The sequence below is a fragment of the Oceanobacillus sojae genome (assembly GCF_900162665.1).
Classification (GTDB): domain Bacteria; phylum Bacillota; class Bacilli; order Bacillales; family Amphibacillaceae; genus Oceanobacillus; species Oceanobacillus sojae_A.
Window position 1 is genome coordinate 515424 of record NZ_LT727812.1, and the last position, 57671, is coordinate 573094.

Genomic DNA, 57671 nt, shown 5'->3' on the forward strand with positions numbered 1-57671 from the left:
CTCAACTTTTGCACCTGATAATAAGCATCTATACCTTACCATTCCAGGATGAACATGTGCTTCATTATCCTGGTTACATTTTGTCAATTCATCCTTCTGCGGAAATGGAGATTGTGTATAGCGCCGCTCCGACCAACCACTACGCTTTCCATGGGGACGGCTTCAGCTAACTTGAAAAGAAAACCGCTTTTCAAGTGGATCTTTAGCTCGCCCTGTTCCCATAGGAGTCTTCGTGGTTGGTCTGCGCTCAGTTAGGCTTCTACAGCGAATGGATGAAATCATTGCTTTTGCTTGATAGAAAGATCATTATAGCATTTCAAATGGTTGAATTGGCAAATTAAATGATGATACGGCATGAATAGTAAATATCAGGAATAGCTTTCATGAACAGAAAGTAATCGTGATGGGACATTTTTATGTTCACCATGAAAAAGATTTTCTTTACTGGTCTGATTTCTATTGGCCGAGTTGTATTAAACAGTATAGAACATCCTTCTAGCGGAGGCGGATCGTTTTGACTCCTGTGAGGAAAGCGGAAAGCGTCGTTTAAAAACGTAACAACTGGACCGAAGCAACTGAGATAAAGGAATCACCGTGAGTTTACGAACGGATGATGACTTTCACCCGCGGGGCATAAGTGCGACTTTAGCTCTGTCTGCGCCTGACGGCTTGCCAATCGCTAAGTCTTCTTTATCGTAGGGCGCTTTCGGGAAGTTGTCTAGTTTTTGACGCTTGTAGCTGGACAGGGATTAGCATCATCTGAAGATCCACTTTTGCCAAGTGCTCTTCTTGGCAAAAGTTAGCTGAAGAGCATGCCCCTAGGAAAGCAAAACGGTCCGCCGCAGCGGTGGCCTTACACGTTACCTGCTTTCCAGATAGAGTTTATGCTTTGTCAATAGATAGTATCTGTCTCTATGATAAGTAAGTTATTTTTTAAGTACGAAAGTTGAGTTAATAACAAAAAATGGAGGCTACTCAATGATAGAAATATCTCAAATTAATAAAAGCTTTGATGGAAAAAATCAAATTATTGAAGATTTAACATTAACCATTCCTGATGGAAAGATTGTCGGCTTCCTCGGACCAAATGGAGCAGGTAAATCTACTACGATTAATATGATGACCGGAATTTTACCAATTGATAAGGGGAGGATTTCTCTAAATGGTATCGATATCGAAAAAGAGCCTTTAAAGGCGAAACAGATTTTCGGATTTGTCCCTGACCGCTCAGATATCTTTCTGAGGTTAAAAGGATTAGAATATCTTAATTTTATTGCAGATATTTATCAGGTTCCTGAAGAAGTCCGTCAGGAGAAAATCAAATACTTTACAAAACAATTTGCAATTGATCATGCGCTCGGAAATTACATTCAGAGTTATTCACATGGAATGAGGCAAAAAATAACTGTTACCTCTGTCCTTCTGCATGATCCTGATATTTGGATTTTAGATGAACCATTAACCGGTCTGGACCCGAAATCCTCGCATGCTTTAAAACAAATGATGCGGGAGCATGCTGACAAAGGCAATACCGTTTTTTTCTCCAGTCACGGTCTGGAGGTCGTTGAGCAGATTTGTGATGAAGTAGCTATTATTAATCACGGAAAGCTGTTATTTTATGGAACGATTGAAGAGCTGCAGGCAAAATATCAAACGGATCAGTCCCTTGAAAATGTATTTTTGGAGTTGACAAATGATGCGTAATACATGGACAGTAACTAAAATTATGTTAAAAATGCAATATTCGTCTGCCGGCAAACAAGGTAATACATGGATTTATGGTGTACTTACAGTTATTCTGATTCCATTTTTCCTTATCATCATGATGCAGGTCTTCCGTGGAATCATTGAAAATGCTTATCTCATGCTGGCAGAGGTGAACCAGGAAAGTATACTGCTCGGCATCGTATTACTCTTTATTACTGCTATATTGTTCTTCTTTTCTTTTATTACCATTTTATCGGCATTTTATTTTTCAGATGATATTACTGCTTACATTCCATTGCCTTTACATCCTTATCAATTATTAATTGGTAAAGCAGCAAACCCATTAATCTATAATTACTTAATATCAGCAGTTATTTTTATTCCATTTCTATTTATTTACGGAAGCATCAGCAATGCACCTATTTTATTTTATGTCTATGGTTTTATTTTGTTTATTTTTTTTCCAATTATTCCGTTTACTATTGTAGCAATTATACTTATGTTCCTTATGCGTTATGTGAATATCGCAAAAAATAAGGATCGTTCCAAAATCTTTATGGGAGTCGGTTCCCTGCTATTTGTGATTCTGGTTAATGTACTTGTCCGTTTAAATTTGGATGATGCGGCATTAATGAACGCCTTTACTGCCTATATGCAGGAGCAGGAAGGTATATTAAAGATGATTACAATGATTTTTCCACCTGCCTATTTTGGTGCACTCAGTCTTCATTTTGCTGACAGCTGGCAAGCTTTGCCGGCTCTTGTGGCCCTCCTGGCTATTTTTACAATCACTGCATTGTTATTTATCTTGGCAGGGCAGCGCTTTTATCTGAAGGGCGTAAGAGGAATGAGCTCAGGAAGCAAAGGAAATTTATCTGAGAGAGCCTCTCATAAATTAACGAAACAGCATTCCATTTTAAAAGCCTATATACGGAAAGAAATAAAAATGATCATTCGTACGCCGGCTTTTTTAATGCAGTGTGTTGTTCAGCCATTATTCTTTCCCGTATTTATAACTGTTATTTTATTTTTAGACCTGGGAGAAGGGCTGTCATCACTGGGCTCTGTTACACCGGAAAAAAATCTTTTTCTCATCTTATTTATGATTTCGATTGTTATGTTAAGTATAAATGCCACAGCATTCACCGCTATTTCCAGAGACGGGGCAGGCCGAAAATTAAATTTATTCCTGCCAATACCGTTTCATCGTTTGATTTTTGCGAAACTGCTGGTTGCTTACCTTATTCCGCTCTTACCATTTATACTTATTACCTTTATAGGAATATATGTAAATATCCCGATTCATATATTAATCGGCTGGATAGGTATTTCCTTATTATACAACTGGCTGGCAGTAATGATTAATTTTCTTATCGATGTGTTTAGTCCAAAGCTTCACTGGACAGATGAACAGGAATTATTTAAAGGAAGATTTACACCATTATTTATTTCTCTTGTGCAGACAGCTTTTTTTGGGATTATAACCCTTGTACTTTGGAATACAAATATGGAGAATGTTTATCTGATTATGCTTATATTAGTAATTGCCGTAGCAGGTTTAACAGATATCGCAAAAACATATTTAAAGAAAAAAGTAACCTTAGAAACATTGCAGAATCTGGATAGTTAAAGTTGGAAAAAAGACTTACCGGAGAAATAAAGTCCGGTAAGTCTTTTTTGATAATTAACAGTAGTAACCGCCAGTGTAACACTGGTTGCCGCCTGAATACGCGGTTCCAATAATAATCAACAAGATAAATAACACAACTAATAACGCAAAGCCAGCTGAGCCGAAGCTTTGGCGTTCTTCACAACATTCTTCTCTACCCATGTGTTTAACCTCCTCTATCTGAACTACTTTAACTTATGCAGCTTCATCCAAATTGGGAAGGCGAATGACCATTTTTTTAAATATACTCCCGGACATCATAAATTTTTCCGTTTTCTAAATGTTCATCCATTAAGATATCAATCAATACACCACCGACGATATCAGCATTCTTTAATTGATTATTATCTTTTAAGGCACGAAAGCTTTCTACATCTTTAAATGCACCTTCTGAGCTCGAGCGGATTGTCTTTTGCATTCCTGTATCCATCACCCCCGGGCTAAATGCAATGATAGCATGCTCTGTCCCTTGTTCCGCCTGTTCTATAGCAACTGTTTGTGTATACATATTCATACTGGCTTTTGTAGAGCAATATACACTCCATCCATACTTGGGTTTTAGAGCCGCACCCGAAGTCACAATTGCTGTAATAAGCTGTACGTTATTTTCTGATGCTTTTTTTAAGAAATGATTTGTTAAAATCATTGGTGCAACCGTGTTCACATGAACCTGTTTCATTAAGTCATCCATTTCAATATTTTCAGCACGGTCTATCGGATCAACTAAGCCTGCATTATTAATTAAGTATACTTTGGACACGCTGTTATCTTTAAATAATGTTTCATCCAGGCTTTCCATTGCTGTCTGTATCGAAGCTTTTTCAGATAAATCACAGGCTACATAACTATAATTCGCACTATTTTCTTTAGCATAGGCATATAAATGGGCATTATCTGTTCTTGAAATCCCCACTACATTTATTCCGGATTCTAAAAAAAGCTTTGCAAGTCCTGCTCCTAACCCCTTCGAAGCTCCAGTAATAATTGCTGTCTCCATACACTCTGCCCCTCTCTATTCTAATTATTATTTATTCCCCTTTGTAAAAAGACCAGCCTCAACCAGGTCTAACCGATCGAAAGCTGATCTTTTGTCAATACTTACAATATATTACAGTTCACTCCAATAATAAGCTAATGTTTCCATTCCTTTTTCAAAGCTGTCGACTGGAAAGCTTTCATTTGGCGAATGAAGCCGGTCTTCCGGCGTACCAAACCCTAAAAGAACGATTGGATATTGATAAGCCGCTTCCAGCCATTCCACTACAGGAATGGAGCCTCCCATTCTCAGGAAAACTGTTTCTTTTCCGAATGCTTTGGTATAGCTTTTGGCTGCTTTTTTAATTAAAGGATGATCCGGTTCTACTTTATATGCTTTTGCAGAGAGCTTTTCCTTTTCCACATGAACATGGACACCTGATGGAGCATTTTTATGAATGTGATCCACTAATTTTTCTTGAATGTCCTGCGGATCCTGTCCAGGCACAAGGCGACATGTAATTTTAGCGGTTGCTGTAGAAGGAATAATTGTCTTCGTGCCCTCTCCCTGATATCCGCCAAATAGTCCATTCACCTCTAAGGTTGGTCTTCCCATGGTGTGTTCTTTTGCTGTATACCCTTTTTCAGATACTGTTTCCGGGATATTTGTCGCTTTTACAAAGTCTTCTCCCGGTGCTTTTTCCATAAGCTCTCTTTCATCCGGAGTTAAATCCTCCACGTTGTCATAAAAACCATCTACGGTAATAACTTCCTCCTCATCCTTCATAGATGCCAGTAAATGACTCATTGCCATTAAAGGATTTCGGACAGCTCCGCCATACATACCAGAGTGAAGATCATGGTCTGGTCCAGTTAACGTAATTTCAACCCCTGTAAATCCTTTTAAACCGTACAAAATAGTCGGCTGATTCTTTTCTGCCATACCAGAATCAGAAATAACTGCAAAATCTGCCTGGAATTGATCTTTCTTCTCATGCAGAAGCTCATAAAGATTCTCACTGCCTATTTCTTCTTCCCCTTCAATACAGACCTTTACATTCATCGGCAGCTTTCCTTCCGTTTTCAAAAAAGCTTCAAAAACAGCAAGGTGCATAAATGTTTGTCCCTTATCATCACTTGATCCACGGGCATAGATTCTTCCATCACGCACTTCAGCCTGGAATGGTTCACTATCCCATAAATCAATTGGATCAACAGGCTGAACATCATAGTGACCATAAAGTAAAACAGTTGGAGCCTCAGGTCCTGCTGCCGTATATTCAGCGTAAACAAGCGGATGACCTTTTGTTTCCATTTTTTCTACGCTTTCAAATCCCAGCTCATTTAAATACCCGGTTAAAAAGTCAGCAGCGCGATGTACATCTTTCTTATGCGCTGGATCAGTACTTACACTTGGAATTGCTAAGAATTCATATAATTTTTTTAATAAAACTTCCTGATTTTCTTTTAAATAAGCAATTGCTTTTTCACTCATAGCTTTTATTTCCTCCTTCAACGTTATGTAAAATTAAAAAACGGCTTCCTATTCAAATGTTGCAGTGCTTTGAACCTTTATATATCATACATGAAAAAAACAGCAAAGAAAAGTAAAGAACCGTGCTGCATATACACTGGTACATCATTTTTATCCTTTTCACATAGGTCTTCCACCTGAAAATAAAAATCCAATTCCTGTTTTAAAAATGACGGAATTGGATTTTTATTCACAATAAATTGTAAAACTATTCAATAGATGTTGTTGTATTATTTTGTGTCCGGGAAAACACGGTCAATCATGTTGCCGATTTGATCAAAGAAGCCTTCTACTGGGTTACCATTATCCATATCATTGACATATCTGTCCGCTAAGTCCAGAAAATCCGGATTAGTTGTTACATGGACATGGTCAATAGAAGGATCTACAGAACGGACGATATCTGCAATTTTGTCTTTTACTTCATCAGTAACTTCCATCCCGTTACCATTGTCATTGTCACGTCTGGCTTCATCATTGTCAGTATCTAAATTAGCGCCAACATATGCGTTATTTTTCGTTGTTAACACATACGCATGATCAATATTATCCATTTCTTCAGTGATTTTGTCAGCTGCTTCTTTAGAGACATTATAATCGGCGTCACGATCATTATTACGATCAGAAACTCTTTCTAACGTATGGTCACGCCCCTGATTTCTTGCATCATCACCCATATTATGACCTTGATATCGTGTCGGCTCCACATCTCCCTCTGTATCATTAGGATTCGTATCACCATTATCCGTATTTTGACAAGCTACTAACGCCATCATAAGAACAGTTAAAACTGCAAATAAACGTAATTTCATTTTCATTCCTCCTTACCTGTTTGCCTTTATTATGGATTGGCCGGTAAGGATTTATGCACATATAAAACGTTAATTTTTGGAAATGAGACCATGAAAGTAGCAGGGATATTTAAAGAGCAATGGAGAAGATATAAACAAGGCTTTTTACTTTGCCTGTCTATATTAAGATGGTCTTCCTTCTTTATAAAGGAGTGAAAATTTTGATAGCTGAGATGCCTGACTACGACAAAGCTTTATACTACACTATATGGGGCCAGTGGGATAATTTATTCTTATTAATGTCACGGACAAATGATGATCTGCTTGCAAAAAAAATTGAGCGATTTCTTTATGATTACCACCATTCCTCCAGTCAAAAGAACGTCGAACAATCTCATGATACACTGCTCTATTATCTGGAGCATGCGCTGCAAATCAGCAGTCCATGGATGTATGAACTTGAATAATTTACTTGCTGAAAAAGCAGATGCCAGTCAAGCATTTTGGGCTTACATCTGCTTTTTTACAGTCTTATCCTGTATAAGTGTCTATTTCAGGCTCTGTGTTTTCCTCCTGAACTGGAGGAAAACCATCCTGTCCTCCATCCATATCCTCTTCGTTTTCCACAACTCGTGTTCCATTTTGAGAATCATATTGCTCTTGTTCATATCCATTTATATTTTCCTCTGAGTTTTCTGAAAAGGTATTTTCTTCTTTTTTCGCAAACAGCATATCCTCTTGCTTTTTACGTTCTTTCTTTTCCTCAAACTCCTGCGTTTCCTTGTATTGATTATGTTCTGGATTTACATCCATTTCTGACGGATTATCTAACCCTTGTATCATTTTATCATCTGAGATGGATTGATCTTTTTCCGTCTCTTCCTGAGCTTCCTGATGTGTGTCAGTCTGCGGGTCTTTCTCATCATCCTTCTCATCGTCGTCTATATCAGATACATCACCTGTATATTTATTGTTTTGCTGCTCTGGCGGCTTGGTTTGTTCCATAGAACGGTCAGCTTCCGAATCAGACTCTTTTTCTCCATAGAAAAAATCAATAATAGCACTATCTTCTGAGTCTGTCAGAGCATCATTCACTTGTTCTGTTTCATCATCCTCGCTGTTCACCATTTCAAGAGCCATTACTTCATTCATCGACTTATCCTGATCTTGCGCAATTTCCCGGACCTCTTCTGGAATAATCAAGGTTGAAACCTCCCAATCAGGAAGTGATTCTATGTACGGAGTAATTTCTGTGATGACCTCACCCTCGCTATCCTGATCCTCATAACTAATTCCTACAATCATCGTTTTACGGTCTGCAAAACCTTTGTCTTCACTTTCGTCAACGATACTTGCTAAAACAGAGGCAACGGGTTCATTCTGAATACCGTTTACTTCGTCCATCAACTGGCATGCAGATTCATTTAACGCATTGACATCTGTAACTAGTAAGTCTTCATTCAATTCCAATTCGACACTGGGGTTTATATCAATGGCAATATAAGCGTGCGTCTCTGTATCGCCTACTCCTTTTTTATACAGAGGAAAGCCGAAAAGTAACAGCGCCAGAATAAAGATTGCAGATAATCTTACAGTATGATGCGATTTTTCCCAGCATCTTTTCCATCCAGATTTTTCATATACCGGCTGATAAATAACCTCATCTCCAATTTCGGTTCCCTCTGTTAAAATAATCCCCTTTTCAAAATTGCCATTTTTGGAAAGTAAAATGGCATATTTGCGATGGATTTCCATCACAATTCCTTTTTTCATTATTCCACATCCTTGAGATAATCCTTAAGGTAATCCTTAAGATAAGCATACTCACTGCTCAACACAATAAAAATAGCTATAATAAATTTCCGGTTTCTCTCTAATGTTTTCTTGCTAACTTCTACTTTCTTTAATAATTTCTTGATTGGCAGCTTTTTTTTGCGATAAACATATTCACTTAATTCGCTGTCCAGGTATAAAATATAAGCTACCTGAACCGCAGATTCTCTGGCATCCCTATGTTTAGGAGAAGCCTTCGTCAGTTCTTCCAATGTCAGCCTGTAGGTTTTTAATTTTTCATTAAATAAAGCTATTTCTTCTTTTCTCTTGATATTTTCTGCTTCTATTTGATGTTTTTCTTTTGCAGCAGCAATAACCAGCGGATTCTCCATCTGCTCCGCATCGTTTATTTCATCTAAAGATAACAGGTTGGGTCTCTTTTGATGATAACGGATATAATCAATTACTTTTCTTTTTACGACAAGTTTTGCAAAAGACAGAAATGAACTGCCCTTATCCTGTTCATAAGAAAAAATAGCGTCATTAAATGCCATTAATCCGACGCTGAATTCATCGTCCTTCTTAGGATCAATATATCTTTTACATACCTCTGAAACACATTTGGCGATAAACGGCTTGTACGTTTGAAGAATTTCATTTTGTAATACAATATCACCTGCCTGAATCGCTTCTATTTTTTCTTCAATAGGGGTATCCGTTAACTGCTTTGTCATCATCATTGGGAGATCCCCCCTATCATCATATAATTCGAACATACTTTTATTTTTTCGGGTTTTAAATTTATTTTTATGAAATGTTTCTTTTTATTTTTTATTCTCATATTAAATAATCTCCATTTTTTTGTCTTTCTTAATTATTTATCGGATAGATTGTTTAGTCAGCAATAAAATCAATTTTATTGGTTATATATATATATATACAGCCTTTGTAATGCCGTATACATAATACTACCCTATAATCACAGCACTTACTATCACAAATGAATAACATTTCATTTAAATTAATATGACGGAAAACAATATTTTTGTAAAATACAGCAGAACAATGCAGAAGTTTGTAAAAAATATTTAATCAAGGAAGACATATGTAAAAATAAAGAAGCTTATTTCCTTTATCTTTATTAAAAAATAGGGAAATGCTCAAACAATAAAGGATATCATGTAATACTTATCTGATGGAACAATGGCAGATTTTTCGTTATCTGGGCTTTTTCCGTCCCTTTTTATATGAAGAGAAAGAGGGCTGCCATTATAAGACAGCCCTCTTTCTTCATATGAAAGCCATTCATGAATGGTTTAAATGGCCGAATACTTCTTCTTTGTTTTTAAATGGTTTTACCCGCTCCATGCCTTTTACTGAATCATCTAAATACAGATCTTTTTCAAACCAGTCCACTGAAGTAACCTGGTCAGACAGATATAAATAAAAGCTGTTCTCTACATAGCTCTCACTGCTGTTGACAACAAGATACTGAATCTTTCCGTCTTCTGTTAAAATAACATCGTCCAGCATTCCAATTTTACCGTCTTTTGCATGCACTTTAAACTCCATAAATTCGTCAATACTTCTCAGGTTATCATTCTGTTTTTCATCAGGTGCAGCCAGGTCCGGTTCTGGTGGCACACCTCTGCTATTGTATTCACTATTGCCAGTGGTTACCGGCCCATGATCCGAGTCCAGCACAGCATTTTCCTTATAATTATTCCAGCCAAAATAATCTAATACCGTTCCCTGATAAGACGAAATTAAATCATTATCTTCCGGAACTTTAGGACTTTCGCGAATCGTTTCTTTATGTCTGTCTACCTGAATATAGCCTTCCTCCAAGTTAATTTCCTCTTTTACATGGTAAGGCAGAAGAACTTTCTTGCCGGGCAGCCATTTTCTTGTATCCACAATCATAAATCGCAGATTCCATTCATCATTAAAATATAAGTCTTTTACCTTTCCTATTTCTCCGTCTGCAGCAAGGACATTTAAATTTGTTAATGTTGAGCCGAGAAACATAAAAAACACCCCCGTAAAAGGTTTTATTATCTAGTACCCTTTTACCGGGGAATTAAACAGCTCTATTTAATTTGTTAATAATTTGTAAAATAATTTATAGGCACATAAAGACCCACACGTCCATGTTCTTCATGATTCAGTGTTGCAAAAATAACGCCAATCACGTTACCGTCTTCATTAATGACAGGGCTGCCACTATTGCCGCGGTATACAGGAGCTCTGATCATCATAACCTCCTGATCCCAGCTGGAAAGCTGCAGCGGGCCTAATACAGTACCTTCATTGGCAATTCCATTAAAAAATAGTGGATTACCTATAAAGCGGATATAATCTCCATGTTCTACCGAAGCATCTTTCTCTAAAGTTAGATATGGAAAGTTTTCACCGTCAACTTCAACAACTGCTAAATCAATCTCGGGATACTCTTCTACTACTTCTCCTTGAAATAAACCTTCCTCGGGGAAAGCTACAGTAACACTCTGATTATCTTCAATGACGTGATAATTCGTTAAAATCGTCCCTTCCTCCGAGATAGCAAAGCCTGTTCCTTTACTACCATCTGTTTCAATAACAACAACAGCTTCTTTGTATGCTGCTACTTGTTCATCCTGCGATAATCGGCTGGATGCCTGGAGAAACTCTACAGCAGGGATAGATATGACTCTCGGAAATAATGAGATGACATAAAAAGTCATTGCAACAGCTATCAAAATGGTTATTATCTTTGAAAACCGCCGCTTTGGCTTGGGCTTATTTTTTTCTGCCTGCGCTCTTTCCAATGCTTCTGCCTTCGCCTGCATAACCAGTTCATGCATTTCCTCCTCATCTATCTCTTCAATCAAGTCTTCATCCATCTTATTTTTTATTTTGTCATCTTCATTTTGCCCGTCCAACACCCAGCCTCCCTTCTATTTAAAATTTTATTATCTTTATTTTAACAAATATTATTAAAAGCAGCCTTGCTAATTCTTTAAAAAGCTCATATACTCTTAGGTTTAAGAATATATGAGCCTTCTTTTGACAATTATATAATTTTATTTTAAACACTGACCTTCAAAGAGCCTTGCTGCATTTGATACATCTGATAGTATGACCCGCGCTCTGCAATCAGTGTATCATGATTCCCCTGCTCAATAATCGTTCCTTTATCCAGAACAATAATCTGATCTGCCTGCTGGATGGTAGATAACCTGTGAGCGATAACAAGTGTTGTTCTTCCTTTCTTCAGCACCTCCAGCGCATGCTGAATCATCAGCTCTGTTTCTGTATCGATATTCGCTGTTGCCTCATCCAGAATCAAAATTGATGGATCAAAGGCAAGTGCCCGCGCAAAGGAAATTAATTGTCTCTCGCCCAAGGAATAGGTAGACCCGTTTTCAGTTACCTCTTCATCATAGCCATCAGGCAGCTTTTCGATAAAACGGTCCGCACCAACTGCTTTTAACGCAGCAATTGCCGTTTCCCTTGTAATTTTTTCATCCTGCATCGTTACATTACTTAAAATAGTGCCAGAGAATAAAAACGGGTCCTGGAGAACTATCCCCATATGGCTGCGAACCTGCTGTCTGGATAAAGATGATGTTTCCCTCCCGTCTATGGTAATCCTTCCTTTTTGCGGATCATAAAAACGGAACAGTAAATTCATAATAGAGCTTTTCCCTGAACCTGTATGACCTACAAAGGCAGTTGTCTGACCTGCATCAACTTTAAAGGAAATATCCTTTAAGACATAATCATCTTTTTGATAAGCAAAATATACATGAGCGAAGGAAATTGTTCCTCTGTATTTATCAATTTCACGATTATCCGTTTCTTCAGCAGGCTGATCCAGCAGCTCAAATACCCGGCTGCCTGCCACTCTCGCCTGCTCAATTAACGGGAGCTGATTCACAATATCCGTCACCGGTTCGAATAAACGGTTAATATAATCGACAAAAGCATATAGGACGCCAATAGAAATCACACTTGCCATATCAAAGGAAGAAGACCCAAAATACCAGATGAAACCGACAAATGTTATGTTACGAAATACGGTTACTAAATTATAAGATGTTAATGCACTTAAACGGATCAATTTCTTTTGGAACGTATAATTACGATTATTTAATACTTCAAAATCCTCTTTTACCGCTTTTTCCTTATTGAAAGCCTGAATAATCGGCATTCCTTGAATGGCTTCATTAATATTTCCGTTAATCTGACTGATTGTTTTTCGAATGACCTTATTATACTTGCTGCCAAAATACTTATAAAGCTGCATCCATCCATATAATAACGGAATGACAAGCAGACAGAGTGCTGCAAGCTTCGGGTCTAAAATAAATAAAGCAACAAAGATTCCAGCCATATAAATTAAACTGGTCACGACAATAGATAAAACACGCTCATATAAATCACGGATTGCTTCTGTATCGTTTGTAATTCTCGCAACAATCGTTCCTGCCGGCTGATCAATATAATAATTAATCGGTAAGCGTTCCGTATGTGCAAATAAATCCGTCCGCATCTGCTTAACAATCTGATTGGCAGACTTTTGCAATAAAAATGTCTGGTAAAACTGAAAAACACCAGCAATCACTAATAAAATCATATATAATACCAACAAGCCGATAATCGGTGTTTTCTCCGGTTCAAAAAACGGATACGCTTCTTGAACAGATAAACGCTCGCCTTGAGCCTGAACGACATTATCATTTAATTCAATCGTCAACTCACCATCATTCATTTCCCGCTGTCCTGATAGCGGCAGCTCCCCTTCAAAAATGTAATAGGAAATACCGATTTGTAATAAGGTGTAGGTATCCCCCGAAAGAGTATCTTCATCGGAAATACGATCTGACCGTTTTAACAACTCACCATGATAAGGAGTTGCTGCACTATCGGCTGATTCTACTGCTTCCCAATAACCCTCTACACCTAAAATATGGTCATCAATGACCCGTTTGGCTATTAAAGGACCGGCAAGCTCCAAAGCAACAGCTATGACTAAACAGACAAGACCGATAATAATTCCTTTTTTATATTTTAAGGCGTATTGAAATAACCGCCGCTCTGTACTCTTCTTCATTCTTACACCTCCTCTTCCATTTGCTGCTGAACGTATTGTGTATAGTACCAGCCTTTCTCTTTCATTAACTGCTCATGGCTTCCTTCTTCTGCAATCCTGCCGTCCTCGAGAACAATGATATGATCGGCATGTGTGACAGCAGATAGGCGATGTGCAGCTATAAATGTTGTTTTATTTTTACGTTCCTCTTTTAAATGAGCAATAATTGCTGCTTCCGTCTTGCCATCCACTGCGGATAAAGAATCATCTAAAATAAGAACTTCCGGATTTTTAATAAAAGCCCTGGCCAGAGCTACACGCTGCTTTTGTCCCCCTGACAGTGTAATTCCGCTTTCACCAACCTGGGTATCTAATCCTTCAGGCAGCTGCAAAATGTCACTGGAGAAATAAGCAAGCTCAAGCGACCGGAATATTTCTTCATCTGTCGCAACTTCTTTACCGAATTGAATATTTTCACGAATTGTTTTGGAAAACATCATCTGATCCTGCGGCACATACCCGATCCATTCCCGAATCTGTTTTAAAGGGATTGTTTCTATTTCTTCCCCGGAGATAATTATATTTCCTTGTACATCCGGGTATTGTCTCAGCAGCAATTTAAATAATGTTGTTTTCCCGGCGCCGGTTTTCCCGACCACACCAATGGTCTCTCCAACCTGAACACTTAAGGTAACACCTTTTAGAGCCTTTTCTGCCGTATTCGGATAGTTAAAGGATACATTCTGAAAACGGAGTCCTTTAACCGTTTCAACCTGCTTCGGCTCCAGTACATCCCTTACGTCTGGTGTATAGGATAATGTTTTGTTTACCCGGTCTAAGGATGCGTTCCCCCGCTGCAGGATATTAATCAGCTCTCCTACGGCAAACATTGGCCAAATCAGCATTCCTAAATAGACATTAAAGGTAACGAGATCTCCTAAAGTCAATCTGTTTTCAAATACAAGCAATGCCCCGTAACCAATCCCGATTGTGTAAGACAACCCGACCAGAATTTTCATTGTCGGTTCAAACAAAGCATCAATTTTAGCAACTTCTATATTTTTGTCATACACATCTTTCGTCATATCCTCAAACCGTTCTTTCTCATGCTCCTCCTGAACAAATGCCCGGACAGCCCGGACACCGCGTATGGATTCCAGGACACTATTATTCATCTCTCCAAAAGCCTCCTGGGCCTTCGTGAAGCGCTGATGGATGGCGCTGCCGTAAAAATTCATGATGACTGCCATGATTGGCAGCGGGAGTAAAGCCGCAAAGGTCAGCGGCCAACTGATTGTTAATCCCATTACCGCAATAATCATTAACATAAATATGCTGGAATCAACTAATGTCAGTACTCCAAAACCAGCTGTCAGACTGATCGCTTTCAAATCATTGGTCGACCTCGCCATTAAATCTCCTGTTCGATATTTCCCAAAGAACGTCGGAGACATAGTCAGGAAATGCTTCATCAGCTTACTCCGCATCCAGCGTTCTAAGATAACAGCTCCTCCAAACAGGGTATAGTCCCATAAATACGAAATAATGTAATGTACAATAAGCAATACAATATATCCTGCGATAACTGCTGTCAGGATTTGCGCCGTCAAAGTTTCAAACTGAATATGGTCTATAATATATCCCACTAATTTCGGGGGTATTAACCCGATTGCACTTGCAATAATTAATGCTATAATTGCGAAGGTATATCGTTTCCAATAATGTGCAAAAAACCAGCTTAATTTCTTAAAAACTGCAAACATCTTTTCACCTGCTTTCTATGTAGTATCCTACATCTGAAACCTTTTTCCATTGAATTTGTTTACATCCCATTTTCTATTAAAAAAAGCACCAAAAAAGCATATACCATTTGTCGGCATATGCTTATAAAAAACCTATTTATCCTCTTATCAGCCGGCCACATGGAAACTTGCGGCCATGTATACACGTTTCTCCCTGGAAATTTAGAAGAAAGAGCACCCTTTTGTTTTTGGAGGCCACAAAATCATATTCTGTTTTATTTGGTTAGATTGATTCATCTGATTGATTTGACGCTGTAGGTTATTCATTTTGTGTTATCCTCCTTTTCTCATTTATTTGAAAATTGAATGCCCTATCATTATATATTTTTCCAAATCGTAAGTCAATTACTTTTTTTATTTTCATATTTTATAATCCATGCTATTATTTTAAATTAAGGGAGATGAAGTAAATGAATTTAGATCAACTTTTAGAATTCAACGAAAAATTTGTAGATAGTAAAGGCTATGAAGAATATACGACGGACAAGTTCCCAAATAAACGAATGGTTATTTTCACATGTATGGATACCCGCTTAGTAGAACTGCTTCCCAGAGCATTGAATATTCGTAACGGCGATGTGAAAATGGTGAAAAATGCCGGAGCCATTATCCGGAAACCATTTGATAGTATTATGAAAAGCTTACTGGTAGCAATTTACAGTTTAAAGGCAGAGGAAGTAGTAGTTATCGGCCATCACGGCTGCGGGATGTCTAATGTGGATATAGAAGCATTACAGCAGTCTATGGTGGATCGCGGAATACCGGAGGAAACGTTACATACCCTGGAGCACTCTGGTATTAATCTTCACAAAGAGTTCCATGGCTTTGAAAAAATCGAGGATTCTGTGACCCAAAGCGTGGGGATTATCCGTAATCATCCGCTGCTGCCAAAAGAAATAAAAGTTCACGGCCTTGTTATTGACCCGGAAACAGGAAAATTAGATATTGTTACAAGAGAAGACTAAAAGAAAGGAAGGGTCCTGGCATACCAGCTTAGGTCCTTCCTTTCTTTCAAATTACAGCCTTCTTATTTTTTTTGAACGGATTCAATAATTTCAATTACTTTATTTCTTGATTCTTCACTTTTATATTTTTTCATTTCATCCAGCATGATTGGAGCAGCTTTTTTCAGAGCAGCTGTTTCCTGGATAAGCTTTTCAGTTGTTAATGTTTCTTCTTCAAGGACCTTAGCATAGTTTTTTTCCTTAAAGGAATTTGCATTAATAATCTGATCCCCTCTGCTTGCTCCGCGAGAAAGCGGAATTAACAGCATCGGTTTCCGTAAAGCCAAAAATTCAAAAATGGCATTGGAGCCGGCACGGGATACAACAAAGTCCGTTGCTGCAAAAATATCCTTTAATTCTTCATGCACATATTCAAATTGCGCATATCCTGGTACCTGAAGAGATGAATCTACTTTCCCGCTGCCACAAATATGAATAATTTCAAAGGTTTTCAGTAATTCATCCAATGCTTCACGGATCGTTTCATTAATTTTCTCAGCTCCGCCGCTCCCCCCCATAATCAATAGTACAGGCTTTTCTCCAGCAAGCTGTGCAAATGCTAATCCTGCCCTTTTATTTCCTGTAAATAATTCATCACGGATAACTGCTCCAACATAAGAAGCTTTCTTTTCCGGAAGATATTTCATTGTTTCAGGAAATGTTGCCAGTACTTTTTTTGTAAATGGTATGGAAAGCTTATTCGCCAGGCCCGGTGTGAAATCTGATTCGTGAATAACAGAAGGGATCCCTCTTAATTTTGCGGCTGCAACAACCGGCACAGATACAAAACCGCCTTTAGAAAAAACAACGGATGGCTTTTTTCTTTTTCCTAAAATGCGAAAAGCCTGCATCGTTCCTTTTAAGACTTTAAATGGATCTTTAAAGTTTTCTTTGGACATATAGCGGCGCAATTTTCCTGTGGATATCGGATGATATGTCACCCCGTCCAGCTTTTCGATCAAGTTTCTTTCAATTCCTTCATACGATCCGATATAATCTACTTGATAGCCCTGTTCCTGATAATATGGTATAAGTGCTAAATTAACAATGACATGACCGGCAGTCCCGCCGCCAGTAAATATAATACGTTTTTTATTTCTTTTTTCCATGGAATTAATTCATCCTTTCCCAAATTATTATATCAGCGTATAATTACCAATGCACCTATTAATTTAACTAAAAAACCGAATTACGAAATGTTAGGAAAGATTAACTATGTATGAAACAGCAAACCGAAGACAAAAAATAAAGCTTTTTATTATTATTATGCTGCCAATCCTGATAACACAGGTCAGCATGAATCTGATGAATTTTTTTGATACTGTAATGTCAGGGCGTGCCGGTTCCGTTGATTTAGCGGGAGTTGCGATCGGTTCCAGCCTTTGGATACCTGTTTTAACAGCAGTAAATGGTATTGTTCTCGCCATAACACCCATCATTGCCCAGCTTATCGGTGCCAAGGAGAAAAAAGATATTCCACAGGTTATTCAGCAGGGTATTTACCTGTCCATCGGCTTATCCTGTGTTATTCTCATTGCAGGCTTTTTTGCTTTAGATCCTATTTTACATCTGATGAGTCTGGAGCCGGATGTACAACATGTAGCAAAATATTATTTAGTTTTTCTCGCTACAGGCATTATGCCATTATTTATTTTTCACACGGTCCGAAGCTTTATGGATGGGCTTGGGCAGACAAGAGCTTCCATGATTATTATCTTAATTTCCCTGCCGATTAATGCACTCCTAAATTATATTTTTATTTTTGGCAAGCTGGGGATACCGGAATTTGGCGGTATTGGAGCAGGTATCGCAACAAGTATTACCTATTGGATCGTCAGTATCATTTCTTTATATATGATACATAGAGTTGCTCCTTTTAAGTCTTATCAAATCTTTCGGATCCGTTTTAAACCACAGATTTCCTATTGGCTCAGTCAATTAAAAATCGGCTTGCCCATCGGACTTGCCATGTTTTTTGAAACAAGTATTTTTTCTGCTGTCACCATTATGATGAGTGTCTATGATACAAATACCATTGCAGCCCATCAGGCAGCCATGAATTTTGCCGGATTATTATATATGCTGCCATTAAGTGTCGGCATGGCACTTACTATTGCTGTCGGGTTTGAAATAGGAGCCAGACGCTTCCGGGATGCCCGTTCTTACACATATCTGGGGATTACCGGCGGGATACTCATCGCTGTATTTACCGGTATTATTCTATTTGTATTTGACGGAGCTGTTGCTCGGCTGTATCATACAAATCCGGAAGTCATTACATTGACGAAGCAATTTATTCTTTTTGCGATTTTTTATCAGCTTGCGGATGCAATTGGAGCTCCAATCCAAGGGGCTCTAAGAGGATATAAGGATGTTAATGTGACATTAATTCTTGCATTGGTTTCTTATTGGCTCATCGGTTTGCCGGTAGGATATTTATTTGCAAACTATACTAATTTTGCTGCCTTTGGCTACTGGATTGGAATTATTGCCGGTTTAAGCGCAGGTGCGATTGCTCTGCTTTTCCGTTTATTATATATTCAGCGTAAAGTAAAACAAGCTTATCAGGCAAAGCGCAGCCTGATAATGTAGCTTTATAAGGATTATAAAAAGCACCATGAATCATCTTGATTGATTCATGGTGCTTTGATGTTATTTCTACAAGAATAGTCCAACGATGGTTGCTGAAAGAATAGATACCAGCATGGACCCAGCTAAAAGCTTCATTCCAAATTTAGAAACAATGACAGCTTTTGCATTATCAATCCCTTTTACCGTACCTGCGATAATACCGATAGAAGAGAAATTGGCAAAGCTTGTTAAGAATACTGTTACGATACCAACTGTTTTTTCAGATAGTTGATCCAGCAATGGTTGTAATTCTAACATTGCTACAAATTCGTTTGTTACAATTTTTGTACCCATAATCGATCCAGCTTGGACAACCTCGCCTGGCGCAATCCCCATTAGTATACCTAGAGGAGAAATAATATAACCAAGAATTTCCTGCAGGGTAATTCCTGCGAAAATAGCTTGTATAATCCAGTTAACCAGTTCTAATGAGGCGATAAAAGCAATTAACATTGCAGCAACAATCAATGCAATTTTTCCACCTTCTAATGCACCATTTCCCATTGCTTCAAAAATACTTTTATCCTGACTGACGTCTGAAATATCCACTTTGTCTTCTTCCTTTGGAACGTTTACAGGAGCAATGATTGAAGCAATCATCAGGCAGCTGAACATATTCAACGGCAAAGCAACCAAAACATATTCTGGAGGCAGCATTTGAATATACGATCCAACGATAGAAGCTGATACGGAACTCATTGCCGAGGCACAGACAATAAATAAACGATTTTCATTTAAATGGTGAAATTGCGAGCGTATTGCAATCAAAGCCTCAGATTGACCGAAGAAAACACTATTTACACCGTTAAATGATTCAATTCGAGGTAATCCTGTTATTTTGGAAATAACAGCTCCAATATACTTAATAATGATTGGAAGAATCTTTAAATAAGTAAGAACGGAGAGTATTGTTGCAAAAAAGATTATTAAGAGAAGCACATTGAAGAAGAACACGCCGCCCTCTGCCAATTCAAATCCGCCTAATACAAATCCAATTCCTTCTTGTCCAAATTCAATCAACTTATTGAACAGGTTTGAAATCCATCTGATAATGTTTTCACCAATGGGCGTGGAAAACATAAACCATGTAATAAGTAATTGTATAACTAACATAATACCAATGGCGTAGAAGTTAATTCTTTTCTTATCATTCGACATTAAAAACGCTAAGCCGAGTGTAATGATAACTGCCAAAATTCCCAACAAAATGTCCATATTACCGCCTCCTCCACATTTTTCCTGTAAACGCTTTATCATATATAACAAAAAAATTCACAGAAAAAATTTCAATTCTACATATTAAAATAATACAAAAACATTGCAATCCCTAAATAAATAAATGTAACTATTTAATTAAGAGCTCCCATTCAATTACTATCATATTAGTAATTGAAAATAATTTCAATGCTTGGAAAAGAGAATTAATAATTAAAAAAATTAGAAATAAATTGTAATATTTAGGATGAAAACGCTTTTTATGTCATATTAATTAAATCATATTTAATATTTCCTAATAGCTTCAGAAAATACAATATCGAATTTTCTGCACCGATCAGAATCTGGAACCATTTTGGCTTCTTTATGATTTCCTAAGCCGCAAGAAGCTGCGCTCGTTGCTGGACGTTCGAGCCATAACCTGACAACATTGGTAATCGCACCCCCAAGGTAAGAGCTCTTTCTTATTCAAAAAAAGCCTTGATACGAGCTAATATACTCGTATCAAGGCTTGTTCTTTTTTTAACCTTCCAGCAATAAATCATACGGATCTTCAAGCATCTGTTTAATTCGAACAAGGAATTGTACTGCTTCTTTACCATCAACAATACGGTGGTCATAGGATAATGCAATATACATCATTGGACGTACTTCAATCGAATCATCCGGCATTGCGATCGGACGTTTAATGATATTATGCATTCCCAAAATACCTACCTGCGGTGCATTTAAAATTGGCGTAGACATCATGGAGCCGAATGTACCGCCATTTGTAATTGTGAAAGATCCACCTTGCAGATCATTTAAGGATAATTTATTATCACGTGCTTTTTTACCCAAATCAACGATATCCTGTTCAATTCCTGCGAAGTCCTTCCGATCTGCGTCACGAACAACCGGAACAACAAGACCATCATCTGTGGAAACAGCAATACCAATATCATAGAATTTCTTAATAACCAATTCATTGCCTTGAATTTCTGCATTAAGAAGCGGGAATTCTTTGAGTGCTCCAACCACAGCTTTTGCAAAGAAGGACATAAACCCAAGCTTCACGCCATTCTTTTCTAAGAATTTATCTTTCCGTTGCTTACGAAGCTCCATAACAGAAGTCATGTCAACTTCATTAAATGTTGTTAACATTGCTGTATTATGCTGTACCTCTACAAGATTTTTAGCAATCGTTTGACGGCGGCGGGTCATTTTAACGCGTTCTACCGGTTTATCAAACTCGGTTTTCTCTGATTTAGGCTCTTCTTTTTTCGCCGGCTTGGATGGTGCAGACTCATTTTTAGGTGCATTATTATGTGCAGTAACATCTTCCGGACGAACTCTGCCCAGAGGATCACGGGTCTGTACTTCACTTAAATCAATACCCAATTCACGTGCACGCTTTCTTGCTGCAGGTGAAGCAATGACATTACCATTATTTTGCTCAGGTGCAGCTTCCTGCTTACTTTCTCCGGCAGATTCTTTTTTAGGCTCTTCTTTAGGAGCTTCCTCTTCTTTTTTACTTTCTTCATTACCAGAAGATGCCCCTGCTTCTCCATTTTCATCCAGCTTCCCGATGGTATCACCTACAGAAACATCTTCTCCTTCCGCGCTGATGATTTCAGTAACAACACCTGTAAATTCTGAGTTTACTTCCACATTTACTTTATCTGTCTCTAACTCGACAATAGCATCGCCCTTTTCTACTTTATCGCCCTCTTTTACAAGCCATTCTGCTATTGTTCCTTCTGTGATGGATTCCGCTAATTCAGGTATCTTAATTTCCTGCACTTGATTTTCCTCCTTCAAATTCGCTTAATGCTTGGTCAATAATATATTTATGAGCTGTTTTATGCACAGTAGGAATACCTCCAGCCGGTGCTGCACGCTTCGGTCTGCTGATAACATGTAATTTCTGGTCATCTTCAAGAAGTTCTCTTAAATAGTCGTCTACAAAGTCCCATGATCCCATATTTTTTGGTTCTTCCTGTACCCAGACAATTTCTTTTAAATGAGGAAGTTTTTTGATTTCTTCCTGAATCGCTTTTTTCGGGAATGGATAGATTTGCTCTACACGCAAAGAACGAATCCAATCGCAAGCTTCTTCTGCTTCTTCCATTTCCCCTTCAATATCAATCATAATTTTCCCGCTGCCTAATAATAGACGAGTTGCTTTCTCAGGATCCGTATCAAAATATGGCTGTTCACGTAATGTTTTAAATCCGCCGCTCGTAAACTCTTCGGCACTGGAAGCCATCTTATAATCTCTAATCAGACTGCTTTTCGGTGTCATCAAAATCAATGGACGCGCCTCTGGACGGGAACGCATCGCTGCCTGACGGCGAAGAAGATGGAATAACTGTGCAGATGAAGTCACATTAGCTACAATCCAGTTATTTTCCGCAGCCATCTGCAAGTAACGTTCTAAACGTGCACTTGAATGTTCTGGCCCCTGTCCCTCATAACCATGAGGAAGTAACAGCACCATATTTGATTTTTCGTTCCACTTTGCTCTTGCCGAAGCAATAAATTGATCAATAATAACCTGACCGGCATTAGCAAAATCACCAAATTGCGCTTCCCAAATAACTAGGGTATTTGGCGAATAGACACTATAGCCATATTCAAAGCCTAAAACTGCAGCTTCTGATAATGGACTGTTCCGGACATCGAAGGATGCTTTCACATTAGATAATCCGTGCATCGGACTATATTTTTCACCTGTTTCCACATCATGAAGGACAACATGACGATGAGCAAAGGTTCCACGCTCTGTATCCTGACCTGTCAACCGGATTGGAGTGCCGTCTTTTAATATGGATGCAAATGCTAAAGCTTCTCCTGTGCCCCAGTCAGCTTTATTGCCTTCTTTCAGTGCATCTTTTCTGCGCTGCAGGATTCTTTCTGTCTTCTTAAATCCTTTAAAGCCTTCCGGGCGCTCCAGGAGCTCTTCATTTATTTTCTGTAAAGTCTCTAAATCTACTGCTGTTTCAAATTGGTCTAATCTATTAGAAAGTACTTCCGGCATTGACTTCGGCTGAGGTTCACCAATTTCACTTTCTGTCATTCCTTTATAAATATCAGAAAGTCTTGTTTCAATCTCATTTTTAATTTCGTCAAATTCCCCTGATTCCAATAATTTTCTTTCTTCCATCGCACGTGCGAATAGCGTTGCTACCGATGGATGATTATCAATTTCACTGTATAATTGAGGCTGTGTTGTTCTTGGTTCATCCATTTCGTTATGTCCATAACGGCGGTAACCTACTAAATCAATTAAAACGTCTTTATGGAATTTTTTTCGATACTCGCAAGCTATTTTAATAGCGGAAATACAAGAAATCGGATCATCTGCACTTACGCGGATAATTGGGATTTCAAAGCCTTTTGCCAAGTCACTTGCATAGCGTGTCGAGCGTCCGTCTACACGATCTGTTGTGTAACCAAGCTGGTTATTAGCGATAAGGTGTACGGTTCCGCCAGTTGTATATCCCGGCAAACCGCTGAGATTAAGGGTTTCAGCAACCACGCCTTCTCCGATAAAAGCGGCATCTCCATGAATTACCAGCGGCATCGATTTGTTAATATCTCTGGCAGGATAACCGCTTACTTCCCGTTCATCCTGTGCTGCTCTTGCAAATCCTTCTACAACCGGATTTACAAATTCAAGATGCGATGGATTATGAGCAAGTGTTATTTTAGTATTTACTTTACTTCCATGTATAACTTCTTTTTCTGCTCCGAAATGATACTTTACGTCTCCAGTCCACCCATAGTTAATTGCTTTTGAACCTTCTGACGGCATTAATTCCTTATCTCTTGTGTAGTTAAACTCGGAAAAAATCTTATCATACGGTTTTTTCAATACATTCGCAAGTACAGCCAAACGGCCGCGGTGAGCCATTCCCATCATCACATGTTCAATATTATCTTCATTTGCATATTTTACGAGAAAGTCAATCATTGGAATCATAGATTCAAGGCCTTCGATAGAAAAGCGCTTTTGACCGACAAATGTTTTATGAAGGAATTTTTCAAAACCTTCTACTTCAGATAAACGTCTCAGAATATCCTTTCTCTCTTCCTGGTCAGGATCAAATCTAGCATTACCTTCTTCAATTAAATCAAAGAGCCAGGTACGTTCGTCATCATTATTTACATGATCATATTCAAACGTGATCGTACCTGTATAATATTTCTTCATCAGGTTAATAACGTCTAAGCCTGTTTTGACTCCTTCTTTTTCCCGTTCCCAGATCCAGGATGCCGGGATGTTTTTTAAATCCTCTTCTGTCAAACCATAATGCTTTAAGCTTAACATTTGGGAAGGAGCACTTTTATATCCACCGACCGAATAGATGTCAGCATCTGTATGACCGTAACGTCGAATAGCCTCAACAAGTTTGATTGCTGAGGTTAATTTCGTCACATCAAGATTTTCTGATACACCAGCATTAAAAGGCGTCTGTTCATTACTGATAGGGCTGATTACTTCTTCCCCTGTCATCCAGGCAGGCGCTCCATGTGTATCAAACAATGATTTTATAGAAGATTCAACTTGCTCCGGATCTTCTTTGTACAATTCATATTGCTGTTCCAAATACCCCGCATTTTGTCCGTGAAACTGTCCCCAAAATCTTTCCGCAGACTCTTCATTTCCTGGCACGACTGATACCCCCATTGAATTAACTAATCCGTTCATGAAAACGGTTCAAATTATTTGTAATAAGATTGATTTCTTTACATCAACTAATATACATGATTTTTAGTGAGGTTACAAGGAATCGGAACCGATTTATTGGGATAATTCGACATTCTCCATGAATCTGAAAAAATACATCTTTCCTGCTTATTTTTCAGACTTTTCTTTATAATTGTTCAAGTGATTTTTATGTATGAAAAATCATTTATTTTTTAACCGGTTAATGACAATAAGGACAGAATTGCTTCTCTACATAAATAAATATAGGAATAGTTCACAATATGTGATTTTTCCGTTATAATAAGGACAAATTATTAAATAAAACTTCATTCTGCCGGGAAATCAATGGTTCTGCAGAATGAAAAAAAAGCGTATCCATATTTCCAAATAAAATATACCGCTTTTCTTTTTAATGTAAAATTGGGTACCATCACTACATAAAAGGAGGAATCATATTATGAAATTAGCATTACTCATGGGTGTTATTGTTACATTCCTCGTTTCCTGCTTCACAGCCGGCTACGAATCAAAACCAGGTGTACCAAAAGAAGACCAGCGTACTTGAGAACCAGTATAAAGCCTTTAAGATTTGTTTATAATTAAAAAAGATGCCTCCAATTAAGTGGAGACATCTTTTTTAATGTAATTTTGGAAACCCCTGCTGTCTTAATGCTTCATAGATTATAATGGAAGCTGTATTGGAAAGGTTTAATGAACGAACCTCGTCATTCATGTGAATCCGCAGGCATCTATCTTCTTTACCTGTCAGCAGTTCACGCGGGATTCCTGTGGATTCTTTTCCAAACACAAAAAATTGATCTGTATCTACAGGTGAAAAATCAAAATCTGTGTAATATTTTGTGCCAAAGTTTTCTATATAGTAAAAACTTCCTTCTGGATAGGTTTTATACAAATCTTCTATCGAGTTATATTCTTTTACATCGACATGCTCCCAATAATCCAGCCCGGCGCGGCGGACCATTTTACTATCCGTTGAAAAACCAAGCGGATGTATAAGATGTAAAGTCGTTCCAGTTGCTAAACATGTTCTGCCGATATTCCCCGTATTAGCCGGGATTTCCGGTTCAAATAATACAACGTGCAAACTCACCATTCATTCTCCTTCAATTGCGAATTCTAAAAAACAAGTGCTTCTATTTCTATCTCTATTCAAAAATATATTATACACTAACTTATCTCAATGCGAAAAAACTTATATTGAATTTCCGGCGTCCAGGCTGCAGAATCCTCGTAAGACCAGTAGCGGTTACGGCTATTATTCGTATGTGCATTGACGAGCGGCATATTATCAGCGTCTTTTGCCACTACAATCGTTGTATGATTCCATCTGTCATCACCTTCAAAATCATAACAAATTACATCCCCGGGATTTAATTCTTCCGGCTGTTCAACCTCTACCCCTCTTATGCCTCTTTCCGAACCGTTTAAATACCATCTGAAAGAATGCGCCACAGACCAGCTGAAGCTCCATGAATCCTTTCCATACCACCAGCCGCGTTCCCTGACCGGCTCTCCCCACATCGGACCTCCGCCCGCACGCAGACATTGGGAGATATAATTCGTGCAATCATCTTCAAAACGGCGATATTCCGGATTGAAGCTGTTCCACCAGCGTTCAGCATATTTTACTGCTTCCAGCCGGTTATATTCTATTTGACGCTTGCTTTGCTTTATATTTTCCTGCTTTAATACAGGAAGCTGATTGCCGGTATTTTCTGCAGGAGGCTTTTCGATGTATTGATGCCTCCCCTCTCCATTCGATTTTTTCAAAAGCTGATAAGGGACGATCTGTTCTTCGGTATAAAAAAAGTCTCCCTGTTTCATTAAGTATTCCAGGTGTACTGCATATCCCGTATTTCTGGATGTATCGTAGGATCGTTTGCTTAAAACAATCCCCTTTCCCCTTATCTTTAAAATCTGTGCCTCACGCTTCTTGCAAAGCGTCTTCTTTTTATGCCACCAATCCTGATCTGCTTTATTTTGTCTGAAAAAATCCTGCCAATACGCTGTGATTTCGCCCATTAAAAATCGCCTCCTCGTCAAAGCTTATGCATAAAGGAGGCGAATTAGGTCATAGAAACAACGTGTCTGCCTGAGGCAAACTCTTTTTGAACACGCTCTTTACTTTACCGCCGTTGCAGACAGCGCATTTTCCATTTCATATTGCACTTGTTCATTATCTTCTTTTTCCAACGCTTTAGAGAGAGCTTCTCTTGCTGCATCGGTTCCTATTTTTCCTAGCGACCATGCAGCTGTGCCACGAATAACAGGCCTGGGATCATTTTTCATTACAGCAATTAAATCCTCTTCAGCAGCTGCTTCCTTATAATGGCCCAATGCTAAAATGACATTACGTTGAATCGGCTTTTTCCCTCTCCAGGAACCTGACATATGCCCAAACTTTTCTTTGAACTCGCGATTCGACAAATGGAGCATCGGTTTAAGCTTCGGTTTAACCAGCTCCGGATCAGGCTCTAATTCTTTATGAAAATGAGAGTCCTTTCCCCTGTTCCAAGGGCAAACCTGCTGACAGGTGTCACATCCGTATAACCGGTTTCCGATCTTATTACGGAATTCCTCCGGCAGAAAATCTTTTGTCTGTGTTAAAAACGCTATACAGCGCTGGGCATTCAGCTGCCCGCCCTGAACAATGGCACCTGTCGGACAGGCATCTAAGCAAATGGTGCAGTCTCCGCAGCCATCCTCTATCTTCTCATCAGGAATAAACGGAATATTAGTCAGCATTTCACCTAAATAAACAAATGAACCATACTCTTTTGTAATAATCGATGTATTTTTACCGCTGAAACCCACGCCAGCCCGCTCAGCGACGGCCCGGTCGCTTAATTCCCCTGTATCTACCATAGACTTGATGACAGCATCAGGTACTCTTTCTTTAATATATTCCCCAAGCTTATCCAACCGTTCCTGTAAAGCTGTGTGATAATCAATCCCCCAGGAAGCACGAGCAAAAATACCGCGCCTGTCTCCTTTTGTTCCTCTCGGTGTTTTCTCCATGCGTGACGGATAGGCGACGGCAATGGAAATAATAGACTTTGCTTCTGGAAGCAGCCTTTTCGGCTCGGTTCTTTCTTCCACGCTTCCTTTTTCAAAACCGGATTGATATTTTAACTCTTGCTGCCGTCTTAAACGTTCCTTCATTTCAGTAAAAATATCTGCTGTTGTAAAGCCAATTTTGTCTATCCCAATGGTTTTTGCATATGCTTGAATATCCTTTTTCAGTTCATCCACTTTCACCATACCGCCTCCTTTCTATCTACTATTTATCTCTGTCCATCCACTTTGGTTACTTCGATTACATTGGCTCATTTCATCAGAAACTTCCCTGTGCGCATCCGATTTAATACCGCTGCGATTTCATTTTTTCTCGGTCTTGCCAGATCTCCTGGATGTTTTCCATTGCTTTTAGTCAGTTTTTCCAACCCTTGCTCCATTTTATCATCTATATGCTGTATTAATGCTTCAAACGAAGAAAAATTCTTTCCTGCATTCCTGTAAAGATATTGAATGATTTCTGCGATCAATCTTGTTTGTGACGGGTCCACCAGCTGCTCGGTATAAGCAAAGGTGATCGGCTCTTTTCCAAATAAAATCTGAAATTGCCCCTTTGCCTGGATTTTAAATCTTCTATCTGCCTGTTTGGGAAATGTAGAAGCTGATAACTGCCGGTTCTTCAAATTGGTGAAATCTGCAGGTTCAACATTACTATGCGCAATAGGATCTTCCTTTATAATTTCTTTCGCTTTGGATGTGACATTCTTCGGCTTATATTCCTCCATCAAAATAACTGTGTCTGCCACGGCAAAATAATCTCCGGATCCTCCGGTTATTAAAATCACTGATTTATCTGCTTCATTCACCAGCTGTCTGATTCGATGGATAAAAGGTGTGATTGGTTCATTTTTATGATCAATCAGCTTTTGCATACGGCTGTCGCGAATCATAAAATTTGTGGCGCTTGTATCTTCGTCAATAAGCAGGGTTTCTGCCCCAATCTCCAATGCCTCCATTACGTTTGCCGCCTGTGACGTACTTCCACTTGCATTCGTTGTGGAAAAGGAAGTGGTGTCTTTCCCGTGAGGAAGATTGGAAATAAAAGGAGAGATGTTTACTGACGATATCTCTCTTCCATCTTCTGCTCTTATTTTAACAGCACTCGGGTCTGTACAGATAAATTCACGTCCATCCCCTTTGCAGTGAGGATAAACACCTCGTTCAATTGCCTGGAGCAAGGTACTTTTCCCGTGATAACCGCCGCCGGTAATTAACGTGACTCCTTGCTTAACTGCCATTCCTTTTACTATTTTACCATGAGGAAGCTCTAATTCCACTTCATCTTCCGGCGGGCTTTTAAAGGCTACTGCCCCTTCAGATGGCAGATCACTTACGCCGCTTTCCCTTGGTAAAATAGAGCTGTTGGCAATAAAACTCACCCACTTATTTTCTTTCATCGCTTTCCAAATTGCTTCCTGCTGATCTGCCAGCTGTACAGATTGCTGAATGTCTTTGTCCAGGATCTGAAAGGCTGAATTCTCTAATAAAGCAGGAATAACCTCATTAAATAATTTTACTGCTTCTTTTCCGTTAATCGAACGTCCATTAGCAGGTAAGCCTACCGATAAGCAAACAGTTATTTCCTTCTCTGTAATACTTACAGCTGTCCGTTCTAATATTTCCTGCCCAGGTCCATCAAAAGCAATCATACCGCTTTTGCCAGAACCTTTAATAAAAAATTTATTATGCTTCAATGCTTTGCTGATCACTCTTGCAAAAGCATCCTCCACTGCAATCCGGCGGGCTTTCGTTTTTAGCCATTCAGCCGCCACGTGACGTTCCTGCTCGGGAATTACCACTCTTATTCTTGAGGGGCTTGCAAATGGATCTCCTTGTACATAATCAATATGGAGCGTATAACGTGGATACGTATAGCTTCCTGCAATTTGCTTATATGCTTTGTAACTTTTCCGGTCCATTTGCAATAAACTATTTTTAAGATGATTCATACTAGCTCCTCCTATCTGTTTTGGTTCTTTTACTGCCTTCTCTTTTATAAACAGGTTACTATGTTTTAATGAAGTTAAACAAATATTTTATTAGGAAAAACCTGCATTTGTTCAATCTTATATATTCTTGTACAAAATAAAAACGCAACACTTCGTAGACTAAGTACGAAACACTGCGTTATCACATATGTATGGAGCGGGTGAAGGGAATCGAACCCTCATCATCAGCTTGGAAGGCTGAGGTTTTACCACTAAACTACACCCGCATGATTTTCATTTGTTTTTCAACGACAAAATTTATTATAGCAACGTATTTGATAAAAATCAACAATAAATTTAATTTTTTTCATGAAAAATTAATAGAAAATTAATATTTAGAAATCAAATAGAATAAGAATAATTTAAAATACTGCTGAATACACTTCTAAAATGCTGAAGTTTATCTTGTTATCTATTTACAATCATCTGGTCGCGTAATAAACTATTATTATGCTTCACGGAGAGGAGAATTTTAAAATGTCAGTATATTCAACTATTCTTACCCAATCAGAGTTTGTTGATAAGGATAGTCTCAGCTACCCATTCGAAGAAAGAGGATTACAGTTTGGTGATGGAATTTATGAGGTAATCCGCATTTATAAAGGAGAATACTATCTCCTGACAGAACATGTCGATCGTCTGTACCGTTCTGCCGAAGCCATCAAAATTAAAATTCCATATGATAAAAAAAAGATGACAGACCTATTACATCAATTAATGAAAAAAAATAATATGAAAAATGACGGAAAAGTGTATATGCAAATCACCCGTGGTTCAGCTCCCCGGGATCATACCTTCCCACATGAAGTCACGCCTAATATCTATGCATATCTCCAGGACCTGCCGCGAAATGAAAAAATATTGGAAAGCGGCGTGAAGACCATCTCTCAGCGTGATGTCCGCTGGGAAAACTGTTATATCAAAAGTTTAAATCTGCTGCCAAATGTTCTAGCAAAGCAGACAGCGAAGGAAAATAACTGCTATGAAGCTATTCTGCATCGGGATGGCGTTGTAACAGAATGCAGCTCTTCCAATATCTACTTAATAAAAGATGGAAAAGTATATACACACCCTGCCACTAATAATATCTTACACGGCTGTGTGAGGATGGCAGTGGAACGCTTCTTAAAAGCTGAAAATATTCCGCTGATTGAAGAAGCCTTTCATATTGAAGATATCCAGCATGCTGATGAAATGTTTTTATCCAGCAGTACATCAGAAGTATTGCCTGTGATCCAGCTTGATAATGTTGTCGTTGGTAATGGTGAACCCGGTGAAATTACCCGTACCCTGCAAAGGGCATATGAACAGGATGCTAAAATTACAGATAAATTAATTAAAAATTTATAATGCGAAACAGCTGTCTTTTTTAAAGGCAGCTGTTTTTATATAGAAAATATAAACTTTAGTGAACCACAGGTATGAAGCTAACTATTATTGATTCGCAACCCGAAATAGTTTAAACTTAAATACAGAAAGAACGAAATACATTTTTTAAATTCAGGAGGGGTATTATGACTGCATCAACAGCAAAAAGAGCGATTGCCGCAACAGATTTTCAGAATATTAAGGTTCTTAGTGAGCCGCAGTTTATTTCAGAAGATAAATACAGCTACGTCATCACATCTGTGAACGCAGATAAAGAATATGAATCACAGGTTTATGTACATAACCTTGCCAATGATTCACATAAGCAATGGACTTCAGGAAATCACCGAAACCATACTTTCTGTGTTTCTCCAAACAAGGAGAAGGCCTTTTTCCTTTCTAACCGCAGCGGAGCAGCTCAGATTTGGCTGACAGATATGGATGGCGGGGAATCGAAACAAATTACTACATTTCCAAACGGTGTCTTCTCGCCTATCTGGTCAGAGGATGGAAAGTCTATTTTATTCTGCTCCTACCTTGAAAAAGATGATGATATTTCTGCCTTAAAAGAATTAAGCAAAGAAGAAAAACAGGCAAAGCAAAAAGAAGCACAGACGAAGCCGCTCGTTGTTGACCGTCTGAGGTATAAATCAGATGCCCGGGGATTCCATGATGATTCCAAAACACAAATTATCCAATACGATTTAACAGCAGGTACCTTTCGTCAGCTGACAGACAACGAAGCTGATCATCATTTGGTCGATGTTTCTCCTGATAACAAAAATCTTATCTTTGCTGCTAATCTGGAGGAGGACGCCGATTCTTCACTGGTTTCTGATTTGTATTTACTTGAGCTGCAATCAAAGGAAATAACAAAATTAACAGACAGCAAAGGAAGCTATCACGGTGCAGCATTCTCCAGAGACAATAAAAAAATTGTTGCTTATGGACATGAATTTGAATATGCAGGTGCTACCTTAACAAAGCTATTCATATACGATGTGGATAGTAAAGAAAAAAAGCTCCTGTCCAGAGATTGGGGCGTCCAGCCAGGGGATACAATGGTTGCAGATATGCGTCTCGGCAGTTCAGAGACAGGCCCAGTCTGGTCTGATGATAACGAATCCATTTACTTTGTCGGATCAGATAATGGTGCCGTTTCTTTATATGAAACAGATTTAGAAGGCAATTTAAAAACACGCTACAGTGATCATAGTCATCTATTCGGCTTCTCCTATAATCCAGATACAAAAAGCTTTATATTAGGAGTCAGCCATCCGACAGATCCTGGTAATTTTTATAGGTTGGCTGCAGATAATACATTGGAGAAGCTGACAGATGTAAATAAAGAATTTGTCAGTGAAGTAGCTTTAAGCAGTCCGGAGGAGATTACTTTTACTTCAAGCGACGGTTTAGAAATACAAGGCTGGCTGCTCCATCCATACGGTTTCCAGGAAGGTAAAAAATATCCTTTTGTATTGGAGGTTCACGGCGGTCCGCATGCTATGTATGGACAAACCTTCTTCCATGAGCTGCAGCTTCTGGCAGCTGAAGGATATGTGGTACTTTATACGAATCCACGCGGCAGTCATGGCTATGGACAGGATTTTGTCAATGGTGTGCGTGAAAACTATGGTAAAGGAGATTATCAGGATTTGATGGAGGCAGTTGACTATTGCCTGGAACAGTATTCCTTTATTGATGAAAATCGCTTAGGTGTGACAGGAGGGAGCTATGGCGGGTTTATGACAAACTGGATCGTCGGCCATACAAACCGCTTTAAAGCAGCTGTTACACAAAGGTCTATATCCAATTGGCTGAGCTTCTACGGTGTCAGTGACATCGGCTTCTTCTTTACGAAATGGGAGCATGGCGTGAACTTACTGGAGGATCCGACAGAGCTCTGGGATATATCGCCGCTGAAATACGCAGAAAACGTGGAGACACCACTGCTTATTCTGCATGGTGAAAAAGACTATCGCTGTCCGATTGAACAGGGCGAACAATTATTTATCACCTTAAAACATTTAAACAAGGAAGTCGAATTTGTCCGCTTCCCAAATGCTAACCATGAATTAAGCCGAAGCGGTAATCCGGCGCTTCGGGTAGCCCGGTTAGAAAATATTTGCCGCTGGTTTGAAAAATATTTGTAATAATGAACCTGAAAAAATAGAGGCGACAGCTCCTGTCAGCCTCTATCTTTATGGTTTTTGGATATAATCCTTTTTTCCGTTTATTTACAAGGTGACACTGTCAACTTTATCGATTGTTTTTAAATATTCCTGTAGAGATTGAATATCCTCCTGCTTCAGATGCTGATACTTCCAGACAAGCTTTGCCGTTTCCAGGCTGGTAAAGTAAGGGATATTCAATTGAATACAAAGCTCTCTAAGCTGAAAACCGAATCGCTCTTTATCCCTTCCGATGCTTGGAATATTAATCACATATCCCGGCGGATCCTGTAAAAACAGCTTTTTGAGATCTGTTATTTCACGATCCGCTTTTATAGAAGAAATTTGTTTTGTCTTCAGATAAGCACTTGTTCCCTGCGTAGCAATGATTTCTGTTTTTTCAGCAATTTCCCGAATAAACGGGATGCTTTCTTCCTTATGGTGATCACTAATGGATACAAACCACTTTTTTGTGTTATTCAACTTTTGTTGAGAAGGTATGGCTGCTTTTCTAATTGCCTTTTCCAAAGTAACGTCCATTCCAATTGCTTCACCAGTTGATTTCATTTCAGGTCCTAAAATATGATCGACGCCTTTTAGTTTATTTTTAGAAAAGACAGGTGCTTTGACTGTATAATACTCCGGCTCTTTATAAGCAGAGAATTCCTTCATAAAGTTTTGCAGGGACTCCCCTAATTGCGCGTTTACTGCTAAAGCAACAAGCGGAATACCTGTTACCTTGCTTACTACCGGCACGGTACGGGAGGATCTCGGATTTACTTCCAGGACATATACCTCTTCCTGATAAATGACAAACTGGATATTCATCATCCCGACAATCGGCAGCTCTGCAGCAATTTTTTTCGAGATTTGATAAACTTGTTCCTTTTGCCGATCGGTTAATGTGATCGACGGGAATACGCTCGTACTGTCACCTGAATGAACTCCTGCTTTTTCGATATGCTCAAAAACCCCCGGAATAATCACATTTTCCCCATCACTCACTACATCTACTTCACATTCTAATCCCGGCAGATATGAATCCATCAATAATGGCCAGCACTGGTCATAGGTATCTGCCTGCACTCTCTCTACGTTACTGATTAACTCCTCTTTATTGTAGCAGACAAACATGGACTGACCGCCAATGACATAGGATGGACGGATTAAAACAGGATAGCCGAGCTGATGAGCTGCTGCCTTTACCTGTTCAGCATCATGCACAATTTCTCCATGAATATGTGCAATATTTAATTGCTCTAAAAAAGTATAAAATTGTTCGCGGTCTTCCATTTTATCCATATTTTCAGGGGTAGTACCTAAAACAGAAACCCCTGCTTCTGTTAACTGCCCCATTAAATTAATGGCCGTCTGCCCGCCAAACTGGATAAGAACTCCCTGAATCTGCTCTATTTCCATCACATGCAAAACATCTTCAAGCGTCAGCGGTTCAAAATAAAGACGATCTGCCACCGTATAGTCTGTGCTGACAGTTTCCGGGTTATTATTGATCATTACCGCTTCATAGCCGGCTTTCTGCAGAGCCTGCACGGCATGAACAGAGCAATAATCAAATTCAACTCCCTGCCCAATCCGGATTGGTCCAGAACCGATAACAAGTACTTTCTTTTTAGCAGACACGGGATGCACTTGATTAAAATCTGACCAGGTTGAATAAAAATAAGTGGAATTTTTACCCGATGTACCTGGACATGTATCGACAAAACGGTAATTAGGAGAAAGATCGTGATTTTTATAATATTGACGCAAAACTGCCGGCTGAATGTCAAATAACTGTGCCAGACGCACATCACTGATATTATACTGCTTTGCCTGTAATATTAATCCTTCTGTTACATCCTTCCACCCTATTGTTGATAAGTCTTTTTCCAGCTCTATCATAGCTGCAATCCTCTCTAAGAAATAAGGCTGAATTAAGGTCAGTTCAGACACCCTGGCAACAGAAATTTGGCGCCGGAAGGCCTCTCCAATTGCAAAGAGACGCAAATCATTCGGCTCTTCAAGCAGTGCGGTTAATTCTTCCTCCGATTTTTCTGTAAAAGCTGGCCAGTGCAGGGATTGGACATTCATTTCCAGCGATCGTACTGCTTTATTTAATGCTCCCTCGAAGGTTTTATCCAAGGACATCACCTCGCCTGTTGCTTTCATTTGTGTCCCCAGGCTGCGGTCTGCTTCCGAAAACTTATCAAATGGGAAACGAGGAATTTTCACAACTGTATAATCTAAATCAGGTGTAAAATGAAGATAGGTTGCCCCGCTGATCGGATCTACCAGTTCATCCAGATGATAGCCTACTGCGCATTTTGCTGCTACTCTTGCAATAGGATAGCCTGTTGCTTTAGATGCTAATGCGGAAGAACGGCTGACACGGGGATTTACCTCAATGATACAGTATTCATTCGTTTCCGGATGGAGGGCGAATTGAATATTACAGCCTCCAATCACTTCTAATGCACGAATAATTTTAATAGATGCGTCACGCAGTATTTTGCTTTGTTCTCCTGTTAATGTCTGAGCCGGAGCAACAACGATTGAATCTCCGGTGTGAACCCCGACCGGATCCACATTTTCCATATCACAAATAATTTGGCAGGCGTCACTTTCATCACGCATGACTTCATATTCAATCTCTTTCCAGCCTTTAATGCTGCGCTCTACCAGCACCTGATGTATCGGACTTAAGTGGAGACCTTTTGCTAACAGCTCACAGAATTCTTCTTTGTTATTCGCAAATCCTCCGCCTTCCCCGCCTAATGTATAGGCTGGACGGAGAATAACCGGGTAGCCAATTTGCGCAGCGAAAGATAGGCCATCCTCTATATTCGTCACAATTTGCGATTCAGAGATAGGCTCCTTGATGGCAATCATTAAATCTCTGAACTTTTCTCTGTCCTCTCCTTTTTGAATAGAGGCAATAGATGTTCCCAGTAATTCCACATTATATTTCTCCAAAATCCCTTTATCATGAAGCTCCATGGATAAATTCAATCCTGTTTGCCCACCCAAGGTTCCAATTAAGCCATCCGGCTTTTCTTTTTCAATGATTTTTTCGACCACCTCTACCTCTAATGGTTCTAAGTAGACCTGATCTGTGATAGCTTCATCTGTCATAATGGTCGCGGGATTGTTATTGATAAGAACGACTTCCAGCCCCTCTTCTTTTAACGCCAGGCAAGCCTGTGTTCCTGCATAATCAAACTCCGCTGCCTGCCCGATAACAATTGGCCCCGATCCTAAAACAAGCACTTTCTTAATCCCTGGATGTTTAGGCATATATTATTCTCCCTTCTCCTCTAAGTCTGCTGCTATAGCCGTTATCACTCCTATAAAAGTGAATAACTCTTCTTTCTCTGTTGTTAATGGAGGTAAAATACGCACAACATGCTCCCCTGCTGTTAAAACAAGAACCTGTTTTTCTCTTAATTTTTCGACCCAGACTCCGGCTTTATTTTCAACTTCCAGTCCGATTAGAAATCCCTTTCCTCTAACAGATTTTATTAATGGATTAGTTTCTGCCAGCTTTGTTAACGCTTCTGTTAACAGCAGGCATTTCTCCTGTAAATCTTCTAAAAATGCAGCATTTGTAATTTGCTCCAGTGTAGCCAGCCCTGCTGTCGCTGCCAAAGGATTTCCGCCAAAGGTACTGCCATGCGTTCCAGGAGAAAAACTTTCTGCCGCTTTATTTTTTGCTAATAATGCTCCAATAGGAAAACCAGAGCCTAAGCCTTTAGCCAAAGTAATTGCATCCGGTTCTATTTCATATTGCTCATATGCAAATAGAGATCCGGTTCTGCCGATTCCTGTCTGGATTTCATCAACCATAAACAAAATATCCGCTTCCTTGCAATATGCATATAGAGCTTTTACCCACTGTACATCTGCCGGATGAACCCCGCCTTCTCCCTGCACAAGCTCCAATAAAACACCCGCTGTTTTATCGGTATCTATTTGCTCAATTGCCTCCTGCTGATTAAACGGTAAATAAGTAAACCCGGGCGTTAATGGCGTAAAGCCGTTATGAATTTTCGTCTGTGCAGTTGCCGCCATTGTCGAACCAGTTCTTCCATGAAAGGAATTTGAAAAGGTAACGATTTCTGTTCTTTCCGGCTTCTGATGGTCTTTTGCATATTTTTTAGCTAATTTGATAGCCGCTTCATTCGCTTCTGCGCCACTGTTACAAAAGAATGCCTGGTCGAAGCAGCTTAAAGAAGCTAATTTCTCAGCCAATGCTTCCTGCTGAGGAATCCGGTATAAATTAGAAACATGCCATAAATTCTCTAATTGCTCTGATAATTTTTCCTGCACATAATCTGGTACATGTCCCAGACTGCATGTAGCAATCCCTGATGTATAATCAAGATATTTCACACCCTGATCATCCCATACATAGCTTCCCTTACCTTTTAAAATAGTAATTGGCAGGCGCTGATAGTTTTTCATTAATGCTGATGTTGTCATTGTACTAGACATGTTCTGCAATCTCCTTTTCTCTTAAAATAGTTCCTACCTTTTCACCATCTAAATATTTTAAAATATTATCAGGCTCCAGGCCGTTTAAAATCACAGATTCTTCTACGCCCCCCTTTAAACTTGCCAGTGCAGAGCGCACTTTGGGTATCATTCCGCCATAAATTACTCCCGAAGCTATCATTGCTTCCACATCATTCTTTGTTAAATGATGATGAATAATTTCTTTCTGGTTGATTGTTTCCATTACCCCGGGGATATTGCTGATTAGAACAAGCTTGCAGCCTAATGCCTCTGCTACAGCTCCGGCTGCTGTGTCACCATTAATATTTAAACGGCTTTCCCCTTCACCTGCTGCAATCGGAGAAATAACGGGGATGCCCCCCTCTTTCAGTATCATGTCAATCCAGGCTGTTTCCACTTTTGTGATTTCTCCCACTAATCCCAGCTTTCCATTATGAATAGGTTTAGCCTGCAGCAGCCTGCCGTCTACGCCGCTTAATCCGATTGCTTTTCCATTCTGTCCCTGAAATAAACCGACAATCCGTTTATTGATTGTTCCGCTCATAACCATCTGTGCTACTTCCAATACTTCTTCTGTAGTAACACGAAGACCATCAACAAAGGTACTTTCAATATTCATTTGCTTTAATGCCTGATTGATTTCCGGACCGCCGCCATGAACAATCACAGGATCACAAATCCCTTTTTCCTTCAAATCAATGAGCAGCTGATAAAAGGATTTCGGCAGCTCCTGTAATATACTTCCGCCTATTTTAAATACTGCTTTTGTCATTAAAACACCTCATGTCCGATAGGATGCATTGATTTTCACGTAATCATAGGTTAAATCACAGCCCCATGCTGTAGCTTTTTCTGAACCATCCTTAAGCCCGATAAAAAGCTGAACCGTATCCTTGACCAATTCTTCCACACAGTTTGGTTCATGGAAGGACAATAATTGGCCATCCTCAATAATACGCTCAGAGCCAATTGCAATGGATAGACTGTTCTTATCAAAAGGCACACCGCTTGCTCCTAGCGCACTGACAATTCTGCCCCAATTGGCGTCTTCTCCATAAATTGCTGTTTTAACAAGGCTTGAAGCAATCACAGCCTTAGCCATCTGCGCAGCCTGCTCCTCTGTCTCAGCGCCTTCAACAGTTACTTCTACAAGCTTTGTTGCCCCTTCTCCGTCTTTGGCAATCATTTTTGCCAGCTCCCGGCTGACAAATTGCCATGCCTCCATAAATCTGTTCCATTCCGGATGATTTTGATCAAGGGTGTTATTATTCTGCATTCCGTTAGCTAATATCAGCACCATATCATTCGTGCTGCAGTCACCGTCCACTGTAATACGATTAAATGTCTGATTAGTAGATTGCTTTAATCCCTGCTGGAGACTCTCTGCTTCCACCTTGGCATCCGTTGTAATAAAGGAAAGCATTGTAGCCATATTCGGGTGAATCATTCCAGATCCTTTGGCAGCTCCTGCAATCGTTATCGTCTTTCCATCTATTTCAACCTCAACAGCAATATGCTTGGTTTTCGTATCGGTCGTTAAAATTGCGTGTTCAAAAGCATCTGCATCTTTATTTTCATTAATCCGTGCTATTGCTCCTTTTATCACATCCATCGGCAGCATCTCACCAATGACACCAGTTGACGCTACAGCCACCAGAGAAGGATCAACCCCTATTTTTTCTGCAGTCAGCTGCTGCATTTGAACAGCGTCCTGATAGCCTTGCTCACCTGTATAGGAATTGGCATTCGCTGAATTCACAATAATTGTCTGCAGCTGAGCAGTTTGCTTTAATGCCTCCTGTGTAATCTGAAGTGGAGCAGCCTGAAACGTATTCTGTGTATAAACACCTGCAGCAGTTGCCGGAACTTCCGAATAAATCCAGCCAAAATCAAGCTTTGATTTGCGCAGTCCGGCATGAATACCTCCTGCTGTAAACCCCTTCGGCTGATCGATATGTGCATTCTCTATAATCTTAAATGGTTTTAATAAAGTCTGTTCCATTTATTCTCCTCCTAATTACGGGAATACCGGTATAAATTCCAATCCCATCGTCTCATCCCAGCCATTCATAATATTGGCGTTTTGAATTGCCTGACCGGCAGCTCCTTTTACTAAATTATCAATTGCTGATACAACAACAATGCTATTAGTTCTCGAGTCCACATATGCTCCAATATCACAAAAATTGCTGCCTGATACACCCTTCGTTGTCGGGAAAATTCCCTCCGGTAAAATCCGGACAAAAGATTTTTCCTGATAATATTCCTCAAGATAATTTAAAATAGAAGCTGTTGTTTCCTGATTTTTTATATCTGCATATATCGTACACATCAGACCTCTTGTCATTGGAATTAAATGTGTTGTAAATGATACTTTTAAGTCTTTTTCAGCAAACTTGGAAGCATATCGTTCAATTTCCGGAATATGCTGATGCTGCCCGATTTTATAGGGAATAACATTTTCATTTGTTGTAGAAAAATGTGTTTTCTCACTCAAGCCCTTTCCAGCTCCGGAAATTCCTGTTTTTGCATCAATACGAATTCCTTCCGTCTGGATCTTACCCCCGTCAATAAGAGGGATTAACGCTGATAAAGCAGCAGTTGGGAAACAGCCTGGATTAGAAATAATAGAAGCTGTTTTTATATCCTCTGTAAAAATATCACTGAGTCCAAACACCGCTTTTTCCGAGAATTCAGCCGGAGCAGGCTCTTTTCCGTACCATTCACTGTATTCCTCCCCTGTCAGCCGGAAGTCTCCCGATAAATCAATGCACTGAATGGAAGTGTCCTGAAAAGAAGGAATAATATTCTTAGCGACACCGGCCGGAGTTGCTAAGAATAAAATATCAATCTCTTTTTCCAGCTCCTCTAAATCTAGTGATTCCATCTTTTTAGTGATAATTCCCGATAAATGCGGATAAGTGGATGATAAATCCTCCCCTGCCTGTGATTGCGAGATAATTTTAGTAAGCTGGATTTCTTTATGTGATTGGAGGAGTCTTATAAGTTCAATTGCCCCGTAACCCGTTCCTCCAATAATTGCTGCTTTTTTCAATAACCTTCTCTCCCTTGTCTGAAAAATTAATTATTAATCATTATAAATTTTTATGTATGTTTATGCAAGGGAATTTATAAATATTAATTAAATTTGTTTAAATCACAAGTTTATATGTATAATAATTGCATAAAAAAAAGACATCGATCCTCTTTTGATGTGATCAATGTCCTTCTTAATTTCATTTTAAAATGTATTCTGTTTATTTAACCGGAATCCAGATTTCTGAATAATAATCCTCTTCAGAAGCATCACCATCCGAATACACTTCTAATTCTGGTGTACCTGCATGGTCATAATTGCTGGATGGAAACCATTCTGAAAATATTTGCTTCCACACTTTTTGAATAGCATCAGGCATTGCGCCGTGAACTTCAAATATCGCCCACTTAGATGCTGGAATCTCAGTGGCTTCGAATCTACCTGGTGTTTCACCCTGATAAGCTGTTCCAATCCAATAGTCGATGGATTTATCATTTTTATCATCACATACACCTATAACTCCTTGCACCGGTCCATTATTCAAACTGCTTAATAATTCATCGGTACCGTCTGTATGCGCCTTCTGCCACATTTCAGAAATCCCGGTCAGATTTTGTTCGTTCATTAATGAAAATTCTTCTCTTACTCCAATTACCTGAAATGCATCATGATCAATAATCTTGTAGTTCATAGGATTCTCCCCTTTTAAATTCACCTGAATAACCAGGCGATTATAAGATGTGAGGTTTCCTGAATGCTTCCGTGCTTCTCTTGGTGTAATTCCATGCTGTTTACGAAATGCCTTCGAGAAAGCTTCCGGGGTTTCATAACCATATTTGTGGGCAATATCTATAATCCTTTCATCTGATTTTCTTAACTCATTGGCTGCCAAGGTCAGACGTCGCCGCCGAATATACTCGGCAACAGTAATTCCTGTCATTACATTAAATGTCCTTTGAAAATGAAACACAGAAAAATTCGCCTGCTTTGCAATTTCTTCGATGGATAGCTCCTCCAGTATTTTTTCTTCCATATAGTTCAAAGCTGTTTGTATTGATTTCACCCACATCAAGTGACTCACCCCTTAATAACATCTTAGCAAGACCCTTTGCCGAAATCCTGTTCTTCCGTGCTCACCTTTGACAGATTTCACATGATTGTATAGGCAGCCATCTGCCGCATTTTCGCTAGTCTTCCTTTACAAAACGCTCTAAAAATGCATCCAAAGTTTTCTTATATAATTCTTCATCCTTCACAAAGGATTCTCCATGACTTGCTTCATCTACAAGTAAAAGCTCCTTCTCGCTTTTGGTATTTTCATAGAGCTCCTCCGTCATTTCTGTCGGTACAAAGACATCCTCTTTTCCATGAACAAATAAAATCGGCACTTCTGCCTTTGCAACCTGATCCAGTGCAGAAGCTTCCTTCAAACCATAGCCTGCCCGTATCTTTGTTACCAGACTGGTAGACGGAATAAATGGAAATGACGGCAGGTGGAACATCCGGTCAAGATGATAAGCGAACAGGTCATTTGCGTCTGTGTAAGAAGCATCTGCTACAATTGCTTTCACATTAGCAGAAAGCTCTTCTCCACTCGCCATTAATACAGTGGAGCCTCCCATAGAAACGCCGTGAAGTACAATTTCCGCGTCTTCGCCAACCCGATCGATAACCTGATCAATCCAGTTAATTAAGTCCAGACGGTCATGCCAGCCAAAACCGATATAATCTCCTTCACTTTCTCCATGCCCGCGCATGTCTGCAGTAAAAACATTATATCCCAGGTCCTCATAATAATGCTGGCCAAATAAAGACATATCCTTTCCACGGCCTAAGTAGCCGTGAGCGAAAATAACTACTTTCTTCGTCGGCTGTTTTGCCTCCAGATAATATCCCTGCAAGTCAAGTCCGTCAAAGGAAGTCTGATGCCATGTTTCAAACGGCTGTTCATCCGACCAGTCACGCCAATCGCCGTCCAATAAAACATCCAAAGTCTCAGCCTCAACCTCTAAATCTGTATTTCCGTTCAAAAAATCCTTTACATTACGCTCAACGGCGAGATTATAAAAGAAAACGGCAGCTGCAAAATTTATAATAAGGAGTATAACAACTACCCCTGAAATAATCCAAATCCATTTTTTCTTTTTCTTCACACCATGACCCTCTTTTCTATCTGTCTATCTTTCTATTTCATTATACAAGAAATTCACTTATGTATATAATCCAAGTTATGGGAGATATTATGACATTTTTATAGAATAGATAGGCATTTCTTAAGTCATTCATCTCTTAAATTCTCCTGATTTTTCATACCCTTAGATACATAAAAACGTAGAAGAACCTGTATGAATACACATTCTTCTACGTTTTATCAACTTTCTTAATTAAATATGACGTTTTTCCATTAAATGAATGCCGATTCCGGTAAATAAAACAGCCATCAATGTCAATATACTGATCGGCTGCAGAAGCTCCGTAAAAGAGTATCCATATACTGCCGCTCCTTGGATAATATCCAATCCATATTTAATTGGATTCAGTTTGGCTAAAAATAGTAAAACAGGATTACTGACAATTTCCAGCGGCCAAAATGCCCCGCCAATCATCGCTAAACTTACTGTAATAATGCTGATTGCTGCATTAAATTGCTCCACATTTTTAACAAGCGCTGTAATTAAAATCGACATAGCAACAATTGCTAAAGCATATGGAATTAACATCAGTAAAATTTCAATCATCTGATCATTGAAGGTAATCCCCCGCCAGAAATAGAAGACACTGAAAATAATTAAAATCTGTAGATATCCCTCGATAAAGCTGTACAGCAGATTAGCAATATACATTTCTGATTTTTTTACCGGCGATAAAATTATTCGGTCCCAGACACCCATCCGCTTCTCTGTTAAAATTTTCACTACTCCATATGCAATGGTATAAATTGCGAAAAATAATGCAAAGCCGCCGATACGATGAACATTATCATCGTATTTCCAGGATTCTTCCCCAGAAAAGCTATTTACAGTCAAATCGAATGTTCCATCAGATAATGTTTCTTTGTAGGCTGAAACAGCTTGATCTGCCTCCATCCCCGCTGCATCAGCTGCATCTCCGATTAACGTTTCCTGAATATCTGTTGTATATACCTTCTGAACCGTTTGTTGAATCAGACCAGCATTCGGTGATTCTACACCTACTAAAATATCAAACCGATTTTCATATAAAATGACACCCGTATCTGCTTCGCCTTCCCTGAGCTCTGCTTCTAACGTTTCTTTATCTACTGGATAAAATTGAAAAGCCTCCTGTTGTTCAAGAGAGCTCTGATAGCTGTCGGCCTCCTCTTCTACATATACCGGTACCGGAAGACCTCCTCCCCCGCCACCTACGTTCATAGATGAAATCACCCAAGCAAATACAATAGACATTCCTGTAAAAAGTAGGAAAGTAAATGGATTACGAATAAATTCACGTACCCGCGCTAAGAGTATCCCTTTCATCGTGTTGACCCCCTTTTTGGAAAGCTCATCGCAGCCACAATAATCATTACAACACCAAAGCTGATCATATAGATAAGATAATTGGCAACATCCTCCAAACCGCTCCCACGGAGTATTTGGATATAAGCACTCAATCCAGATCCGTTCGGCGTCAAATTACCTAAGTGCGCTATGGTTTCCGATAATTCTCCAATTGGGAAAAAGCTTCCTCCGATAAATGCTAAGATAGAGGTTACTACTCCTGAAAAAAATCCGATGATTGCATCTGATTTAAAACGGTAGCTGATAGCCGTCAATAAAACAGTAATTCCCCCTACAGCAATAGCATAAGAGATGGTAGTAATCAAAAATGTCAGAATGTCATTAAAACTAACCTGGAATACAAAATACGAAAAACAAAAGAGAAATAATAATTGAATAAAGGCAATAATCGTACCCGAAATTAAAATACTGAGGAAGTACAGCCACCTTGACATATCCCCGACAATAATACGATCAAATACCTGATCCTGTCTTTCTCTGGTTGCAAAGAATCCAATTGTGGAAGCAACATATAATCCGGTAAAGACAGCCATTGCTACGGTATAATAATCACGCGAAGAAATCGGCTCCATTTGATTAATTTGTGTTTGCTCCCCGGCACTTGCTGCAGCCTGCATTTCTTTCATGTCTACAGCAAGACCATTCTGCTGAAGGAAGGTCTGTGTTGTCAGATTCTCATCAAATTGTTCTAAAATTTGCGATAAGACAGATGAATAAATGCCATCCTCCTGATTGACATGCAACGTTATTTCAGGTCTTTCACCGCCTTGTTCAGAGATAATCTGCAACATATCATAGGTGAAGTTTTCCGGAACCTCGATTAGACCTGAATAGGAATCATCTGCAAGCACATCTGCTTTTTCATCTTCATGAATAACATTTAATTCGATCATTTCCTGCAAATCTTCCCCTTGAAAAATATCCTCTCTAAGCATCGTAATTATTTGCATATCTTCACTGTCACCAAAAGTCTCTGCCGGTACACCAAGCGCATTCATTTCATTAATAAATCGTTCTATCTGTTCCGATTCATCCTCATGCTCCAGCCAGGCTACTTTTAATTCAAGTTTTGGACTGCCACTTTCCATAAAGCCAGCCAATGCAATACTTAAAATAAGAATGAGTATAATCGGTAATCCCAAAAGTAAAAAAATTTGGACTGGATTACGCCATAGCAGGAGCAATTGTTTTTTAATTAATTGAAATAACATAGAACCCCCTCCTTTAATCGCGTAATGCTCTTCCAGTTAAGTGCAGGAACACATCTTCTAATGTCGGGGACTTTACATGCAGTGAGCGTAAAGCAATCCCGTATTCTTCCGTCATGGAAATAATTTCCGAAAACAGATTGACTTCCTTTGGTGTAATTAATGTAATCTCATCCCCCTCAACATGAACCTTCGTAATAGATTCATGTCCCTTTAACTGTGCAATAAACTTACTATTCCAACGATCAGCCTGAATGGAAATCGTATTTTCTGAGGAAAGAATCTGCTTAATTTCCTCTTTGGTACCAGAAGCAATTAAATTCCCCTGGTCCATAATGTAAATACGATCACACAGATAATCGACTTCTTCCATGTAATGACTTGTATAGACGACCGTCATTTGGTGCTCCTTGTTCAAACGCTTTACCGTCTCTAAAATATAGCTTCTTGATTGCGGATCAATCCCCACAGTCGGTTCATCCATAATTAGGATTTGGGGATTATGAAGCATCGCAACTCCGATGTTCAAGCGTCTTTTCATTCCACCTGAAAAAGAATCCACAAGTGCTTTTCTTTTCTCTGTTAAACCAATCAGCTCTAAAATTTCATTGACACGCTGTTTTAATTTTGATCCTTTCAATCGATAGATTCTCCCAAAGAAAAGCAGATTTTCCTCCGTTGACAGCTGCGGGTATAGCGCAATTTCCTGGGGGACAACCCCGATGGCTTTCCGTAACGGAGCAGGCTTTTTGATAACAGACTCTTTTAAAAAACGCACGTCTCCCTGTGTTGGTTCAATTAACGTAGAAAGTATAGAGATCGCCGTTGACTTTCCAGCTCCATTCGGCCCGAGCAACCCAACAATCTCCCCTTGTTCGATAAACATATTTAATGACTTTACTGCTTCTATTTTTTTAAAACGCTTTGAAATATCAACTAATTCCAGCACGATATTCCCTCCTTCTGAGAATCTACTTATATTTTATCGTCTTTTGAAACAAAGAAACACTACCTCTCGTCACTAATCACTCTGAAAAAAAGTGACTCCAGTCATTTTTTTGAGATAATAGAATAGAAAAACAGCAGAGCTGAAAAATCAGTTCTGCTGCTTTAAAGTTTATAATGCTTTTTCATTCTTAGTTTGCCGCTGCGCCCAAACCAAAGTAATAACAGATACCAGTGCAATACTGAACAGAAAAATTAAAATTCCCATCTGCTGCTCGTAAACCGGGTCGAACGGTAAAAAGCCTATATAGAATTCATCCGGCATCTGGAGATCAACCGGAATACAGACTTTTAATGATTCCAGAAATACAGCGGGATCATTGTAAGTTTGATAAATACCTGTACTTGCTAATAATCCATAAAAACAATATGGCAGAAAAGCAGAAATTTGTATCGCCATTGCATACCATCTGACACGATTATCCAGCCAATAATAGAAAAATGCAGACCAGAAATTTAAGGCTGCTATAAATAAACCCAGCATAAAGAAATGATTCCAATATAACTCCATACGGGCAATGTCAAACATAAATGGCATATGATAGCTGTAAAAAAAGACAGTCAGTATTATAATAGCTGTTGCCGGTTTTCTGAGGTAATCAAGCATTCTCGGCATCCAGCTTATTTTTTGGCTGATCCACGATTTCGGTCTCCAGCCAATAACCAGCAGTGGTGCTGCCACAAACAGCAAACCGACAATTTGATACATATGCGCCTGCAGTGTCAGTCTGCCAATAATATTCAGCGGACTTCCTGCAGCTAAAAATAGAATAATCATACCCAATAGGAAAGAAATTGTATGTATCGCCTTGACTTTCCCCTTGGAAGGAATCATAAAAAAGTAACAAATAATAATAAATGCACAAAATAAGAAGATTCCGCCGTTCCACAGTGTAGAAAAATGAAATTCATCTAAAAATATTTCAATCATAAATCCTTCACCAAACTTCAATTAAGATTACTTCAACCTTGAACTACTCGTTATTAAAATCTCAAAGTGGTTCGAATTTCCGATGACAGTATAAGTCAACTTCATTCTCATCAGAGCTTAAGACCGGGACGAACCGCCGCAAAACAATCATTGGCAAAACACCCGGCCATCTTGTTCGCTAATACAGAAGGATGGTGCGAAACCCGCTGTACCCTCAACGCTAATGTTCCATGTTTCATTATAAAATATGTAACACCTGTCTTCAGCAGTGAAATGGTACAATTTCTTGACATTCTCTTTCAGGAGATGTCATGTGTTACTGCATAAATAGCAAGCTGCGTCCGATCTCTCTGACCTGTCTTTTGAAGAATAACAGAAATATGATTTTTAACAGTTCCTATGGATAGATACAGCTCCGCAGCGATTTCTTTATTCGTTTTCCCCTGTCCAATTCGTTTTATAATCGCCCTTTCTCTTTCCGTAAGATCAACATGCGGGGCAGCAGCTGCTTTTTTAGATTGCTTCAATAATCTCGGCATTACTTTTGCTGTTACTTCGTCATGCAGCACTACGCCGCCCTTCATCACACTGTAAACAGCTTCAATAAGCTTTTTTCCGTCAGAGGTTTTCAATAAGAATCCGCTTGCTCCTTCATTAAGTGCTTCCAGTGCATATTCATCATCGTTAAAGGTGGTTAAGATTAAAATAGCTGTTTCCGGCCACTGATCTTTTATTTTTCTCGTTGCTTCAATTCCATTCATATCCGGCATACGGATATCCATAAAAATAACGTCAACTCGATGAGCTGCCATCTTCTCTATTGCCTCTAATCCATTACTTGCTTCACAGCTCACACGGATTTCGTTATCCTGTTCGAGAATCATTCGCAATCCTTGCCGTACAATCTCCTGATCTTCTACAAGCATAACGTGAAACATCCATTATCCTCTCCTTTCACTGTATGTTAACTGGGAACCCTGCCTGATAAAACAAATTTATCCGGCAATTGAATGATCTCCAATTTGCCATCTTGTTCATCAATACGGCTCCGCATATTTGTCAGGCCAAATCCCGGTTCAAAAGCCTTCACCTCATAAATTGCATTCGTTATTTCAAATTGAATTGCTCCATCTGCAGATTTGCTTAATGTCACATGGACTTCACGACTGTTTGCGTGACGCATAGCATTGGTAATCCCCTCTTGAATAACTCTGTAAAGAAGTACACTTTTGACATTCGATATTGGCACAGATAATACACCGTTTTTCATTGAGAAATGTACATTCAAATGACTTTCACTTTCTAATTTTCGAATTAGATAGACTACGGTTGCTATTCCTTCCGTTTCCTCCTCTTTTAATGCTTTTACAGCGTCTCGTGTTTCCTGTAAGCTTCTATTCGCTAACCCCTTCATTTGTCCTAATTCTAAATCTGGATATTTTATAGACAGCATCTCTATTTGCATGATTAATGCCGTTAAATGATGTCCGACAGAATCATGCATATCTCGGGCAATACGTGTTCTTTCTTCTATCTTGGCATTTTCTTCAGCTGTTAGATGGAGCCGTTTCAGCTGCCGATAGGAATCACTTAGCTTATCGTATAAATTTTTATAATATTGGTCTTTACTCCATTGTTTATGCAGGAGAAAGCTTAATGCAAAAATAAAAATACTTCCCAGAAACAGGGCGTAGGAAATGGATGGAATAAATGAAAATAACAGACAGATAATAATGGCGCCTGATAAAAGGATATAGTAAGCATTTGTATGTAGCTGCCTGGCGGCTAATAATAAAAGGAACCATGCTAAACCAGCGGAAAATACAACATTTTCTGAGAAAAAGAATCCAGCACATAATATAATAATAATATTTCCGAATAATAAATACAGCCTTTTTATACGGAACGACAGCAGGAAAAACATAGCCAGGCTCAGCGCAAACAAAAAGAAATGAAAAGCAATGAACTTACTGCTGAATAGGAGCAAGCCAATCCATAATATTGAAAAAAGCACAAATTGCTGCCAGAATAGTTTCATTATATCTCCTCTCAATAAGACTTTATATCATCTAAGTAGTTTGTTATGACACGCCAGGATTCTATTTTCTCTTCGAACGTTTTATTGTACTTCCCTGGAACTGGACTTGTGGAAGGGAGCTTGATAACATCGATTTCCTGCTGCAGCAGTGGAGTAATAAACTTCTTATACATTTGATAAGCTTTCGTTCCATTGCAGGAAATAAGCTGGATGGTTGGATATTCTTTTAAAAGACCGGCAATATCGTTAGGCTCTTCTTCTTCAATATGCATATCCAGGCTCCCCTGCCGGTAACAGTATCCGATTGTATCCCATAATGCTATGTGATTTTTCTTGATCAGGCGGATTTTTTCAGCATACGTTTCGGCTGGCTTCTCCTCTAAAATACGATACATGATTGGCCAGAAATGATTTCTGGGATTCCCATAATACTCCTGCTCCTCCAGCGATTTTTTACTTGGCATGGAACCGACAATAAGAACTCTTGGCCCGTTGCCGATAACAGGTGCAAATGATTGAAGCTTATCCATGATGCCCCTCCTTACTAATATTTAGCAATAAAACCCGTTTTTTTGCAGAACTGATTTCTACAGCTCTACATTTTTAATAAACTTAGCTGGATTTCCTCCATAGATAACATTCGCAGGCACGTCCTTGGTCACGACGGAACCGGAAGCAATGATCGTGTTATCTCCAATTGTTACACCAGGATTAATGATTGCTCCGCCGCCAATCCATACATTATCACCTATAGTTACCGCTTTACCAAGTTCTATTCCAGAATTGCGTTCTTCAGGGTGAATAGGATGGGTAGCTGTATAAATATGTACTCCTGGTGCAAGCATGCAATTATCGCCAATACGAATCGGGCAGACATCCAGCATGACACAATTAAAATTTGCATAAAAATTCTCGCCAACATGAATATTATGGCCATAATCACAGTGAAAATCAGGTTCAATAAAAAGTGATTCTCCAGTTGATCCAAATATTTCTTTCAGACAGCTTGTGCGTCTGACAGTGTCCTCCTCTGTAAGGCCATTATAATAACGCATCATTTTCCTGACATAGAGCCGATCTTTTACAAGCTCGTCATCTCCCGGATTATATAATTCTCCTGCCTGCATTTTCTCTTTTTCTATCGACATTATATCTCCTCCTTCATCTTATTTTTATTTTGTTTCTGTTCGCGGTTTTTCCACCAGCGAATTACCCTTTTTATCTTACCGGAAATAAACGTATACAGTTTTTTAAATTCAGGACCAAAGAATATCCAAAAAAGGATATACAGATATCCTAATAAAAGAAAAACGCCAATACCGTTTCTTCCTCTGGCCTGCTGCCATATATAAGCTATTTCATTCATACCCTCCGGACGATTAATACTATATAAAAAACTCACAAGCGGCAATAAAAGAGATAAAATAATAGCTAAAACCGCCAATACTTCATAACGCCTTCTCCCCCATTGAACGATACCAACCAGCAATGCTGCTAAAATGATAAATCCATAGATAAATAGCGTACCATTTGACAAATCAGTCATTCCTGTGCTTCCTCCTTCGTCGTTTACATAAAAAAGATATACTCTGATTTTAGCTCAGGTTGCTCTCAAATGCTAGCAATCCAATGCACTGCCTGTCAGTTATTATCATTTTCATTTTTCATCTCATCCGTTTAGTTTTGCTCATGATACATATTGATACAAGTACCATTCATAACAATATAGAGTAGATTATTTTTTTACAAGGAGGAAATAATGACCGAGAACAATCAAAATCCTCATCAAAGAAGACAGATTCCTGTTCGAAAAACAGCTGCATCAACAGGAAACAAACATCCCGTTCGTCAACCTGAGCAAAAGAATAATCCTGAATCATTGTATTCACAAACGGTTGGTAAGGAAGGTCCAATACTGGAGCAAGATAGTATTTTGCATGAATCACTGGAAACACTTGTTCACTCGAAGATTGTGGAACGGCCTTTACATGTGAAAGGAACTGGGGCTTTCGGTTATTTCGAAACATTGAACAGTATGAGCGAATACACCAAGCTTCCCTTTCTGCAGCAGGCTGGTACAACCGTTCCTGTCGCAGTCCGCTTTTCGCTCGGAGCGAGCAATAAAGGCACTCCGGACACGTTACGAAACGTGCGTGGATTTTCAACGAAGTTCTATACAGACGATGGAATCTTCGACCTTATTTGCAACCACATCCCCATCTTTTCATTACGCGATCCAAGGCGTTTTGCAGAAAGTGTGGAAGTAATGTCGCCCTCACCGAAGAACAATTTAATGGATCCCAACCGGGTTTGGGAATTTGTCGCCACCGCTCCAGAATCCATTAATTTTTTCGTCCAGCTTTATTCTGATCATGGTACAATCAAAAGTCTGCGGCGGATTCCGGGCCACAGTGTCAGTACGTACGTATGGCGAAATGCGCAAGGAAAGCGCGATTACATTAAATACCTCTGGGTTCCATTTGATGGTGTGGAATATATTACAAATGAGGAGGCTGAGAAGCTTGCAGCGATGAACCCAGACTATGCTGCTGAAGATCTCTTCCAGACAATTGCGGGAGACGAATCCGTAGAATATGGGCTGTACGTTCAAATTTTGGACTCGGAGGATACAGAAAAACTGCCATTCGATCCGCTTGATGATACAAAAGTGTGGGATGAGGAAATATTGCCTTTCCACCCTGTTGGAAAGATGGTACTCAACCGCAATCCCGACAATTACATGGAACAAGTAGAAAAGATTGCTTTTTCACCCTCAAATTTATTGGATGGAGCAGAGTTGTCATTTGATAAGATATTACAAGGGCGGTCAAATATTTATTGGGACTCCCAGCGTTATCGGATTGGTCCGCAATTCCGTAAAGTGCCAATAAATGATCAGAAACATTGGCAGCCAGATGATTTGCAGACAAGTGGAGAAGGAGAATTTGTAGAAGGGAGACTCGTTCGTTCAGATATACCAAAAGCAAAGCAGGATGATTTTTCACAGGCTGGAGAATTCTATCAGTCATTATCACAAACAGGAAAATCTCATCTTGTTTCGAATCTTGTGGCCGGCCTGACAGGTATACACAGGGATTTACAAGCGAAGGTAATCAAATATCTATCTCTTGCTTCCCCTGAGCTGGGTAAACGTGTATCGAATGGACTGCGCCAGTAATAGAAAAACTACTGATTTTGCTGGAGAAAATCAGTAGTTTTTCTTATTATTTACACTTTTCTATTATGCTTCTTTTGCCAGTTCTCCTGTTTCCGTTTTACGACGGGGTGTCATGTTAAAAATAATATTTAAAACAATCGCTGTAACACTTCCCGCTACAATACCGTTACTCGTTAAAATCTGTAATGAAGATGGCAGTATATCAAACAATTCCGGCACAACGGTAACACCTAGTCCCATACCGACTGAGCATGCAATAATCATCGAATTCTCCGTTGACTCTGAAATGACTGCACCAAGCATTTTAATCCCCTGAGCCACAACCATTCCAAACATCGCCAGCATCGCTCCGCCTAATACCGAAGTCGGAATAATTGTTGTAACAGCAGCAATTTTAGGAATGAATCCTAATACAACCAGCATAGAGCCCGTGATAACAATCACACTGCGTTTCTTTACGCCGGTCATCTGCATAAGACCAACATTTTGAGAAAAAGCAGTATATTGAAATGCGTTGAAAATTCCTCCGAGTAAAATTGCCAGTCCTTCTGCACGATACCCTCTGGATAAATCTTTTTCCGTTAATTTTTGCTTCGTAATATCGCCTAAGGCAAAATAAACACCTGTTGATTCTACGAGAGATACCATTGCTACTAAAATCATTGTAATAATCGCTGACCATTCAAATGTCGGTGTTCCAAAGTAGAACGGATGAACCATATGGAAATAAGAAGCCTCCGCAACAGCTGAAAAATCAACTCTTCCCATCAATCCGGCAGCAATCGTCCCAGCGCCTAAACCGATTAAGATAGAGATAGATTTCACAAACCCTGTTGTAAACCGGTACATTAGAATGATAAATAATAATGTTCCAAACCCGAGTGCGATATTAGCAAATGACCCGAAATCCGCTGCTCCTTCTCCGCCGCCTAAATTATTTATTGCTACAGGAATCAGCGTAATTCCAATAATCGTTACAACGGATCCCGTTACTACCGGCGGGAAGAAGCGGACAAGCTTACCAAAGAATCCGCTTATCAAGAATACAAATAATCCAGATACAATAATTGCGCCATAGATAGCGGAAATACCGTACTGTCCGCCAATAGCAATCATTGGTGCAACAGCGGTAAAGGTACATCCCAATACAACTGGCAATCCGATTCCAATATACTTGCTGTTCATAACCTGAAGAAGCGTTGCTATACCGCACATCAGAATATCAATAGCTACCAGATACGTTAATTGCTCTGTAGTCAACCCTAACTCAGCTCCGACAATAAGCGGTACTAAAATAGCTCCGGCATACATTGCTAATAGGTGCTGTAAACCCAATGCCGCCATTTTCATTACTGACGAGCCTCCTCTTTAAAAGCCACTTGCTTATTTTCAAGGGACTCGATAATAGCCAATGATTCTACAGTCATTCCCTTTTCGCGAAGCGCCTGCCCGCCTTCCTGGAATCCTTTTTCTATAACAATTCCGATACCGGCAACAGCTGCTTTTGCCTGCTCAGCAATATCTATTAATCCAAGCGCTGCCTGTCCATTGGCTAAGAAATCATCAATAATCAGCAGGTTATCTCCCTCTTTAATAAAATCATGAGAGACAGAAACCTTACTGGTTGTCTGCTTTGTAAAGGAATAAACCTCTGCTGTCAGAAGATTATCCGTTAAAGTCAATGATTGCCGTTTTCTTGCAAAAATTACAGGAACACCAAGCTCCAGGCCTGCCATTGCTGCAGGAGCAATACCTGATGATTCCAGTGTAAGAATTTTTGTTATTTTTTTATCCCGAAATCGATTCGCGAATTCCTTCCCAATTTCTTTCATTAATACAGGGTCTATCTGATGGTTTAAAAAGGCATCCACTTTTAACACCGCATCTGATAAGACTTTTCCTTCTGCTACAATTTTTTCCTTCAGTAAATCCATGAATGATTCCTCCTAAAATATAAAAAAGCCCGAAAATCTACCTATAGGAAAAGTAGATTTTCGAGCATCTTGTCGAATAATCAAGAAAGCAAGTATTGTCTATTGACAAAATACACGCTTTTTATACTTTTCCATAGTCGGTCTATTTACGGTAAACCGGTAGAAACTTGCAGGCCTTATCCCCGCGATTATATGAAAAATATGCGTTTTGGATTGAATTAAAATTTAAAGAATGCTTTTAGTATAGCACGTACATTCACAAAAACAAGGATTAGGAAAAAATTAAAATCTTTCAAATAATTTCGATAAAACTTTTTAGTTTTTTTATTTATGTTGCCATTCCAGAAATTCAATCCTGTTACCAAATGGATCATTTATATAGAATCTTTTGGTATTTGGAAGTTTACTATCCCATTTTGTCGAAATGCCTGTACCTTCTAAATATGTTTGCAATCTATCGATTCCTGATACCTCAAATGCCGGATGTGCTTTTTTCAAGGGAGTAAATGGTTCTTCAATTCCTATATGGAGGGCTATTTCTCCATTTCTGAACCAGACACCTCCATTTGGTTTTAACGCCTCCGGTTTTTCTTGTTCCTCAAAGCCTAAGATATCTCTGTAAAACTTCCTCGCTGTCTCTTCAGAATCTTTTGGTGCAGATAACTGAACATGGTCAATTTTTTCTAATTGAAATGTCATATTAATTCTCCTTCCTGAAACAGTATTCTTATATTAAGCATAGCAGGAATCAGGAAGAAGGAAAAATCGTATTTTATTATCTGTTTCTATTTGTTTTAGTTATATTATATACTTGTATAGCCGCCGTCAACCAGCAGACTGGAACCTGTAATAAAGGAAGCTTCATCACTTGCCAGGAATAGAACAGCATTTGCGACTTCCTCCGGTTTTCCAAGACGGCCAATCGGATGGAGATTTATCAATTCCTGTTTTGCTTCATCCGGAGCATCTTTTAGTAACGGTGTATCAATATAGCCCGGATTTACATTATTCACCCGGATTCCTTTAGCTGCATATTCCGCTGTTGCCGTTTGTGTTAACAGCTTCACGCCGCCCTTTGCAGCAGCATAGGCGCTCACACCTGCTTTGCCGACAAAACCGTGAATGGAGTCATTATTTACAATTGCTCCGCCGCTTTCTTGTTTCAGCATTTGTTCAATTGCATACTTGTTCGTTAAAAATACACCCGTTAAATTTACATCAATCACTTTTTGCCAGGCTTCCAGAGACAATTCATGCAGAATGGTACTGTTGCCGATTCCGGCATTTGCAAATACCACATCTAAGCGGCCATATTTAGCAACTGTTTCATGTACTAATTTTTTGACGTCCTCTTCGTTTGTCACATCGGTTTTGATAAAAGCAGCTTCTAAACCTTTTTGATTAAGTTTGTCCGCCAGTTCTTTTCCTTTTTCCGACATATCGGAAATTACCACCTTAGCACCCTGCTCAGCAAATTTTACAGCAGTTGCCTCTCCAATACCACTTGCTGCTCCAGTTACAATTACTATTTTTTCATCAAATCGACTTGCCATTTCCATTACTCCCTTTCTGTTCTACAGCTAAAATTCATTAAGCAGTAGTTTTCCCAACTTAGAAAAAGTATACACATTACTATGCTTAAAATATAAAAATCCCGATAACGGTTAACGCTATCGGGATTGAGTATAAACTATGTATACAGGCCACATTTGCCGTACCATGCAATAAAAAGTTTTAAACCACCACTTCGCAAAGTGGGTGTCCGCAGAAACCTTCCTGTCTTCCATTCCTTTATGACGGCTCGACATTTCAATTTCGATGTAAAACTCCCTATTCCAACATTAGAGGTTAAAACTTTTATTGATACGAACAATGTAGCTTGTAATTAATATAATACGCCTTTTTTATAAAATACGCAATGATAAGGACAGCCTAATTTTTTCTTTTTAAAAAGTTAAGAAGTACTATTCACACGTTCTCATTTCCTGATAGATATTCCTACAATCTCTCCTTAGGATAAAAACAGCTTAGTTGATCCGCGGCCTGACTTTCTACTAGTACCTGTCTTCGGATAACTGCGGCGTGTACTTGCTTTTGAAGCGAGCCACCTTTCCAAAAAGTGTTCGGCATTTCCGTCCTGCTGGGCTTCCAACGCCTTCATCAAAATGGAGGCAGAAGCCTTCGCATCCTCCAATGCATGATGGTGAATTAATGGAATATCATGATATGCAGCGACGGTATGCAAACGATGGTTTTCCAGGTATGGCCATACACGCTGCGAAATTTTCACAGTGCATAAAGAAGTATAATCCGGATGTACTAAATCATATTTTAATAAAGATTGACGCAATACACTCATATCAAAGCTGGCATTATGCGCGACAATAATATGTCCTTCCAGCATTTCCTGCAGAGTCGGCCATAATTCTTTAAAGCTTGGCGCATCCTGTACATCCTCTTCCTGAATTCCATGAATGCGAATATTCATACTGCGAAAATCACTTAACGGATTTATCAGCGAATAATATTCATCAAAGATTTCGTTCTCATCGAAACGGACAACTCCTATGGAGCAGGCGCTGTTTCTTTTCTCATTCGCTGTTTCAAAATCGATTGCTGCAAACTTCATCGCTTATCAGCTCCTAATCACTTATAAATGCTTTTGCAGGAAGACCATAGTAATTCTTCCCTTTCTTTGTTTTCACCTTAATTTTTGACTGTTTTTCTAAATAAATTAACCGGGTCAATGTTGCCATAAATTGACTTGCAAACGCAAGACTTTTCATCGGACCATATGC

At 39.2% G+C, this 57671-nt stretch carries 48 protein-coding genes, 1 tRNA gene, 1 other RNA gene and 1 riboswitch (1 of these 51 only partly in view); of the genes, 8 read left to right on the forward strand and 42 right to left on the reverse strand.

Annotated elements, in window-relative coordinates; genetic code table 11:
* Nucleotides 1–978 precede the first annotated feature (978 nt).
* Both BN1068_RS13365 and BN1068_RS13370 read left to right on the forward strand, forming a co-directional pair.
* Nucleotides 979–1704: an ABC transporter ATP-binding protein gene (locus BN1068_RS13365; RefSeq protein ID WP_077603348.1), complete on the forward strand. Its 726-nt coding sequence runs from the start codon at nucleotides 979–981 to the stop codon at nucleotides 1702–1704.
* Nucleotides 1694–3337 (forward strand): putative ABC transporter permease subunit, encoded by a 1644-nt coding sequence (locus tag BN1068_RS13370; RefSeq protein WP_077603349.1) that lies wholly within the window; start codon nucleotides 1694–1696, stop codon nucleotides 3335–3337. The genes BN1068_RS13365 and BN1068_RS13370 overlap by 11 nt, the downstream gene beginning before the upstream one ends.
* 54 nt (nucleotides 3338–3391) lie before the next feature.
* Here BN1068_RS13370 and BN1068_RS13375 read toward each other — a convergent pair whose 3' ends face one another.
* From BN1068_RS13375 to BN1068_RS13390, 4 genes are all read right to left on the reverse strand, one after another.
* The gene (locus BN1068_RS13375) at nucleotides 3392–3538 is read right to left on the reverse strand and encodes a YjcZ family sporulation protein (protein ID WP_077603350.1); all 147 of its coding nucleotides are present in this window, start codon (nucleotides 3536–3538) and stop codon (nucleotides 3392–3394) included.
* Nucleotides 3539–3614: 76 nt separating this feature from the next.
* Complete coding sequence (locus BN1068_RS13380; protein ID WP_077603351.1) at nucleotides 3615–4373, reverse strand: (S)-benzoin forming benzil reductase; 759 nt, start codon at nucleotides 4371–4373, stop codon at nucleotides 3615–3617.
* A 111-nt stretch (nucleotides 4374–4484) separates the two neighbouring features.
* The gene (locus tag BN1068_RS13385; RefSeq protein ID WP_077603352.1) at nucleotides 4485–5846 is read right to left on the reverse strand and encodes a dipeptidase; all 1362 of its coding nucleotides are present in this window, start codon (nucleotides 5844–5846) and stop codon (nucleotides 4485–4487) included.
* A gap of 269 nt (nucleotides 5847–6115) precedes the next feature.
* Nucleotides 6116–6697 carry a YhcN/YlaJ family sporulation lipoprotein gene (locus BN1068_RS13390; RefSeq protein WP_077603353.1) on the reverse strand — a complete coding sequence of 194 codons (582 nt, stop codon included), beginning with the start codon at nucleotides 6695–6697 and terminating at the stop codon, nucleotides 6116–6118.
* 212 nt (nucleotides 6698–6909) lie between these two features.
* Here BN1068_RS13390 and BN1068_RS13395 point away from each other — a divergent pair, with 212 nt between their 5' ends.
* Nucleotides 6910–7143 carry a YhdB family protein gene (locus tag BN1068_RS13395; protein ID WP_077604073.1) on the forward strand — a complete coding sequence of 78 codons (234 nt, stop codon included), beginning with the start codon at nucleotides 6910–6912 and terminating at the stop codon, nucleotides 7141–7143.
* Between the two features lie 64 nt (nucleotides 7144–7207).
* Here BN1068_RS13395 and BN1068_RS13400 read toward each other — a convergent pair whose 3' ends face one another.
* The 6 genes from BN1068_RS13400 to BN1068_RS13425 all read right to left on the reverse strand — a co-directional run bounded on the left by BN1068_RS13400 (nucleotide 7208) and on the right by BN1068_RS13425 (nucleotide 15286).
* On the reverse strand, nucleotides 7208–8449 hold the full coding sequence (locus BN1068_RS13400; RefSeq protein WP_077603354.1) for an anti-sigma-I factor RsgI family protein: 1242 nt from the start codon (nucleotides 8447–8449) through the stop codon (nucleotides 7208–7210).
* Complete coding sequence (gene sigI / locus BN1068_RS13405) at nucleotides 8449–9189, reverse strand: RNA polymerase sigma factor SigI (protein ID WP_077603355.1); 741 nt, start codon at nucleotides 9187–9189, stop codon at nucleotides 8449–8451. The genes BN1068_RS13400 and sigI overlap by 1 nt, the downstream gene beginning before the upstream one ends.
* A 565-nt stretch (nucleotides 9190–9754) precedes the next feature.
* Nucleotides 9755–10477: a PRC-barrel domain-containing protein gene (locus BN1068_RS13410; RefSeq protein WP_077603356.1), complete on the reverse strand. Its 723-nt coding sequence runs from the start codon at nucleotides 10475–10477 to the stop codon at nucleotides 9755–9757.
* A 74-nt stretch (nucleotides 10478–10551) separates the two neighbouring features.
* The gene (locus tag BN1068_RS13415; protein ID WP_439822980.1) at nucleotides 10552–11373 is read right to left on the reverse strand and encodes a S1C family serine protease; all 822 of its coding nucleotides are present in this window, start codon (nucleotides 11371–11373) and stop codon (nucleotides 10552–10554) included.
* Nucleotides 11374–11516: 143 nt separating this feature from the next.
* On the reverse strand, nucleotides 11517–13544 hold the full coding sequence (locus BN1068_RS13420; RefSeq protein WP_077603357.1) for an ABC transporter ATP-binding protein: 2028 nt from the start codon (nucleotides 13542–13544) through the stop codon (nucleotides 11517–11519).
* 2 nt (nucleotides 13545–13546) lie between these two features.
* The gene (locus tag BN1068_RS13425) at nucleotides 13547–15286 is read right to left on the reverse strand and encodes an ABC transporter ATP-binding protein (RefSeq protein ID WP_077603358.1); all 1740 of its coding nucleotides are present in this window, start codon (nucleotides 15284–15286) and stop codon (nucleotides 13547–13549) included.
* 449 nt (nucleotides 15287–15735) lie between these two features.
* On the opposite strand from BN1068_RS13425, the gene BN1068_RS13430 reads away from it, so the two are divergent.
* Nucleotides 15736–16290 (forward strand): beta-class carbonic anhydrase, encoded by a 555-nt coding sequence (locus BN1068_RS13430; protein WP_077603359.1) that lies wholly within the window; start codon nucleotides 15736–15738, stop codon nucleotides 16288–16290.
* 62 nt (nucleotides 16291–16352) lie between these two features.
* On the opposite strand, the gene BN1068_RS13435 is transcribed toward BN1068_RS13430, so the two are convergent.
* Nucleotides 16353–17438, reverse strand: a complete 1086-nt coding sequence (locus tag BN1068_RS13435) for an undecaprenyldiphospho-muramoylpentapeptide beta-N-acetylglucosaminyltransferase (RefSeq protein ID WP_077603360.1) — start codon at nucleotides 17436–17438, stop codon at nucleotides 16353–16355.
* 106 nt (nucleotides 17439–17544) lie between these two features.
* Here BN1068_RS13435 and BN1068_RS13440 point away from each other — a divergent pair, with 106 nt between their 5' ends.
* Nucleotides 17545–18921 (forward strand): MATE family efflux transporter, encoded by a 1377-nt coding sequence (locus BN1068_RS13440; protein ID WP_077603361.1) that lies wholly within the window; start codon nucleotides 17545–17547, stop codon nucleotides 18919–18921.
* Between the two features lie 66 nt (nucleotides 18922–18987).
* Here BN1068_RS13440 and BN1068_RS13445 read toward each other — a convergent pair whose 3' ends face one another.
* The 8 genes from BN1068_RS13445 to BN1068_RS13480 form a co-directional block, all read right to left on the reverse strand.
* On the reverse strand, nucleotides 18988–20175 hold the full coding sequence (locus BN1068_RS13445) for a NupC/NupG family nucleoside CNT transporter (RefSeq protein WP_077603362.1): 1188 nt from the start codon (nucleotides 20173–20175) through the stop codon (nucleotides 18988–18990).
* A 522-nt stretch (nucleotides 20176–20697) separates the two neighbouring features.
* Entirely contained in the window at nucleotides 20698–21957 is a 1260-nt protein-coding gene (gene odhB, locus BN1068_RS13450; protein WP_077603363.1) for a 2-oxoglutarate dehydrogenase complex dihydrolipoyllysine-residue succinyltransferase, read from the reverse strand.
* Complete coding sequence (locus tag BN1068_RS13455) at nucleotides 21944–24832, reverse strand: 2-oxoglutarate dehydrogenase E1 component (RefSeq protein ID WP_139344836.1); 2889 nt, start codon at nucleotides 24830–24832, stop codon at nucleotides 21944–21946. The genes odhB and BN1068_RS13455 overlap by 14 nt, the downstream gene beginning before the upstream one ends.
* A 673-nt stretch (nucleotides 24833–25505) precedes the next feature.
* Entirely contained in the window at nucleotides 25506–25979 is a 474-nt protein-coding gene (locus BN1068_RS13460) for a tRNA (cytidine(34)-2'-O)-methyltransferase (RefSeq protein ID WP_077603365.1), read from the reverse strand.
* Nucleotides 25980–26056: 77 nt separating this feature from the next.
* Nucleotides 26057–26911: an amidase domain-containing protein gene (locus BN1068_RS13465; protein ID WP_077603366.1), complete on the reverse strand. Its 855-nt coding sequence runs from the start codon at nucleotides 26909–26911 to the stop codon at nucleotides 26057–26059.
* 99 nt (nucleotides 26912–27010) lie between these two features.
* Entirely contained in the window at nucleotides 27011–28147 is a 1137-nt protein-coding gene (queG, locus tag BN1068_RS13470; RefSeq protein ID WP_077603367.1) for a tRNA epoxyqueuosine(34) reductase QueG, read from the reverse strand.
* Nucleotides 28148–28215: 68 nt separating this feature from the next.
* Complete coding sequence (locus tag BN1068_RS13475; protein ID WP_077603368.1) at nucleotides 28216–29913, reverse strand: ABC-ATPase domain-containing protein; 1698 nt, start codon at nucleotides 29911–29913, stop codon at nucleotides 28216–28218.
* Between the two features lie 192 nt (nucleotides 29914–30105).
* A tRNA-Gly gene (locus BN1068_RS13480) sits at nucleotides 30106–30179 on the reverse strand.
* 250 nt (nucleotides 30180–30429) lie between these two features.
* On the opposite strand from BN1068_RS13480, the gene dat reads away from it, so the two are divergent.
* Together dat and BN1068_RS13490 are read left to right on the forward strand one after the other, a co-directional pair.
* Nucleotides 30430–31302 carry a D-amino-acid transaminase gene (dat, locus tag BN1068_RS13485; RefSeq protein WP_077603369.1) on the forward strand — a complete coding sequence of 291 codons (873 nt, stop codon included), beginning with the start codon at nucleotides 30430–30432 and terminating at the stop codon, nucleotides 31300–31302.
* A 164-nt stretch (nucleotides 31303–31466) separates the two neighbouring features.
* Complete coding sequence (locus BN1068_RS13490) at nucleotides 31467–33473, forward strand: S9 family peptidase (RefSeq protein ID WP_077603370.1); 2007 nt, start codon at nucleotides 31467–31469, stop codon at nucleotides 33471–33473.
* Nucleotides 33474–33557: 84 nt separating this feature from the next.
* Here the strand turns inward: BN1068_RS13490 and carB are convergent, their stop codons facing one another.
* From carB to BN1068_RS13570, 16 genes are all read right to left on the reverse strand, one after another.
* Nucleotides 33558–36785 (reverse strand): carbamoyl-phosphate synthase (glutamine-hydrolyzing) large subunit, encoded by a 3228-nt coding sequence (carB, locus tag BN1068_RS13495; RefSeq protein ID WP_077603371.1) that lies wholly within the window; start codon nucleotides 36783–36785, stop codon nucleotides 33558–33560.
* A gap of 3 nt (nucleotides 36786–36788) precedes the next feature.
* Nucleotides 36789–37982, reverse strand: coding sequence for an aspartate aminotransferase family protein (locus BN1068_RS13500; RefSeq protein ID WP_077603372.1), 1194 nt, complete (start codon nucleotides 37980–37982; stop codon nucleotides 36789–36791).
* Nucleotides 37975–38775: an acetylglutamate kinase gene (gene argB / locus BN1068_RS13505; protein WP_077603373.1), complete on the reverse strand. Its 801-nt coding sequence runs from the start codon at nucleotides 38773–38775 to the stop codon at nucleotides 37975–37977. Before argB ends, BN1068_RS13500 begins: the two co-directional genes overlap by 8 nt.
* 9 nt (nucleotides 38776–38784) lie before the next feature.
* Nucleotides 38785–40005 carry a bifunctional ornithine acetyltransferase/N-acetylglutamate synthase gene (gene argJ, locus BN1068_RS13510; protein WP_077603374.1) on the reverse strand — a complete coding sequence of 407 codons (1221 nt, stop codon included), beginning with the start codon at nucleotides 40003–40005 and terminating at the stop codon, nucleotides 38785–38787.
* Nucleotides 40006–40020: 15 nt separating this feature from the next.
* The gene (argC, locus tag BN1068_RS13515; RefSeq protein ID WP_077603375.1) at nucleotides 40021–41058 is read right to left on the reverse strand and encodes an N-acetyl-gamma-glutamyl-phosphate reductase; all 1038 of its coding nucleotides are present in this window, start codon (nucleotides 41056–41058) and stop codon (nucleotides 40021–40023) included.
* Nucleotides 41059–41260: 202 nt separating this feature from the next.
* Nucleotides 41261–42112 (reverse strand): AraC family transcriptional regulator, encoded by an 852-nt coding sequence (locus BN1068_RS13520; RefSeq protein ID WP_077603376.1) that lies wholly within the window; start codon nucleotides 42110–42112, stop codon nucleotides 41261–41263.
* A 115-nt stretch (nucleotides 42113–42227) separates the two neighbouring features.
* Entirely contained in the window at nucleotides 42228–43193 is a 966-nt protein-coding gene (locus BN1068_RS13525; RefSeq protein WP_077603377.1) for an alpha/beta hydrolase, read from the reverse strand.
* 231 nt (nucleotides 43194–43424) lie between these two features.
* Nucleotides 43425–44537 carry an ABC transporter permease gene (locus BN1068_RS13530; RefSeq protein WP_077603378.1) on the reverse strand — a complete coding sequence of 371 codons (1113 nt, stop codon included), beginning with the start codon at nucleotides 44535–44537 and terminating at the stop codon, nucleotides 43425–43427.
* Nucleotides 44534–45790 (reverse strand): ABC transporter permease, encoded by a 1257-nt coding sequence (locus BN1068_RS13535; protein WP_077603379.1) that lies wholly within the window; start codon nucleotides 45788–45790, stop codon nucleotides 44534–44536. The genes BN1068_RS13530 and BN1068_RS13535 overlap by 4 nt, the downstream gene beginning before the upstream one ends.
* A 13-nt stretch (nucleotides 45791–45803) precedes the next feature.
* Nucleotides 45804–46736, reverse strand: a complete 933-nt coding sequence (locus tag BN1068_RS13540; protein ID WP_077603380.1) for an ABC transporter ATP-binding protein — start codon at nucleotides 46734–46736, stop codon at nucleotides 45804–45806.
* A gap of 168 nt (nucleotides 46737–46904) precedes the next feature.
* Nucleotides 46905–47723: a cytochrome c oxidase assembly protein gene (locus BN1068_RS13545; RefSeq protein WP_077603381.1), complete on the reverse strand. Its 819-nt coding sequence runs from the start codon at nucleotides 47721–47723 to the stop codon at nucleotides 46905–46907.
* Between the two features lie 299 nt (nucleotides 47724–48022).
* A complete protein-coding gene (locus BN1068_RS13550) occupies nucleotides 48023–48661 on the reverse strand; it encodes a response regulator transcription factor (RefSeq protein ID WP_077603382.1) in 639 nt (212 codons plus the stop codon).
* 26 nt (nucleotides 48662–48687) lie between these two features.
* Entirely contained in the window at nucleotides 48688–49761 is a 1074-nt protein-coding gene (locus BN1068_RS13555) for a sensor histidine kinase (RefSeq protein WP_077603383.1), read from the reverse strand.
* A gap of 11 nt (nucleotides 49762–49772) precedes the next feature.
* Nucleotides 49773–50291, reverse strand: coding sequence for a DNA-deoxyinosine glycosylase (locus BN1068_RS13560; RefSeq protein ID WP_175637146.1), 519 nt, complete (start codon nucleotides 50289–50291; stop codon nucleotides 49773–49775).
* Between the two features lie 57 nt (nucleotides 50292–50348).
* Entirely contained in the window at nucleotides 50349–50909 is a 561-nt protein-coding gene (locus BN1068_RS13565) for a maltose acetyltransferase domain-containing protein (protein ID WP_077603385.1), read from the reverse strand.
* Nucleotides 50909–51307, reverse strand: coding sequence for a hypothetical protein (locus BN1068_RS13570; RefSeq protein WP_077603386.1), 399 nt, complete (start codon nucleotides 51305–51307; stop codon nucleotides 50909–50911). The genes BN1068_RS13565 and BN1068_RS13570 overlap by 1 nt, the downstream gene beginning before the upstream one ends.
* A gap of 213 nt (nucleotides 51308–51520) precedes the next feature.
* Between BN1068_RS13570 and BN1068_RS13575 the strand changes: the two genes are divergently transcribed.
* A complete protein-coding gene (locus BN1068_RS13575; protein ID WP_077603387.1) occupies nucleotides 51521–52939 on the forward strand; it encodes a catalase in 1419 nt (472 codons plus the stop codon).
* 63 nt (nucleotides 52940–53002) lie between these two features.
* On the opposite strand, the gene BN1068_RS13580 is transcribed toward BN1068_RS13575, so the two are convergent.
* The 7 genes from BN1068_RS13580 to BN1068_RS13610 form a co-directional block, all read right to left on the reverse strand.
* The gene (locus tag BN1068_RS13580; RefSeq protein ID WP_077603388.1) at nucleotides 53003–54289 is read right to left on the reverse strand and encodes a nucleobase:cation symporter-2 family protein; all 1287 of its coding nucleotides are present in this window, start codon (nucleotides 54287–54289) and stop codon (nucleotides 53003–53005) included.
* Nucleotides 54289–54873 carry a xanthine phosphoribosyltransferase gene (locus tag BN1068_RS13585; RefSeq protein WP_077603389.1) on the reverse strand — a complete coding sequence of 195 codons (585 nt, stop codon included), beginning with the start codon at nucleotides 54871–54873 and terminating at the stop codon, nucleotides 54289–54291. Before BN1068_RS13585 ends, BN1068_RS13580 begins: the two co-directional genes overlap by 1 nt.
* A gap of 114 nt (nucleotides 54874–54987) precedes the next feature.
* Nucleotides 54988–55089, reverse strand: a riboswitch (purine riboswitch).
* 108 nt (nucleotides 55090–55197) lie between these two features.
* Nucleotides 55198–55572, reverse strand: a complete 375-nt coding sequence (locus BN1068_RS13590; RefSeq protein WP_077603390.1) for a VOC family protein — start codon at nucleotides 55570–55572, stop codon at nucleotides 55198–55200.
* A gap of 104 nt (nucleotides 55573–55676) precedes the next feature.
* Nucleotides 55677–56426 (reverse strand): SDR family NAD(P)-dependent oxidoreductase, encoded by a 750-nt coding sequence (locus BN1068_RS13595; protein WP_077603391.1) that lies wholly within the window; start codon nucleotides 56424–56426, stop codon nucleotides 55677–55679.
* A gap of 143 nt (nucleotides 56427–56569) precedes the next feature.
* A non-coding RNA gene (gene ssrS, locus BN1068_RS13600) (6S RNA) lies at nucleotides 56570–56757 on the reverse strand.
* A gap of 127 nt (nucleotides 56758–56884) precedes the next feature.
* Nucleotides 56885–57502 carry a 3'-5' exonuclease gene (locus tag BN1068_RS13605; RefSeq protein WP_077603392.1) on the reverse strand — a complete coding sequence of 206 codons (618 nt, stop codon included), beginning with the start codon at nucleotides 57500–57502 and terminating at the stop codon, nucleotides 56885–56887.
* A gap of 13 nt (nucleotides 57503–57515) precedes the next feature.
* A protein-coding gene (locus BN1068_RS13610) for an MBL fold metallo-hydrolase (protein ID WP_077603393.1) crosses the window boundary here: on the reverse strand, nucleotides 57516–57671 show its final stretch. 795 nt of this gene lie beyond the right edge of the window; the window shows 156 of its 951 coding nt (coding positions 796–951); its start codon lies off the right edge, out of view; its stop codon occupies nucleotides 57516–57518.

What these genes read in the sequence shown, in the direction of transcription:
- BN1068_RS13365 (WP_077603348.1), top strand. Translation starts at nt 979, where the DNA reads ATGATAGAAATATCTCAAATTAATAAAAGCTTTGATGGAAAAAATCAA.
- BN1068_RS13370 (WP_077603349.1), top strand. Translation starts at nt 1,694, where the DNA reads ATGATGCGTAATACATGGACAGTAACTAAAATTATGTTAAAAATGCAA.
- BN1068_RS13375 (WP_077603350.1), bottom strand. Translation starts at nt 3,538, where the DNA reads ATGGGTAGAGAAGAATGTTGTGAAGAACGCCAAAGCTTCGGCTCAGCT.
- BN1068_RS13380 (WP_077603351.1), bottom strand. Translation starts at nt 4,373, where the DNA reads ATGGAGACAGCAATTATTACTGGAGCTTCGAAGGGGTTAGGAGCAGGA.
- BN1068_RS13385 (WP_077603352.1), bottom strand. Translation starts at nt 5,846, where the DNA reads ATGAGTGAAAAAGCAATTGCTTATTTAAAAGAAAATCAGGAAGTTTTA.
- BN1068_RS13390 (WP_077603353.1), bottom strand. Translation starts at nt 6,697, where the DNA reads ATGAAATTACGTTTATTTGCAGTTTTAACTGTTCTTATGATGGCGTTA.
- BN1068_RS13395 (WP_077604073.1), top strand. Translation starts at nt 6,910, where the DNA reads ATGCCTGACTACGACAAAGCTTTATACTACACTATATGGGGCCAGTGG.
- BN1068_RS13400 (WP_077603354.1), bottom strand. Translation starts at nt 8,449, where the DNA reads ATGAAAAAAGGAATTGTGATGGAAATCCATCGCAAATATGCCATTTTA.
- sigI (WP_077603355.1), bottom strand. Translation starts at nt 9,189, where the DNA reads ATGATGATGACAAAGCAGTTAACGGATACCCCTATTGAAGAAAAAATA.
- BN1068_RS13410 (WP_077603356.1), bottom strand. Translation starts at nt 10,477, where the DNA reads ATGTTTCTCGGCTCAACATTAACAAATTTAAATGTCCTTGCTGCAGAC.
- BN1068_RS13420 (WP_077603357.1), bottom strand. Translation starts at nt 13,544, where the DNA reads ATGAAGAAGAGTACAGAGCGGCGGTTATTTCAATACGCCTTAAAATAT.
- BN1068_RS13425 (WP_077603358.1), bottom strand. Translation starts at nt 15,286, where the DNA reads ATGTTTGCAGTTTTTAAGAAATTAAGCTGGTTTTTTGCACATTATTGG.
- BN1068_RS13430 (WP_077603359.1), top strand. Translation starts at nt 15,736, where the DNA reads ATGAATTTAGATCAACTTTTAGAATTCAACGAAAAATTTGTAGATAGT.
- BN1068_RS13435 (WP_077603360.1), bottom strand. Translation starts at nt 17,438, where the DNA reads ATGGAAAAAAGAAATAAAAAACGTATTATATTTACTGGCGGCGGGACT.
- BN1068_RS13440 (WP_077603361.1), top strand. Translation starts at nt 17,545, where the DNA reads ATGTATGAAACAGCAAACCGAAGACAAAAAATAAAGCTTTTTATTATT.
- BN1068_RS13445 (WP_077603362.1), bottom strand. Translation starts at nt 20,175, where the DNA reads ATGGACATTTTGTTGGGAATTTTGGCAGTTATCATTACACTCGGCTTA.
- BN1068_RS13465 (WP_077603366.1), bottom strand. Translation starts at nt 26,911, where the DNA reads ATGGGCGAAATCACAGCGTATTGGCAGGATTTTTTCAGACAAAATAAA.
- BN1068_RS13475 (WP_077603368.1), bottom strand. Translation starts at nt 29,913, where the DNA reads ATGAATCATCTTAAAAATAGTTTATTGCAAATGGACCGGAAAAGTTAC.
- dat (WP_077603369.1), top strand. Translation starts at nt 30,430, where the DNA reads ATGTCAGTATATTCAACTATTCTTACCCAATCAGAGTTTGTTGATAAG.
- BN1068_RS13490 (WP_077603370.1), top strand. Translation starts at nt 31,467, where the DNA reads ATGACTGCATCAACAGCAAAAAGAGCGATTGCCGCAACAGATTTTCAG.
- carB (WP_077603371.1), bottom strand. Translation starts at nt 36,785, where the DNA reads ATGCCTAAACATCCAGGGATTAAGAAAGTGCTTGTTTTAGGATCGGGG.
- BN1068_RS13500 (WP_077603372.1), bottom strand. Translation starts at nt 37,982, where the DNA reads ATGTCTAGTACAATGACAACATCAGCATTAATGAAAAACTATCAGCGC.
- argB (WP_077603373.1), bottom strand. Translation starts at nt 38,775, where the DNA reads ATGACAAAAGCAGTATTTAAAATAGGCGGAAGTATATTACAGGAGCTG.
- argJ (WP_077603374.1), bottom strand. Translation starts at nt 40,005, where the DNA reads ATGGAACAGACTTTATTAAAACCATTTAAGATTATAGAGAATGCACAT.
- BN1068_RS13530 (WP_077603378.1), bottom strand. Translation starts at nt 44,537, where the DNA reads ATGAAAGGGATACTCTTAGCGCGGGTACGTGAATTTATTCGTAATCCA.
- BN1068_RS13535 (WP_077603379.1), bottom strand. Translation starts at nt 45,790, where the DNA reads ATGTTATTTCAATTAATTAAAAAACAATTGCTCCTGCTATGGCGTAAT.
- BN1068_RS13545 (WP_077603381.1), bottom strand. Translation starts at nt 47,723, where the DNA reads ATGATTGAAATATTTTTAGATGAATTTCATTTTTCTACACTGTGGAAC.
- BN1068_RS13550 (WP_077603382.1), bottom strand. Translation starts at nt 48,661, where the DNA reads ATGTTTCACGTTATGCTTGTAGAAGATCAGGAGATTGTACGGCAAGGA.
- BN1068_RS13555 (WP_077603383.1), bottom strand. Translation starts at nt 49,761, where the DNA reads ATGAAACTATTCTGGCAGCAATTTGTGCTTTTTTCAATATTATGGATT.
- BN1068_RS13560 (WP_175637146.1), bottom strand. Translation starts at nt 50,291, where the DNA reads ATGGATAAGCTTCAATCATTTGCACCTGTTATCGGCAACGGGCCAAGA.
- BN1068_RS13565 (WP_077603385.1), bottom strand. Translation starts at nt 50,909, where the DNA reads ATGTCGATAGAAAAAGAGAAAATGCAGGCAGGAGAATTATATAATCCG.
- BN1068_RS13570 (WP_077603386.1), bottom strand. Translation starts at nt 51,307, where the DNA reads ATGACTGATTTGTCAAATGGTACGCTATTTATCTATGGATTTATCATT.
- BN1068_RS13575 (WP_077603387.1), top strand. Translation starts at nt 51,521, where the DNA reads ATGACCGAGAACAATCAAAATCCTCATCAAAGAAGACAGATTCCTGTT.
- BN1068_RS13580 (WP_077603388.1), bottom strand. Translation starts at nt 54,289, where the DNA reads ATGAAAATGGCGGCATTGGGTTTACAGCACCTATTAGCAATGTATGCC.
- BN1068_RS13585 (WP_077603389.1), bottom strand. Translation starts at nt 54,873, where the DNA reads ATGGATTTACTGAAGGAAAAAATTGTAGCAGAAGGAAAAGTCTTATCA.
- BN1068_RS13590 (WP_077603390.1), bottom strand. Translation starts at nt 55,572, where the DNA reads ATGACATTTCAATTAGAAAAAATTGACCATGTTCAGTTATCTGCACCA.
- BN1068_RS13595 (WP_077603391.1), bottom strand. Translation starts at nt 56,426, where the DNA reads ATGGCAAGTCGATTTGATGAAAAAATAGTAATTGTAACTGGAGCAGCA.
- BN1068_RS13605 (WP_077603392.1), bottom strand. Translation starts at nt 57,502, where the DNA reads ATGAAGTTTGCAGCAATCGATTTTGAAACAGCGAATGAGAAAAGAAAC.